Source organism: Synergistaceae bacterium DZ-S4, assembly GCA_025943965.1.
Taxonomy (GTDB): domain Bacteria; phylum Synergistota; class Synergistia; order Synergistales; family Synergistaceae; genus Caenicola; species Caenicola nitritireducens.
In genome coordinates this window covers 1-47,489 of the sequence record JAPCWD010000014.1, presented here as the reverse complement: position 1 = coordinate 47,489, position 47,489 = coordinate 1, and the positions used below count along the sequence as shown (strand labels likewise).

The 47,489-nt window shown below is 47.2% G+C and carries 50 protein-coding genes, 1 tRNA gene, 1 pseudogene and 1 riboswitch; of the genes and pseudogenes, 24 read left to right on the top strand and 28 right to left on the bottom strand.

What is annotated here, in order from left to right; translation table 11 throughout:
- Positions 1 to 740: 740 nt before the first annotated feature.
- The 3 genes from OLM33_08985 to hgcA form a co-directional block, all read right to left on the bottom strand.
- Positions 741 to 1,085, bottom strand: a complete 345-nt coding sequence (locus tag OLM33_08985; GenBank protein MCW1713790.1) for a DMT family protein — start codon at positions 1,083 to 1,085, stop codon at positions 741 to 743.
- 137 nt (positions 1,086 to 1,222) lie between these two features.
- A complete protein-coding gene (hgcB, locus tag OLM33_08980) occupies positions 1,223 to 1,522 on the bottom strand; it encodes a mercury methylation ferredoxin HgcB (GenBank protein ID MCW1713789.1) in 300 nt (99 codons plus the stop codon).
- Positions 1,523 to 1,552: 30 nt separating this feature from the next.
- Positions 1,553 to 2,539 (bottom strand): mercury methylation corrinoid protein HgcA, encoded by a 987-nt coding sequence (hgcA, locus tag OLM33_08975; GenBank protein ID MCW1713788.1) that lies wholly within the window; start codon positions 2,537 to 2,539, stop codon positions 1,553 to 1,555.
- 195 nt (positions 2,540 to 2,734) lie between these two features.
- On the opposite strand from hgcA, the gene OLM33_08970 reads away from it, so the two are divergent.
- On the top strand, positions 2,735 to 3,175 hold the full coding sequence (locus OLM33_08970) for an arsenate reductase ArsC (GenBank protein ID MCW1713787.1): 441 nt from the start codon (positions 2,735 to 2,737) through the stop codon (positions 3,173 to 3,175).
- A gap of 82 nt (positions 3,176 to 3,257) precedes the next feature.
- Here OLM33_08970 and OLM33_08965 read toward each other — a convergent pair whose 3' ends face one another.
- The 6 genes and pseudogenes from OLM33_08965 to OLM33_08940 form a co-directional block, all read right to left on the bottom strand.
- On the bottom strand, positions 3,258 to 3,566 hold the full coding sequence (locus OLM33_08965; GenBank protein MCW1713786.1) for a metalloregulator ArsR/SmtB family transcription factor: 309 nt from the start codon (positions 3,564 to 3,566) through the stop codon (positions 3,258 to 3,260).
- A 125-nt stretch (positions 3,567 to 3,691) separates the two neighbouring features.
- Positions 3,692 to 4,231 (bottom strand): permease, encoded by a 540-nt coding sequence (locus OLM33_08960; GenBank protein ID MCW1713785.1) that lies wholly within the window; start codon positions 4,229 to 4,231, stop codon positions 3,692 to 3,694.
- A 1-nt stretch (position 4,232) separates the two neighbouring features.
- Complete coding sequence (locus OLM33_08955) at positions 4,233 to 4,712, bottom strand: permease (protein ID MCW1713784.1); 480 nt, start codon at positions 4,710 to 4,712, stop codon at positions 4,233 to 4,235.
- 48 nt (positions 4,713 to 4,760) lie between these two features.
- Positions 4,761 to 5,927 (bottom strand): permease, encoded by a 1,167-nt coding sequence (locus OLM33_08950; GenBank protein MCW1713783.1) that lies wholly within the window; start codon positions 5,925 to 5,927, stop codon positions 4,761 to 4,763.
- A 277-nt stretch (positions 5,928 to 6,204) separates the two neighbouring features.
- Positions 6,205 to 6,429, bottom strand: a pseudogene (locus OLM33_08945) (thioredoxin family protein).
- Positions 6,430 to 6,451: 22 nt separating this feature from the next.
- Complete coding sequence (locus OLM33_08940; GenBank protein ID MCW1713782.1) at positions 6,452 to 6,781, bottom strand: metalloregulator ArsR/SmtB family transcription factor; 330 nt, start codon at positions 6,779 to 6,781, stop codon at positions 6,452 to 6,454.
- A gap of 141 nt (positions 6,782 to 6,922) precedes the next feature.
- On the opposite strand from OLM33_08940, the gene OLM33_08935 reads away from it, so the two are divergent.
- On the top strand, positions 6,923 to 7,861 hold the full coding sequence (locus tag OLM33_08935; protein MCW1713781.1) for a permease: 939 nt from the start codon (positions 6,923 to 6,925) through the stop codon (positions 7,859 to 7,861).
- 39 nt (positions 7,862 to 7,900) lie between these two features.
- Entirely contained in the window at positions 7,901 to 8,065 is a 165-nt protein-coding gene (locus OLM33_08930) for a hypothetical protein (GenBank protein ID MCW1713780.1), read from the top strand.
- Between the two features lie 31 nt (positions 8,066 to 8,096).
- On the opposite strand, the gene OLM33_08925 is transcribed toward OLM33_08930, so the two are convergent.
- Both OLM33_08925 and OLM33_08920 read right to left on the bottom strand, forming a co-directional pair.
- The gene (locus tag OLM33_08925) at positions 8,097 to 8,786 is read right to left on the bottom strand and encodes a hypothetical protein (protein MCW1713779.1); all 690 of its coding nucleotides are present in this window, start codon (positions 8,784 to 8,786) and stop codon (positions 8,097 to 8,099) included.
- Positions 8,787 to 8,831: 45 nt separating this feature from the next.
- A complete protein-coding gene (locus OLM33_08920) occupies positions 8,832 to 9,365 on the bottom strand; it encodes a DUF2703 domain-containing protein (protein ID MCW1713778.1) in 534 nt (177 codons plus the stop codon).
- Between the two features lie 241 nt (positions 9,366 to 9,606).
- Between OLM33_08920 and OLM33_08915 the strand changes: the two genes are divergently transcribed.
- Positions 9,607 to 10,056, top strand: a complete 450-nt coding sequence (locus tag OLM33_08915; protein ID MCW1713777.1) for an Hsp20/alpha crystallin family protein — start codon at positions 9,607 to 9,609, stop codon at positions 10,054 to 10,056.
- A gap of 117 nt (positions 10,057 to 10,173) precedes the next feature.
- On the opposite strand, the gene OLM33_08910 is transcribed toward OLM33_08915, so the two are convergent.
- The 5 genes from OLM33_08910 to OLM33_08890 all read right to left on the bottom strand — a co-directional run bounded on the left by OLM33_08910 (position 10,174) and on the right by OLM33_08890 (position 15,420).
- A tRNA-Thr gene (locus tag OLM33_08910) sits at positions 10,174 to 10,249 on the bottom strand.
- A 90-nt stretch (positions 10,250 to 10,339) separates the two neighbouring features.
- Positions 10,340 to 11,596: a phenylacetate--CoA ligase gene (locus OLM33_08905; protein MCW1713776.1), complete on the bottom strand. Its 1,257-nt coding sequence runs from the start codon at positions 11,594 to 11,596 to the stop codon at positions 10,340 to 10,342.
- A gap of 307 nt (positions 11,597 to 11,903) precedes the next feature.
- Positions 11,904 to 13,193 carry a phenylacetate--CoA ligase gene (locus OLM33_08900; protein ID MCW1713775.1) on the bottom strand — a complete coding sequence of 430 codons (1,290 nt, stop codon included), beginning with the start codon at positions 13,191 to 13,193 and terminating at the stop codon, positions 11,904 to 11,906.
- A gap of 298 nt (positions 13,194 to 13,491) precedes the next feature.
- Positions 13,492 to 14,613, bottom strand: coding sequence for a histidinol-phosphate transaminase (gene hisC, locus OLM33_08895; GenBank protein ID MCW1713774.1), 1,122 nt, complete (start codon positions 14,611 to 14,613; stop codon positions 13,492 to 13,494).
- A 3-nt stretch (positions 14,614 to 14,616) separates the two neighbouring features.
- Positions 14,617 to 15,420 carry an HAD family hydrolase gene (locus OLM33_08890; GenBank protein ID MCW1713773.1) on the bottom strand — a complete coding sequence of 268 codons (804 nt, stop codon included), beginning with the start codon at positions 15,418 to 15,420 and terminating at the stop codon, positions 14,617 to 14,619.
- Between the two features lie 138 nt (positions 15,421 to 15,558).
- On the opposite strand from OLM33_08890, the gene OLM33_08885 reads away from it, so the two are divergent.
- From OLM33_08885 to OLM33_08845, 9 genes are all read left to right on the top strand, one after another.
- A complete protein-coding gene (locus OLM33_08885) occupies positions 15,559 to 16,764 on the top strand; it encodes an ATP phosphoribosyltransferase regulatory subunit (GenBank protein ID MCW1713772.1) in 1,206 nt (401 codons plus the stop codon).
- Positions 16,758 to 17,405 (top strand): ATP phosphoribosyltransferase, encoded by a 648-nt coding sequence (gene hisG / locus OLM33_08880; protein MCW1713771.1) that lies wholly within the window; start codon positions 16,758 to 16,760, stop codon positions 17,403 to 17,405. Before OLM33_08885 ends, hisG begins: the two co-directional genes overlap by 7 nt.
- Positions 17,402 to 17,971: an imidazoleglycerol-phosphate dehydratase gene (locus OLM33_08875; GenBank protein ID MCW1713770.1), complete on the top strand. Its 570-nt coding sequence runs from the start codon at positions 17,402 to 17,404 to the stop codon at positions 17,969 to 17,971. The genes hisG and OLM33_08875 overlap by 4 nt, the downstream gene beginning before the upstream one ends.
- The gene (locus tag OLM33_08870) at positions 17,968 to 18,687 is read left to right on the top strand and encodes a 1-(5-phosphoribosyl)-5-[(5-phosphoribosylamino)methylideneamino] imidazole-4-carboxamide isomerase (GenBank protein ID MCW1713769.1); all 720 of its coding nucleotides are present in this window, start codon (positions 17,968 to 17,970) and stop codon (positions 18,685 to 18,687) included. Before OLM33_08875 ends, OLM33_08870 begins: the two co-directional genes overlap by 4 nt.
- A gap of 3 nt (positions 18,688 to 18,690) precedes the next feature.
- Complete coding sequence (gene hisIE / locus OLM33_08865; protein MCW1713768.1) at positions 18,691 to 19,329, top strand: bifunctional phosphoribosyl-AMP cyclohydrolase/phosphoribosyl-ATP diphosphatase HisIE; 639 nt, start codon at positions 18,691 to 18,693, stop codon at positions 19,327 to 19,329.
- A complete protein-coding gene (hisH, locus tag OLM33_08860) occupies positions 19,326 to 19,943 on the top strand; it encodes an imidazole glycerol phosphate synthase subunit HisH (protein ID MCW1713767.1) in 618 nt (205 codons plus the stop codon). Before hisIE ends, hisH begins: the two co-directional genes overlap by 4 nt.
- Positions 19,944 to 19,945: 2 nt before the next feature.
- Positions 19,946 to 20,704: an imidazole glycerol phosphate synthase subunit HisF gene (gene hisF / locus OLM33_08855; GenBank protein MCW1713766.1), complete on the top strand. Its 759-nt coding sequence runs from the start codon at positions 19,946 to 19,948 to the stop codon at positions 20,702 to 20,704.
- 126 nt (positions 20,705 to 20,830) lie between these two features.
- Positions 20,831 to 21,304 carry a pyridoxamine 5'-phosphate oxidase family protein gene (locus OLM33_08850; protein ID MCW1713765.1) on the top strand — a complete coding sequence of 158 codons (474 nt, stop codon included), beginning with the start codon at positions 20,831 to 20,833 and terminating at the stop codon, positions 21,302 to 21,304.
- Between the two features lie 122 nt (positions 21,305 to 21,426).
- A complete protein-coding gene (locus OLM33_08845) occupies positions 21,427 to 21,903 on the top strand; it encodes a pyridoxamine 5'-phosphate oxidase family protein (GenBank protein ID MCW1713764.1) in 477 nt (158 codons plus the stop codon).
- Positions 21,904 to 21,972: 69 nt separating this feature from the next.
- Here the strand turns inward: OLM33_08845 and OLM33_08840 are convergent, their stop codons facing one another.
- From OLM33_08840 to OLM33_08825, 4 genes are all read right to left on the bottom strand, one after another.
- Positions 21,973 to 23,259, bottom strand: a complete 1,287-nt coding sequence (locus tag OLM33_08840; GenBank protein ID MCW1713763.1) for a hemolysin family protein — start codon at positions 23,257 to 23,259, stop codon at positions 21,973 to 21,975.
- A 180-nt stretch (positions 23,260 to 23,439) separates the two neighbouring features.
- On the bottom strand, positions 23,440 to 24,678 hold the full coding sequence (gene hydF, locus OLM33_08835; protein ID MCW1713762.1) for a [FeFe] hydrogenase H-cluster maturation GTPase HydF: 1,239 nt from the start codon (positions 24,676 to 24,678) through the stop codon (positions 23,440 to 23,442).
- 4 nt (positions 24,679 to 24,682) lie between these two features.
- Positions 24,683 to 25,609 (bottom strand): NrtA/SsuA/CpmA family ABC transporter substrate-binding protein, encoded by a 927-nt coding sequence (locus OLM33_08830; GenBank protein MCW1713761.1) that lies wholly within the window; start codon positions 25,607 to 25,609, stop codon positions 24,683 to 24,685.
- A gap of 107 nt (positions 25,610 to 25,716) precedes the next feature.
- Positions 25,717 to 25,974 carry an iron-only hydrogenase system regulator gene (locus OLM33_08825; protein ID MCW1713760.1) on the bottom strand — a complete coding sequence of 86 codons (258 nt, stop codon included), beginning with the start codon at positions 25,972 to 25,974 and terminating at the stop codon, positions 25,717 to 25,719.
- Positions 25,975 to 26,456: 482 nt separating this feature from the next.
- Here OLM33_08825 and OLM33_08820 point away from each other — a divergent pair, with 482 nt between their 5' ends.
- On the top strand, positions 26,457 to 26,786 hold the full coding sequence (locus tag OLM33_08820) for a hypothetical protein (GenBank protein ID MCW1713759.1): 330 nt from the start codon (positions 26,457 to 26,459) through the stop codon (positions 26,784 to 26,786).
- Positions 26,787 to 26,868: 82 nt separating this feature from the next.
- Here OLM33_08820 and OLM33_08815 read toward each other — a convergent pair whose 3' ends face one another.
- Complete coding sequence (locus OLM33_08815; protein ID MCW1713758.1) at positions 26,869 to 27,444, bottom strand: flavin reductase family protein; 576 nt, start codon at positions 27,442 to 27,444, stop codon at positions 26,869 to 26,871.
- A gap of 203 nt (positions 27,445 to 27,647) precedes the next feature.
- Between OLM33_08815 and OLM33_08810 the strand changes: the two genes are divergently transcribed.
- Entirely contained in the window at positions 27,648 to 28,838 is a 1,191-nt protein-coding gene (locus OLM33_08810; protein ID MCW1713757.1) for a cation diffusion facilitator family transporter, read from the top strand.
- 1 nt (position 28,839) lies between these two features.
- Here the strand turns inward: OLM33_08810 and OLM33_08805 are convergent, their stop codons facing one another.
- From OLM33_08805 to OLM33_08795, 3 genes are read right to left on the bottom strand one after another with little or no spacing between them, the layout of a single operon-like run.
- Positions 28,840 to 30,021: a pyridoxal phosphate-dependent aminotransferase gene (locus OLM33_08805; GenBank protein ID MCW1713756.1), complete on the bottom strand. Its 1,182-nt coding sequence runs from the start codon at positions 30,019 to 30,021 to the stop codon at positions 28,840 to 28,842.
- Between the two features lie 43 nt (positions 30,022 to 30,064).
- The gene (madM, locus tag OLM33_08800) at positions 30,065 to 30,901 is read right to left on the bottom strand and encodes a malonate transporter subunit MadM (GenBank protein ID MCW1713755.1); all 837 of its coding nucleotides are present in this window, start codon (positions 30,899 to 30,901) and stop codon (positions 30,065 to 30,067) included.
- Positions 30,832 to 31,224 (bottom strand): malonate transporter subunit MadL, encoded by a 393-nt coding sequence (locus OLM33_08795; GenBank protein ID MCW1713754.1) that lies wholly within the window; start codon positions 31,222 to 31,224, stop codon positions 30,832 to 30,834. The genes madM and OLM33_08795 overlap by 70 nt, the downstream gene beginning before the upstream one ends.
- 208 nt (positions 31,225 to 31,432) lie before the next feature.
- On the opposite strand from OLM33_08795, the gene OLM33_08790 reads away from it, so the two are divergent.
- Together OLM33_08790 and OLM33_08785 are read left to right on the top strand one after the other, a co-directional pair.
- Complete coding sequence (locus tag OLM33_08790) at positions 31,433 to 31,987, top strand: hemerythrin domain-containing protein (protein ID MCW1713753.1); 555 nt, start codon at positions 31,433 to 31,435, stop codon at positions 31,985 to 31,987.
- Positions 31,988 to 32,160: 173 nt separating this feature from the next.
- Positions 32,161 to 33,393, top strand: coding sequence for an IS256 family transposase (locus OLM33_08785; GenBank protein MCW1713752.1), 1,233 nt, complete (start codon positions 32,161 to 32,163; stop codon positions 33,391 to 33,393).
- A gap of 528 nt (positions 33,394 to 33,921) precedes the next feature.
- On the opposite strand, the gene OLM33_08780 is transcribed toward OLM33_08785, so the two are convergent.
- The 4 genes from OLM33_08780 to OLM33_08765 form a co-directional block, all read right to left on the bottom strand.
- A complete protein-coding gene (locus OLM33_08780) occupies positions 33,922 to 35,991 on the bottom strand; it encodes a zinc ribbon domain-containing protein (GenBank protein ID MCW1713751.1) in 2,070 nt (689 codons plus the stop codon).
- A 427-nt stretch (positions 35,992 to 36,418) separates the two neighbouring features.
- On the bottom strand, positions 36,419 to 37,096 hold the full coding sequence (locus tag OLM33_08775) for a L,D-transpeptidase (protein ID MCW1713750.1): 678 nt from the start codon (positions 37,094 to 37,096) through the stop codon (positions 36,419 to 36,421).
- Between the two features lie 31 nt (positions 37,097 to 37,127).
- A complete protein-coding gene (locus OLM33_08770; GenBank protein ID MCW1713749.1) occupies positions 37,128 to 38,039 on the bottom strand; it encodes a zinc-ribbon domain-containing protein in 912 nt (303 codons plus the stop codon).
- Positions 38,040 to 38,264: 225 nt separating this feature from the next.
- Complete coding sequence (locus tag OLM33_08765) at positions 38,265 to 39,131, bottom strand: ankyrin repeat domain-containing protein (GenBank protein MCW1713748.1); 867 nt, start codon at positions 39,129 to 39,131, stop codon at positions 38,265 to 38,267.
- A gap of 214 nt (positions 39,132 to 39,345) precedes the next feature.
- Between OLM33_08765 and OLM33_08760 the strand changes: the two genes are divergently transcribed.
- The 7 genes from OLM33_08760 to OLM33_08730 all read left to right on the top strand — a co-directional run bounded on the left by OLM33_08760 (position 39,346) and on the right by OLM33_08730 (position 47,357).
- On the top strand, positions 39,346 to 39,552 hold the full coding sequence (locus OLM33_08760; GenBank protein ID MCW1713747.1) for a hypothetical protein: 207 nt from the start codon (positions 39,346 to 39,348) through the stop codon (positions 39,550 to 39,552).
- A gap of 276 nt (positions 39,553 to 39,828) precedes the next feature.
- Positions 39,829 to 41,217 (top strand): ankyrin repeat domain-containing protein, encoded by a 1,389-nt coding sequence (locus OLM33_08755; GenBank protein MCW1713746.1) that lies wholly within the window; start codon positions 39,829 to 39,831, stop codon positions 41,215 to 41,217.
- 122 nt (positions 41,218 to 41,339) lie between these two features.
- On the top strand, positions 41,340 to 43,205 hold the full coding sequence (locus OLM33_08750; protein MCW1713745.1) for an ankyrin repeat domain-containing protein: 1,866 nt from the start codon (positions 41,340 to 41,342) through the stop codon (positions 43,203 to 43,205).
- A gap of 91 nt (positions 43,206 to 43,296) precedes the next feature.
- Entirely contained in the window at positions 43,297 to 44,670 is a 1,374-nt protein-coding gene (locus tag OLM33_08745) for an ankyrin repeat domain-containing protein (GenBank protein MCW1713744.1), read from the top strand.
- Between the two features lie 214 nt (positions 44,671 to 44,884).
- A complete protein-coding gene (locus tag OLM33_08740; protein MCW1713743.1) occupies positions 44,885 to 45,361 on the top strand; it encodes a hypothetical protein in 477 nt (158 codons plus the stop codon).
- A gap of 118 nt (positions 45,362 to 45,479) precedes the next feature.
- A riboswitch (SAM riboswitch) is annotated at positions 45,480 to 45,580 on the top strand.
- A 182-nt stretch (positions 45,581 to 45,762) separates the two neighbouring features.
- Complete coding sequence (locus OLM33_08735) at positions 45,763 to 46,545, top strand: hypothetical protein (protein ID MCW1713742.1); 783 nt, start codon at positions 45,763 to 45,765, stop codon at positions 46,543 to 46,545.
- A gap of 35 nt (positions 46,546 to 46,580) precedes the next feature.
- Positions 46,581 to 47,357, top strand: a complete 777-nt coding sequence (locus OLM33_08730; GenBank protein MCW1713741.1) for a hypothetical protein — start codon at positions 46,581 to 46,583, stop codon at positions 47,355 to 47,357.
- Positions 47,358 to 47,489: the final 132 nt, after the last annotated feature.

Below are 47,489 nucleotides of genomic sequence, written 5' to 3'. Positions count from 1 at the left end.
TGTGTTAAGCACGCCGCCAGCGTTCGTCCTGAGCCAGGATCAAACTCTCCGTTTGATTCTGGGTGTGCTTTTCGAATATCTTCCCATTTAAGGTCCAATATCCGTCTCAGTCGCTGACTTCTTTGCTACTTTATCTTCCTCGCCTCTCAAAAAATATCCGAATTAATTCGAATACTCCCTCAAGACTATATACATGATACGTCAACCATATATATCCTTTTGCTTTTCCCTGTATTCAACTGTCATGGTGCGCGTTGCCTGCTTCTTAAATTCGGTCGCGGACGACCTCGTCGGAAGCGCAACAGGAGGTAGTATATGTCTGCTCCTGTTTTTCGTCAAGCACTTTTTTTGCTTTTTTTTAAAGATTTTCTGTTAGGACACACGGCCTCGTGACTTTGCTAACTGCCCGCAATTTAAGTCCATCACAGACCGGCGCAAACTTGTTCTTTTACTTTTTTACCAGTGAAAGTGCATAAAAAAATATTTGTGGAACTTGTTTTTATGCCCGCATCTCTGATATTTAAGCCGATCATTAGGCTCTTTTCCGCCTTTTGTCCCGGTATTTTTATCATGAGTGCTTCTCTTCTACTATATAAAAAGGAGAGATAACGAAAAACTGTTATCCCTCCTTTTATAGATACTGTTTAGTGACCTGCCCCGACCGGGATGCTCTTTTTAACGGCAGATCTCTACTCAACATTATCCTGTCATTCATGCTGCACTTGCCGTACATGGGACATTCAGTTGGGCCTGAAGATAAAAAAGACGGCACCGACCATGCATAGTGAGGCCCAAACGTAGTTGAGAGTAAGTTTTTCCTTCATCACAAAGAAGGTGAAGGCGGCAAAGACGCACATGGTTATGACTTCTTGCATTATCTTGAGCTGAGAAAGGGTAAACAACTGATTTCCCAGCCGGTTAGCGGGGACCTGGAAGCAATACTCGAAGAAGGCGATCCCCCAGCTTGCCAGTATCACAAAAATAAGGGGTTTAGAACCCATATGTTTAAGGTGCCCATACCATGCGTAGGTCATAAATATATTGGATACAAGAAGAAGCATAACAGGGGCAAGAGTGCGGATCAAAATCAAACACCGTTCCTTAATATTTTTTGTTCCGGTAGATTATATATCCAAATCAGTCAGAATGGTGACAACAGGAGGGAGTTGAACCACAAATTGTTGAAAACTCTGCGATCCATGCATGCATTATTTATCCAATACTATCCGCAGCAGCCCGAGCCGCCGCAGGACGGACCTTCTCCGTCTTTATTCCCGCTAAACATCCCCATGAGCACTGCATATGCACATCCTACACCTTTTCTTACCGTTAATGCCGAGACGGGGCAATTCATGGAACAGGCTCCGCATTCCATACAGAGATCGATGTCGTTGATGCGGGCCTTATTATCACTTATCGTAAAGACGGCATGGGGACATACGGTCCCGCACATGCCGCACCCGATGCATTTGTCCCTATCAAGTTTTAATGCAGCGACTCCCTTTAGATACTTAAAACCCATTTGTCTTCTCCTTTAGACCAACTTAAATGACTATATGAAGTACGAAACTATCCTGATCAGGATCCCTGCAGTCAGTGCAGCAATTATCAGAGGAAGTGCTGCCTTCATCTCTTTTTCCACTCCCGACAGCGACGTATATGTAGACGAACCGGTAAAGTTCATTGTGAAAAAAGCCGACAGAGAGGGGAGGATCAACATATATGAAAAGAACTGGAGCCAATTGGCATTTCCCCTCAAAAACAAAAAGAGGACTGCCGATATGGCCCATACCAACCCTGTCACCATTCCTTTTAAAGAAAAGGCCCTTCCAGGTATCCAGGGAAGAAGAAGGGGTGATATAAAAGTTCCCATAAAGGTCGCCCCCATCAGCCCAAGATAATCTGCCCTTTCGACCGGCAGAATACCTAAAGCAGAGAGGATTGCCATTGCCCCGAAAACCTTTAGCATCAGTTCCATGGCAATGACGAACTCAACAGGCGTCAGAACTAATCTGTCGAAAATTGTAAACCGGACTTTCCGCATATCCGCTTTGAGAGTCAGCCTGTTGTCAAGAAAATAGGGAATGTCCTCCGCCCTTACAGGTCCATATATTACTTTGAAACCGCTTCTTTTTCTTGCTTCGTGGGCAGATACGCCGGTCGCGCCAAGCTGAGGAAGGATCAGTTCCCTGTGGGTGACTTTTCCCCTAAGGCCTGTCTCATCGATGCGGGAAACGAGCTCTTCTGTGCCAAAAGTACCCTTGCCCGCGGCACACCACACATTGATCCCCTCCGTATCGAGAACCATCAGCCACAGGTCCCTGCCGCCAAGATTTTCCCTCACCCTGTCAACAGTCATCTTATAATTGGATGTCACCAGGACGGGAGAATGTCCATCAGGACATCCCATGGCGTATAGTCCGGCTTTCATTGAGTGATCCATCCTTCCGATCCCCCATCTTGCCTTCCATGAGCCCAGTCTGTCCTTAATTGTGAGAGAAGCAGAAAGAGTTTGGTTTTCGCTGCAGCAAGCTGTCATTAGCCGTCACGCCTCTTTGTCTGAAAGTATTGTATCGCTTGTTTAGATCTGCTATTTGGAACTACGGTCGTTAATATATACCTCATATAGATGTTTGTCAATGTATTAAATTTCAGTTATGTGATGCTAAAATTATGAGATTATATAAGTTATTTTTAGAAATAGAAATACTTAGCACAAATAGGAGAGTCTGCAATGCAAAACAACGAAAATAAAGTTATGATCAACTGCACCGGCAAACCTAAGGTCGCTTTCGTTTGCGTACATAACTCCTGCAGAAGTCAGATAGCCGAAGCCCTTGGGAAAAAACTGGCTGCTGACGCATTTGAAAGTTACTCCGGAGGGACAGAACTAAAGGACAGGATCAATCAGGATGCGGTCCGTCTAATGAAGAGGATCTATGGCATTGACATGGAAAAAGACCAGTACTCGAAACTGATATTTGATATCCCGGACCCTGACGTTGTGATAAAAATGGGATGCAACGTAACATGTCCGGCAATAGAAGGAGCCTATGAAGAAGACTGGGGACTTGATGATCCGACAGGAAAGGGAGACAATGTATTTCTGGAGGCAATAGATACAATTGAAAGAAAGATATTGGAGCTAAAAGCAAAGATTTCATGCAGCGAATGAAAAATGACCGGGAGACTTCCTCCCGGCCAAATTATTTTTGTTCGTCAGGATCGTTCATCGACCAGGTTTAATTGATTGAATATCAGCACTTGGTATCAGAATAGACGCGTTCTTTGCCCTCGCCCGATGAGATCATGCCTATAAAGGAAATAAGATCAGAAAACTTCTCGCTGTTAAGTGAATAATGGGTCCATTTGCCCTCTTTTCTTGGGGTTACAAGGCCTGCCCGGCAGAGGATCTTCATGTGATGTGAAAGGGTGGGCTGAGAAAGATCAAAGGCTTCAAGGATGGTACAGGCACAAAGTTCTCCGCATGAAAGCATATCGACTATCATGATTCTGTTGGGATCTGATAAAGCCTTTAAAAGCAGCAATCTTTCCTTATAATCCATTTTTGCACCTCCCGCAATAAATGCATTTGATCCTGTCAGCAATAGTATAACGTCAACAAGGTGTAAATAGTTACAACCATTTTAAAATAACAGTCGAATAAACTATGGGAATTTTAAATATATTGTCAGTTATCCATTTTCTCGACATTTTCGTAAATTTTATTGATATCTTCCCCGCTTACCAAATTCGAAAGAAGGACTGCTATGATAATTATTCCCGGTATATCGACAAGCAGCCTTGTCAGGGCAAAGCGGGCACCCAACGATTGAAACTCGAAGAGGACCATTGGAATTTTCGTCGTGGACCATGCACCTATAAAGATCATCACGTTTGAAAAGCTGACTCCCTTTTTCATAAAGAGAGCGCTGACGGGGAATGCCGCATAAAGCGGCCCAGCGGCAGCTGAACCTATGAAGATGGAAAGAAGTATTCCCTCAATTCCTGATCCCTCACCCATATATCTGATCATGCTCTCCCTGGATACCCAGACGTCGAGCAGCCCAAGGAGGACGAAAACAGGAGGGATTATAAAGAGCATTTGGACAAAAGAGTTCACTGATATGAAAAGAGCCTTGGTACCAATGCCCCTGTTAAAAAGCGTCAGAACTCCGACACATGCCAAGGCAATAAGGAAGGGCCTGTATCTCTTCAGCATGAGAGCCATCTCAGCCCGCCACCTTTCCTATCACATAAGCAACAAAGAAGGAAAAGATGAAGGCCATCATATTTCTATATATGGTCACTTTTTTCCCGAAATATTTGATCTCTACCGGCATCGTTACAACGCCGACCATCATCAGGGTTGAAATGAAGGCACCGATCTGCATATAGCCCGCACCAGCCTGGAGCAGGAGCGCTGCTGTAGGAAAGGCAACAAAACCGGGGATCAGTGTGACCGAGCCTACCAGAGAGGCAAGGATGACACCGATCCAGCCCGAATCACCGCCGATGAGCATTGATATCATCTCTGGGTCAAGTACAGCAAGAAGCGTCCCTACAAAGAGTATTACAACAAGAAACTCTGGAAGTATATTTTCGAAAGCCTTCCACCCCTTTTTCAGGGACGTCTTTGTCTTATTTTTGTCCTTGAAGTATGAGAAAAAAAGAAGGACTATAGTCACGGCGTATAGAATATATGAATCCAAAAAGAGGACCTCCTTCTGACCGCTTACTATATTTTTTATGCAGTTAAGTCAAGAGGCTATCATACCAAATATCATACCTGCAAGTGTAGAAAGAAGCACTACAAGAACAATGTAAACCGCTGTCTTCTTAATTCCAATTATGCTGTTTATGACAAGCATGCTTGGCAATGACAGCGCCGGTCCCGCAAGAAGAAGTGCCAATGCGGGGCCCATTCCCATTCCTGCGCCGATAAGTCCCTGAAGTATCGGAACTTCCGTGAGGGTGGCGAAGTACATGAAGGCGCCTGCAAGTGCTGCAAAGAAGTTCGCCCCGGCAGAATTGCCTCCGACCAGCATTGCTACATATCGGCTCGGGATAAGGGCCTCATGCCCGGGACGGCCTAGAAGAAATCCGGCGACCAGGACTCCGCCAAACAAAAGCGGCACAACTTGGAGCGCATATCCCCATGTGGATCCGAACCATTCCCCTCTCTCTTCCTTGCTGAACCATGTGAGTGAAGCGATGACCGTTGCCGCAAGACCCGCTCCGGCAAGTATCCATTTCATGCCGTATACGGTTTCCCAGAAGGAATTCGGCGTCTTTGGCGCTGCCCAGTTTGCAAAAACAAGAAATACGACCATGCCTGCCATGTATGTGACTGTCTTCCAAAGAGGCCTTCCGCTCTCTTCTTCCGGAAACTGTGCGAATTCTTCCTGCCTGGCCGCTTCTTCCCTGCCGAATATAACAGCCATCAGGAGCCCTATTACAACACTGAAAAGAACTGCGCCCACAGCCCTGGCTATCCCCAGCTCGAGCCCAAGCACACGTGCTGTCAGAACGATCGCAAGTACATTGATGGCAGGTCCCGAGTAAAGGAAGGCTGTCGCAGGGCCAAGTCCCGCACCTCTTTTGTAGATACCGGCAAAGAGGGGGAGGACTGTGCATGAGCAGACGGCAAGGACAGTGCCGGATACAGAGGCCACGGAGTAGGCTATCCATTTTTCAGCCTTTGCACCAAGATATTTCATGACGGACTGCTGACTTATAAATACCGAGATTGCTCCTGCAATGAAGAATGCCGGGATAAGGCAGAGAAGCACATGCTCCCTTGCGTAATCTGACATCATCGCTATTGATTCAGTCAGCCCCGCAGCAACTCGCTCGTTTCCTTCCGGAAGGAAGTAGAAAACAAGGAAAAACCCTGCTATCCATAAAAATTTTTTACGATCGTTCATTACTTTTCAGCTCCATATCTTACAATTTTATGTGGCATATATTCCACATATAGGGGTCAAGAAATTCCCCGCGGTTGCGGGGACTCTCAAATATATAAACTTCTTACCACTATTTCTGATCTATGCCGGCACCTCCGGCATTATTTCAGTTTCAGAAACTGCAGCCGCCCTTTTCCTCGGGATCCGATTTTGACTTAAACAAACCTGAAACGAACTTTGAAAAACCTTCGGTCTTTTTTTCTCCGGATTCCTGCACCTGTGCCGGTGATGCCTTTAAGAGAACCTCTTTTAGCTTCTCATATGTGGGAAGGTGTCCTGCAAGAACTACTTTGCCCTCAATAGCAAGCGCAGGAGTGGTCATTACACCAAAGTCCATTATTTTCGCTACTTCTGTCACCTTTTCGATTTCCAGCTGAAGTCCCAGCTCCTTTGCAGCCTGGTCTGTGAGTTCCGCAAGTTTCTTGCATTTCGGGCATCCTGTTCCAAGTATCTGTACCTTCATCATATTTTTCCTCCCCGAATATTTATTTCCCGCAGCATCCCGTTACGAACACTCTTTCGGGATCGTTTCCTTCAACTACCCTTTCAATACAGGAGAGCATCGACGGAAGGCAGCGTATCCTCAGGCTGTAATAGACCTTCAGCCCTTCCTTCCGGTCCTCCAGTATCCCCAGGCCTTTCATCAAGGCAAGGTGTTTGCTTATCGTCGTTCTGTCAAAGTGAAACATTTCGGCAATGTCGCATACGCACATCTCAGAATCAGCAAGTGCTTCTACTACAGCAAGGCGGACAGGGTGGGCAATGCCTTTGAGTATTGAAACTTTCTGATCCAGAATTGTTTTTTTATCGACCATTGGTCTATTCACCCCTATCTATGTGGCAATTTTACCACATATAATTTTTTTGTCAAACAAATAGATATGTTTCTATGAAATTTATCTTGACGGTCTAAATTGCAAGATATAGACTATCATCTATATAAGAATATCGTCCAAATGACCACCAAACTGCATTGGAAAAATAATGGAGATGAAAAAATGAACACTCTTCTCGAAACGGTCAAATATTTTATTTTCATTACCGCAGAACTGACATTACTTTTTCTCGGAATAAGCACCCTGGTCGCTTTGATTCTTATGTATGTTCCTCAGGATAAGATAAAAAGATACATGTCCGGTAAAGGCATATTGGGTAATTTCGTCGGCGCATTGATAGGATCATTAACGCCATTCTGCGCATGTTCCACCATCCCCTTAACACTGGGATTTCTTGAAATTGGCGTCCCTTTCGGAGCTGTAATGTCATTTGTGATCTCATCACCGCTTATGAATCCGATAATATTAACTATGATGGTGGTATTAATGGGCATGAAAGCAGCTCTTGTTTATCTTTTTGTGACATTCATCTGTGCTGTAATATTTGGGGTAATCCTAGAAAAAATCGGCGGTGCAAAACTCATAAAAAATGTTCGTATTAAATCAGGCGGGCATTTGGACAAGGAAGAGATCCCTGATACTTTTAAAGACAAATTAATACTGTCGTTTTTAAAAGCGTTTGGAGATTTTAGAGGAGTATTAGTTTATCTGCTTATAGGTGTCGGGATAGGAGCGGCTATTTATGGCTATTTACCAGGAGATTTTGTCTTAAAATTTGCAGGACCTGATAACCCGCTTGCCATACCGGTCGCTGCGGCTATCGGGGTTCCTTTATACATTCGTGCCGAAACTGCAATACCTATCGGCCTGGCCCTGATGCAAAAAGGAATGAGCGTGGGAGCTGTGATCGCGCTTATCATAGGAGGAGCAGGGATGGCAATACCTGAGATGAGCATGCTTGGAGCAATTTTCAGAAAAAAGCTTGTTGCTGCTATTGTGGCAGTCATCTTCCTAACTGCAGTAACCGGAGGATATATTTTTAACGCTATTTCAATATAGATAATAAGACTAAAGCAAAAATCAAGGAGGCTTGCTGTGATGACTGATGAGAAAAAACCCGGACTGTTCGGAAAACTGTTTGGCAAAGGTGAGGGAAAAAAGAAAAATTCATGCTGTTGCTGCGGAGGTTTTGAAATAGAAGAGATCGAAGGACCTGAAAGCAAAAATAAAGAAGAGAAAAAAGAAGGTGCGGAAAACCCATAAAACAACATCAACAAACAATAATTTGTACGGACTAAAAGCCTAGGTAAAGCATATAGAGTCCCGCCAGAAGGATCAGAGCTCCCAGTGCAAGCTTGATGATCGAGCCTGCCCTGGTTTCTTCAATATTCTCCGACAGCTTCTGAGCAAAAGAGAAGGATGTTCCGGCAGCAAGAGCGAGCAGGCCATGCCCGACAGAATAAAGTATTAGGAGCGAAGCACCCCATATGATGCTCCCCTTTCCTGCAACGATGGCAAGAAGCGCTATAAGTACCGGAGTTGAGCATGGAGATGAGAATATGCCTCCCAGGATACCTGCAATAAAAGCTCCCAAATATCCCTTCCTTCTGTTTTTTGACATCAGATAACTTGAAGGTATGATCTCAAATATCCCCCATGTCTGGAGTGCCATAAGCACCATCAATGATCCAAGGATCAGATACCACCAGGATGCTGGACCCATGAAGAACCCGCCCGCAGTAGAGGCAGCTGTTCCCAATGCCGTAAAAGTAAGCGCCGATCCAAGCACAAATACAAGTGAGAGACGAAATGCCTTCCTGGTGTCGCTTCCGGCAGTTCCACCCACATACCCAATTACCAGAGGAACACTCGACACCGCGCACGGTGTCAGGGATGTAAGCGCTCCAGCGGCAAAGGCAAGAAATGGCGCAAGCCATACGTTATTTTCTATCAAAAGGGATATGCTTTTAAGGATTTCAGTCATACCATCTTATTCCTGACAAAATCAATGGATATTTCAGAAATCATCTCAGCAGCAGCTTGATCGGCAGGAACACTTTGATTTTTTCTCTTTGCCGTCAAAGAAAGCTATTATATTTTCCGGCATTGAATAATTCCCGCAGCAGCACTCTTCCTTTGGTGCGAAAACAGCCCTGAGTATTGAAGTTGCCAGCATCTCTTTCGGAGGGACTTCATAATCTTCTCCCTCGAACTCGAAGACCCTGCATTCGACATCAGTACCGCTGATATCACTGCAGCAACCGCAGCTGTTTTCTGCTACCGACTCGCAAATATCCATTCCGTTGACACGTATGGCAGGAGAAGAGAGAAAGCGGTATTCTGCAGCTATTTCCCTGGATGATATTTCCTTTTTCTCAAATTCGACATCATATCCTGCACATAAAAGTGCAGGCCCGATCTCTTTCAGCACCTCTTCAAGCACAGCATCAGTTCCTATGCATCTGTCACAGGTCTCAAGGTCAAGATAAAGATATTCGACCAGGACCTTTTTACTGTTGCAGGAACAGCAGCCTTCATCCTTTATTGGATCACATCCGACCATTTTGTTCCCCCCTGTCTTGTTGGCAAAGCCAGTATAAATTCAACATATCCGATAATCAAATATAAAGTACATATTGATATATGTCAATCTAAATACCCATATCTATCGTAAAAACTACGTATTTGACAAAAAGTGACCAATTATATCTTGACAAAGAAAAATGCGTGTGATAGATTATATTGGCACTCAACAAGAGAGAGTGCTAATAATAAAAAATATACAATAAAAGGAGTTGTTGATCATGGTTGGACTGGTACCTTTCAACAGAAGGAACAGGGATCTCGCAACAAAGACCGGACTGGAGGACTTTTACAACGTGCTTGATGACTTTTTTTCAAGCGACTGGCCCATGAAGCGCACCCTGGCATATGACACATTCAAAGTTGATGTTCAGGACAGCGGAAACGAGTATCTTATTGAAGCCGAAATGCCGGGCCTCAGCAAGGAAGACATCAAGCTCGGACTGGATGACGGAAAGCTCACGATCTCAGTGACAAAAAACGAGAGCACGGAGGAAAAAGACAAGAATTACATCCACAGGGAAAGACGCTCTGTGTCCATGAGCAGGACCATACACCTGGCTGATGCTGACGCATCCGGGATAAAGGCCAAACTGAGCGACGGGCTTCTGAAGATAAGCGTCCCGAAGGAAGAGAAATCAAGCGCAACGATCGATATCGATGTTGAATAGAATAGCCGTCTCTGTTAAGTAAGCCTAAAAACCAATATAGACAGAAGCAATAAGGCATCACCAAGGAAACGGCCCAAAAAAGGGGCTGTGGAAATTTCCACAGCCCCTTGTTATTTCTGGAGCCGGCGAGAGGACTCGGACCTCCGACCTGCTGATTACAAGTCAGCTGCTCTACCAACTGAGCTACACCGGCAAACAAACCATTCCGTTCCTGTTATAGAACGCCGAAAAGCATTTTACATTATTATGGATTTTCGTCAAGTATCGGGCTTGTGATGGATCGTTATTCCCTTACTATATGCTTTGATTTCCCCTCGAACCTGGGAAGGGTCCCGGGCTCTGCCACCGTCAGCGGAACATGGATGCCGAGCGCGCTGTGGATGGATTTTTTGCCCTTCTCCAGGAGCGCGTCCGCCATATCCTGTGTGCTGTCAGCGGACCTTTCACAGGCGACGCTCATCTGCTGGAAGCCATCGACCTCCCAGACCCTGATCTGATAGTTGGCCGTAAGTCCCGAGACCCTGCAGAGCGCCTTCTCAATTACTGATGGGAAGACGTTCACGCCGTGGAAGATTATCATGTCGTCAGAGCGTCCCTTGATCCTTTTGATCCTGGTGCTCCTGTCGCCGCATTTACAGACACCGGGTATTATGCTCGTAAGGTCACGGGTCCTGTAGCGCACTATCGGAAAGGCTTCTTTTTTAAGTGAGGTAATGACAAGTTCTCCCTCTTCGCCCGGCCCGAGGGGGTTCAGTGTCTCAGGATCGATTATCTCAAATATGAAACCCTCGTCAAAAAGATGGATCCCGTTCCTCTCAAGACATTCCATTCCCACACCCGGCCCCATAGCCTCTGAGAGGCCGTAGCTGTCGATCGCAGGTATGCCGAGAGTATCCTGGATCTTCGCCCTCAGGCCTTCCGACCATGCTTCAGCTCCGAGGATGCCAAGGCGGAGACAGTATTTTGCCTTTTCCTCCTCTGAGAATGTTTCCCAGACTTCACAGAGTTTTACGGCATAGGACGGGGTACATGTGAAGACTGTCGTGCCAAGATCGCGCATGAGTTTGAACTGACGTTCGGTAAAACCTCCGCTTGCGGGGATGACCGTGATGCCCATATCTTCCGCCGCATCGTGGAATCCCTGGCTTCCGGTAAAGAGACCGTAACCTGTCGATATCTGCAGTATATCCTTCGATGTGAGCGTAGCCCGTTTGAATGCGGTCTTCATGGCCTTCTTCCACCAGAATATGTCGTTTGCCGTGTATCCGACCACAGTAGGATTGCCCGTCGTTCCTGATGTGGCATGGAAGCGCACCAGGTCATCCTTGTCGCAGCCAAGCCACCCAAGCGGATAATGAGCCTGAAGGTCCTGTTTGGTCGTGAAGGGCAGTTTTTCAATATCTTTTGGCGTACGGATATCCGAGGGCTTGACCCTGACATCCTTCATCTTGTCCGCATAGGGATGGTTGCGGTCCCAAAGCCTGCTCAAGACTGCCTGAAGTTCTGTTGTTTTACCTGACGCTGTTTCACTGTGTACCATTATGATTCCTCCCGCTTCATACTGAAAAATGCAAAATAAAAGGACGGGGCCCGACAATCACGGACCCCGTCCTCACTTACGGATCAGATGTTCAGCGCACAGCACCTAAACACTGATCCCGCGAGCCGGGATCCGTGCCTGGATAAGAGTACACTGCGACAGAAAGGTTTCTGGCTGAAGTTTTTATTACAAGACCCATTTTCATGTCCGGTGCCTCCTTCGTTCGTGCGACATTGCGCGTAAGTTTAGATAATATTTCAGAGATTGTCAAGCCCAAAAAGAGTTACTATTTTACCGCTTTTCTTTACTAAATTTTGGCGCCGTGCTCTTCCTTATGTCTCCTGATGCGTACCGCCTTTCCTTCAGAGCGCGGCACGGTATCCGGTTCGGCGACATTTACCTCGATATTGACCCCGAGGCTGTCCTTCAGCCGCTTCTTGGTCTCATTCCTTATATGTTCGATCTCCGAAGCGTTGCTTTCGGGGGCACGTTCACATGTTATTTCGATATCATCCATTCCGTCCTTTTTCCATACATCGATCACAAAATTGGGGGTCAGCTCCTTTACTCTGCAGAGGGCTGCCTCCACCTGGGACGGGAATACGTTGACCCCTCTGACGATCAGCATATCGTCAGTCCTTCCCCCTATCCTGTCTATGCGTACACTGGGGTCTCCGCACGGGCAGGGACCGGGCAGGATGCGTGTACGGTCTCTCGTTCGGTAGCGGATTATCGGGTATGCCTCCTTCTTGATCGAAGTGAGGACAAGTTCTCCCTCTTCTCCGTCTTCCACATTCTTCAGCGTCTCCGGGTGGATTATTTCAGGAAGGAACGCCTCGTCGTTGACATGGAGGCCGCTCTGATGGATGCACTCCATTGCGACTCCGGGGCCCATGGCCTCGCTCAGCCCATATATATCGAGTGCCTTTATCCCTAGTTTTTCCTCAAGACGCTTCCTGAGCCCCTCCGACCAAGGTTCGGCGCCCAATATGCCTATCTTGAGCATTGTGCCTCCGTTTGAAAAACGGTCAGGGTCAATGTCATCCCATACCTCCGATATTCGGAGGGCGTAGGAAGGAGTGCATGCAATCGCAGTGACGCCCATCTCCTTTATCATCCTGACCTGCTTTTCCGTAGCTCCCCCCGACGCCGGTATCACAGCAAGTCCGCGATGTTCACCTGCGTAGTGCATTCCTAGTCCTCCGGTGAAGAGTCCATATCCGTAGGAGACCTGGAGGGTGTCCCACTCGTCGAGCCCGGCGAGCCCAAGGCACCAGGCTCCGCACTCGCTCCACATCTTTATGTCATTCTGTGTGTAGCATACAACTGTAGGATTCCCTGTAGTACCGGAAGTCGCATGAAAACGAACAACGTGTTTCCTGTCAACGTTGAGCCAGCCGAGAGGATAGTGCTCCTGCAGATCTTGCTTCGTCGTGTAGGGAAGGAGCTGCATATCGCGGGCCGTCTTTATGTGTTCAGGCTTGACACCGTACTCCTTCATCTTCTGTGCGTAAGGATGATCCCTTTCCACCATTTTTTCCAGTGTGTAGCGTATCCTTGAAATCTTTGTCTCGACATTTCTTATTACAAGTTTCATCATCTTTTCCTCCCTGAGGTAAATTTTTTAATCCTTATGTGCCGTGACGCAGGCACAAAAAAACAGGGTCCGCATTTGAGCGGGCCCTGCTTCAACGGCGATTTACGCAACGATACTGTTATTCGGTCAATCTGTCCGAATCATGCAGCCCGAGCGCAGATCCCGTGAAGGGGACCCGCGCCGATAAAGGAGAACTGCGTAACATTGCCACAAGATGTGATGCTGTATTTGATATGTGTCATGTCCCAGTGCCTCCTCTCGACTTCAGTTCGTTGTTTTTAAGATGTTGGAGGTAATTCTATTCACCTTTTGTATAATTGTCAACCTTAATGTCACATTTTGCCTCCCGGTATACCCCCATGAATTTTTCCATCAGCAGGGTATTCTCTTCTGGAAGTCCTACGGTGATCCTTATTATCCCTTTGCTCCGAAAACGGAGAAGGCGTACTATAATACCCTCTTCAAGCAGGCCGTCTCTAAGCGGTGCAGAGAGATCACCGAGCGGAAGAAGGATGAAGTTGGTCTGTGAAGGGATGAATTTTATGCTGTTTGAGCGGAAGAAATCATAAAGCCTCTTTTTCTCATTTCTTGCCATATCAACGCTTTTGCTCAAAAACTCAATGTCGTCAAGAGCGGCTTCCGCTCCTGCAGCAGCGGGAACTGATACGACATAAGGTTCCCTGACTTTGTAAAGGTATCTCATCAGATCTTCGTCGCCTGCGACCCATCCGACACGGAGACCCGCCAGGCCGTATACCTTTGAGAATGTCCTGCAGACCATAAGATTAGGATATTCATCAAGCAGGGTCATCCCGTCAGCCGTATTTTCATCGGCAAATTCTATATATGCCTCATCGAGGACAAAAAGCACCTTTTCGGGTATAGCATCAAGCATTTTCCTGATATCCACGATGCCCGTTCCCGTTCCAGTCGGATTGTTGGGATTGCAGAAAACGACCATCCTGGTTTTATCTGTGACCGCGCTGACAAACCCGTCGACATCCAGTTCCATATCATCGGTCATCGGGACCTTGACCACTTTACCCCCCATGATCTCAGCCGTCTCCGCATATACGGAGAAGGTAAGTTCTCCGCAGACCACCTCGTCCCCCGGTTCGATGAAGGCGCGTCCCAACATCGTAAATACACCGTCAAGGCCGTTGCCGATCACGAACCGGCCCGGAGTCATTCCGTATTTGCGGGCAAGCTTATCCCTCAGGCTGTCGCACCTGCTGTCGCCGTATCTGTTGCATTCCGAAGCGGCGTTTTTTATTGCCTCTATAGCCCTTCCCGAAACACCCAGGTTGTTTTCGTTTGACGAGATGCGGACAAGATCGGGGAATACCGGCCCGGGGTCATATTCTTCAAGGTCTCTTATATTTGGGCGCGCGATGCTGTAGAAAAGCTCTTTTTTATCCATTGCTTACTCCTCCTCAATGAGGGAAATTATATCCTTCACAGCTCTTTCGGTGTGGTCATATATGTAATCCGCTTCAGAAAGAAGCTTTCCTATAGCCACGAAACGGCCCTTTCCGAAGGCTGCCTGCGCCTTCATGTCGCTCCCGGTATCGCCGAAAAAGACAGGATCGGTGCACCCAAGCCTTTTCGAAAGCAATTCCAGTCCCTCTGGTGACGGTTTGTGAATTCCTGTATCGCTGTGTATTATTTTGTCATCCGGAAAATCCTGCCACCCCAAGGCTTTTTTTGCAAGCTGCCATTCGGGGAGGTTCCTTCCGGTGTAGACACCTACTGGGAGCGGCAGATCTTCCCAGTGTAAACTCAGCATCGGAACCTCTAGGCTGTAAAGACCCGGTTCTTCATCTGTGCCGAAATAAAGTCCGGCACACAGTTTTCTGACTGGATCCCTAAGCACAGGGGTACCATACCTGGAACTTATCCATGATATGACATTTCCGCTGAATGTGGCAAGCTCTTCGCTAAGCCTGTCCGGAGAAGGCAATGCATCAGAAAGATCTTTACTCCCGTTTGAGGCAGCTAGCGTAAGCATAGTCCATGCAATGTCATAATCGTCATTGAAAGATCCGTGCCGTTTGAAGATTTTTTCATGACCGGGTGTGTATCCGGGAGAATCTGTCTTTCCCCCGCAAATGGATCCCCATGCCATTTCGACAGCAAGCCGGATGACTTCCGGAAAAGACCTCTCAACATTCAGGAGTACTCCGTCCACGTCAAATATCAACGCATCGGGGATAAAGTCTATCTTCATGAATTATTCCTCCAATATTTGCAAAAGAGACAAACGCGTGTTATTATAAAGCCCGTTTGTAAAACTAGCAAGCTATCAGTTTAGCTAAGTAAAATGATATCAAATATATCACATCAAAAGAGGGAACGGAGAATCGTTATGAACAGAAACCCCAAAGGCTGCAGCAACATCGGAGGACCGGCAGCGGCAAAACTCGAATACTGCCGCAACATGGCTCTGAAAATTTTCTCTGCGTATGGTTACAGGCCTTTCAGCCCATCAGAGCTCCAGCTCGTAGAGGACGTGTGGGACAAGCTCTCGAAGTCGCGGGCAAGGCGTTTGATCGCACTGAACTCCCCATTCGGAGAACCGTGTGTCCTGAGAGGCGACCTGACCCTCTCGGCAGTTGCCTACCTGAGCAGCCATTATGAGGAGAATGAAAGGCCGCTGCGGCTCTGCTATGCTGACAGGGTCTTTTCTGCACCTGTGCCCCCCAGGGGCAACCTTGAGGAAAATCAGGTCGGGATCGAGCTGATCGGCTGGGAAGGTTCAGGCACCGATGCAGAGGTCATATCCCTCCTCCTGAGGACACTTGATGAACTATCAATTGAAAGATCGATCGTTGTCATAGGAGACATGTCAGTGGTCGCAAAACTTTTTGAAGGTCTCCCGGAAAAGAGTGCAGAACAGCTGGTGGGTGCTCTTCAGGAAGGGATATACACGACATATTCAAGGATACTGGATGAGACGGAGACGGATGATAAACGCCGGAAGCTGCTCAAAGCTCTGCCGTCACTCAAAGGTGACTGCTCCGTTATAAGTGAGGCGATGCTGATGATGGACGACCCCTCGCTCCTCATGCCTCTCAAAAAACTGTGCGACTCGCTCTGCAAACTGGGATATTCAGACAGGATACGCATAGATCTGGGTTTCATACGAGACCTCGGTTACTACAGCGGACCTATATTCAACGCATACTCTTCCGTAACAGCTTCTCTTCTTGGCGGCGGAGGCAGATACGACGGACTTCTGGCAAAGGTTGGAATGGAAGGGGAGGCTTCCGGCTTCGCTCTGAATATAAAGGAACTGGCCGAACACTGTGTAGATGGTTCGCCCTCCCCTAAAATAATGCTCTGGTGCGGATGCAGCGACCCTGCAGAAGGGCTGCGCTATGCAGATGGGCTTTATAAGAAGGGAATATCCTTCGAACTTAGCTGGACCACGGACAAAGAAGAATCGATGAAGACTGCCGGGCTCCGTAAATATAAATTCTGGGCCGATTTCTCATCAAAGCAGGTAATAAATATTATGACGGGTCAGATCTTTGATCTGACAGATTTCGACAGGGAGGTTCTGTCATGCTGACTTTCGCTCTGCCCACGGGGCGTTCGCTTCAGGAATGCATAGAAATATTGGAGGGTGCGGGGCTTCCGGTCAAAAATCTCAAAAATCACGGCAGAAACCTCGTCATAGATGAAGGAAGTTTCCGCTATCTGCTTTCAAAGCCCTCCGACGTTCCGGCCATGGTCCACTACGGAGCAGCAGACCTTGCGATAGCAGGAAACGACGTGGTTGAGGAATCCGGCATATCTTTAGTGGAGCTTCTCGACACCGGAAGGGGAAAGTGCTTCATGGCCGTCGCCGGAACGAAAGACGCCGCGGAGAAGTTCAACGGCAACACCAGCAGCCTTATGGGACTCAAGGTGGCTACAAAGTACACGAGGATCGCGGAAAACACTTTCAACTCATGGGGGGTCCAGATCAAGATCCTCAAACTAAACGGCTCGGTCGAACTCGCCCCGGCGCTTGGGCTGAGCGACTGCATTTTTGACATAGTCCAGACAGGAAGCACACTCAAAGCCAACGGACTGATGGTCATCAAGGAGACAGCTCCGGTATCGCTGCGCCTGGTGGCAGGCTCCGGATCTGTCCAGCTCAGATGGCGCTCTATGTTCGGAGTGGTAAATGCCATAGAAAATTATGTGAAAGGGGCGGCATGTGCATGAAGAAGGAGGCCCTTAGGAAGACTAATGAGACTGAGATCGAAGTTTCTCTCGAATTTCCGGGCAAAGAGAGAAAGGTCGAGATCGGCTGCGGATTCCTTGCCCACATGGTCGACCTTATGTTCAGCAGGACCGGGATCGGCATATGTCTTAAGGCCAAAGGAGACACCGAGGTCGACTTCCACCACCTCACGGAGGATATCGGGATCGTTCTTGGACAGATGCTCAGGGAGATCGCAAAAAAGGGCGGCATCGCACGTTACGGCTGGTGCATCCTGCCTATGGACGGTTCTCTCGCAAGAGTAGCCCTTGATTTCAGCGGGAGAGGAGATTCTTACTTCTCAGGGTCCTTCCCCTCAGAAAAATGCGGCGATTTTGACATGGAGCTCATACCTGAATTTTTCAGGGGTTTTGCAAGAGAGGGAGGCATAACACTCCATATTGCGCTTCTTGAGACCGACAACTCACACCACGCTGCGGAGGCGGTCTTCAAGGCTGTCGGCATGGCTCTCTGGCAGGCGCTTTCACCTTCGGACCGGGCACCGAGCACAAAGGGACTCTGGCTGTGATACTTTTCCCGGCGATAGATCTTTTCGGAGGCAGAGTCGTCCGCCTGACCAAAGGAGATTTTTCGACGATCACTGATTACGGGATCAGACCTTTTGAAATGGCAAAGGGGTTTCTGGAGGCAGGCTGTTCCCATATCCATATAGTTGACCTCGAGGGGGCAAAAGAGGGGCACCCCTGCCATTTACAGGTACTTGAAGAGATATCGTCTCTTGGCATGTTTGTCCAGTACGGGGGAGGACTCCGCTCAGAGGGCAATATAAGGGACGCGATATCTGCGGGAGCCGACAGGGTGATGATCGGGAGCCTTCTTTTCAGTGATGAAGACATGCCATGTCATCTGGCAAGCGAATTCGGACCGGCAGCAATGCCTGCAATAGACGTAAGAAGGGGCAAGGTAGTGCATTCCGGCTGGCTAAGTGAGACAAAAATGACACCTAAGGAAACCCTTGATCGGCTCAGAATGACCGGTTTCTCCATTTTTTTGGTGACCAATACCGACCGGGACGGACTGATGTCAGGCACCGACACCGAACTTTACAGAGATCTGGCCGAGGACAGGAATGACATAGTTGCAGCAGGAGGAATAACCTCTGTAAACGACATCACATCACTGAATGCTCTGGGGCTGGCCGGCGCAATAGTCGGCAAAAGCCTTTACGAGGGCGGGATAACTATCTCGGATGCGCTGAAAGCGGCATGCGGAAGGGAAAGATAGACAATGTCCGACATAGATATGCGTCTCGTCAAATTTGATGAAAATGGGCTCGTTCCGGTCATTGTACAGGATTCAACGACTGCGGAAGTGCTTATGACAGCATGGGCAAACGAAGAGGCCCTGAAACTGACTGCTGATTCCGGAGAACTGACCCTTTGGAGCCGCTCCAGGAAAGAGCTTTGGAAAAAGGGCGAAACAAGCGGGAATGTGATGAGGGTTATCGAACTTCGTATCGACTGCGACGGGGACACTCTGCTTGCCATTGTTGATCCTGCCGGACCCGCCTGCCATACGGGAAAACGGACCTGTTTTTACCGTTCCCTATGGGGAAAAGAAAACTCAACAGAAGCCACATTCCTTGGACGCCTCTGGGGGTACCTGAACATAAGGAAATCAGAAGATCCCGAAGAGAGCTACACGGCGCGACTCCTTGCAAAAGGGCCTTCACGGGTCGCCCAGAAAGTTGGGGAAGAAGGGGTCGAAACGGCGATTGCCGCAGCGACAGGAGACAGGGAAAGTTTCCGTTATGAGGCGGCGGACCTGATCTATCATCTTCTGGTAGCCTGCATCTCTTCAGGCATAACTTTCAACGAGGTCCTTGAAGAACTTATGTCCCGGCACAAGAAGGACGACGACCGATGATCGCGATAATAGATTATGGAGCGGGCAATCTTCAGAGCGTCAGGAATGCACTCGACTTTATAGGGTGTCCCGGGACAATAACATCAGACCCCGCAGAAATACTTTCAGCAGATGGGATCATACTCCCCGGTGTCGGTGCGTTCGGAAGCGCCATGGCAGAGATGGAACGCAAGGGACTCACAGAGACAGTCAAAAGTGCAGCCAAAAGCGGTAAACCCTTTATTGGGATCTGTGCCGGGATGCAGCTGCTATTCGAAGAAAGCGAAGAGAGTCCCGACGTTCCGGGACTGGGAGTGCTGAAAGGAAGGGTACTGCTCTTTCCTGCGGACAAAGGACTGAAAATACCCCACATGGGATGGAATTCAATAAGAACAAAAAAGGAAAGCAGGCTTCTTGGAAAGCTCTCCGGTTCACCATACATGTATTTTGTACACTCATATTATGTAAAGGCGGAAGATCAAGAGATAGTATCTGCCCTATCAGATTACGGAACAACTTTCGATGCGGCAGTTGAGCAGGAAAATCTTTTCGGATGTCAGTTCCACCCTGAAAAGAGCGGGACTGAAGGCATTTCCATATTGAGACGTTTTGCGGAACTGGCAGGAGGAAACTGAAAATGTACGCACAGAGGATAATTCCATGCCTTGATATAAAAGACGGGAGGGTCGTCAAGGGCATTAATTTCGTGGACCTGAAGGATGCGGGCGACCCAGTGGAATGTGCTGTCGCTTACGAAGCTGCCGGAGCCGATGAGATTGTCTTCCTGGACATAACAGCGACCAGCGATGCGCGAAACACAGTCGCAGATCTGGTCAGGGCAGTGGCATCAAGGGTATTCATCCCCATAACTGTCGGAGGCGGCATTCGTACAGCCGAAGACATTCGTACCCTGCTCAGGGCTGGTGCAGACAAGGTTTCCCTCAATTCTGCCGCCGTAAGGAGGCCGGAACTCATAACCGAGGGCGCTAAAGATTTTGGCAGCCAGTGCATCGTCGTCGCAATAGACGCCAAAAGAAAAGCTGATGGTTCCTGGGAAGTCTACACCGCAGGAGGACGTACTGCCACAGGCCTGGACGTCATTGAATGGGCAAAGGAAACAGAGAGGCTTGGGGCAGGTGAGATCCTCCTTACGAGCATGGACAGAGACGGGACAAAAGCAGGTTACGACCTAGACCTGACCTTTGAGGTAAGTTCACGTGCAAACATACCCGTCATAGCTTCCGGGGGAGCAGGCGACTATCCCCATTTTTACGATGCTTTCATCAAAGGCAGGGCAGATGCCGTGCTTTCAGCGTCGCTCTTCCATTACAATCAGATCCCCATACCGAAATTAAAAAAATACCTCTCAGACAAGGGGATCCCGGTACGCCTTTAACTTAGTCTTTTTTCATTCGAGCGCATACTGCAATAGAGGGTATTCCCACCCTTATTACTCCCCTGTGATTGTTCTGTGTCCCTGCAGGTTTTATAATCATCCAAGCACACATACGGGGGTGTTTTTATGAGAAGAAAAGATAAGGAAGTCACTTCGCGAGAATGGATGATGGAAGTATTGGAAAAGGGCATCTGGATGGAACTAGCGATGTCAGGAAAAGACGGATGGCCCTATGTCGTCCCGCTCAATTACGGGTTCGGAAAGGATTTCATAATTGTCCACGGAGCAAGGGAGGGTAAAAAGATCGACCTCCTCAGGGAAAACAATAAGGTCGCATTCAACGTTGCCATCGACACAGAAGTCATACGGGACGAAAATGACCCATCCGAATTCAGCATGAAGTACAGGAGCGTCTCCGGACTCGGGACTGCAAAGTTTATCGAGGATGCCGAAGAAAAAAGAGAAGCCTTGAAAATAATTATGGAGCATTACCACGGACCAAAGGAACCCATTACGGAAGGTATGCTCAAAGCCACTGCCGTCATAAAGATATCGATAACGGAAATTACAGGAAAGATAAACTTCTATCCCAAACCCTGACAGTAATTTTCTACGGTCTCTCTGCTTTAACGCCAAACTGCCGTGCCGGTCCCGGCCATTTTGTTGTGCTCCGGAGCCTCATGTTCTATACTCATCTGAGAATATTTCAGGAGGTGTACTATATGAGGAGAAATGACAGGGAAGTGGAATCCCATGACTGGATGATGGAAGTCCTTGACCAGGGGCAATGGATGGAGCTGGCATTGGCGGGCAAGGATGGCTGGCCTTATATAGTTCCGCTAAATTACGGGTTCAGTGATGACTTCATAATAATCCACTGCGCCAAAGAGGGCAAAAAGATCGACCTTCTGAGAGAGAACAATAAGGTCGCATTCAACGTTGCCGTCGATGCCGAAATCATCCGGCACGAAGAAGATCCAACAAAATTCAGCATGAAGTACAAAAGCGTATCGGGCCGGGGAATCGCAGAATTCATCGAGGACAATAAAGAAAAGAGAGAGGCCCTCGAAATAATGATGGAACATTACAGGGGACCCAAGGGACCGATGACGGAAGAAAAGCTGAGCGTTACCGCTGTAGTAAAGATCCGGATAACAGAAATTACAGGCAAGGTCAACCGCTACCCCAAACCCGAATGATAAATAAAGCGGATGACCGGCCTGCTTAAGGCGATCCTCCGCTTTATTCTTCCTTTTCAGTGCCGGGCCTTAATCAGATACAGGTCCCTCTGTCCGCTCTTTTATGTATTGCATGCGGACCTGCATTATCCTGTGGTTCCTGACCTCAAGCACATGTATGTCCCATGATCCGTAAGTTATCAGCTGTCCCTGCTTCGGGAAATCTCCGGAAAGCTCAAGGACCATTCCTGCAAGGGTATCTACATCTTCGAAGGCCGTATCGAAAGGATATGCCAGAGCATCGGAAAGCTCTTCTAGATTCACCTGTCCCTGGACAATGTAGGTACTGTCGTCCTCAGCCTGTATCTCCGGGATCTCAGTATCGTATTCGTCCTGTATGTCGCCGACTATCTCCTCTATAAGGTCTTCAAGCGTTATAAGCCCGGCCATGCCACCATATTCGTCAATTACGATAGCAATGTGGGTCCTTGATTTTTTCATCACATCAAGGGCCTCGTCGGTCTTCATCGTCTCCGGCACAAAGAGGGGCTTTCTCATCAGTTTTACTATAGAGATGTTCTTTTCGTTGTGGGCAAGCGGGCCCAGAAGGTCCTTTGCATAAAGTATCCCGATCACCTGGTCAAGGTCCTCCCTGTATACCGGGATCCTTGAATGGCCGCTTTCAAGGAATATGTTTACCGCCTCTTCTGCCATCCCGTCCTGCTCGATCGCATAAACGTCGGTCCTGGGTTCCATGACTTCAGAGACCCTGGTCTCTTCAAATGCTATGACCCCATGGATCATCTTACGCTCGTCCTCTTCAAGTGCGCCGGCAGCGCTGCCTTCGGAGACGATATGATCTATCTCCTGGCGTGATATGAGGGAGCTGTATGAGACAAGGTCCATACCTGCTATTTTCCCGAAGAGCCTGAGGACCATCCTCAAAGACCACGTCAGAGGAGTCATTAACGTGCTTATGACCCGTAGAAATGGGAGGGAGAAAAGGAGTACGGCCTCTTTTTTTGCTATCGCGAAATTTTTGGGCAGGATCTCACAGAATATTACGATAAGGATCGTCATTACAGCGACTGCCAGAGCAGGTCCCAGTGCACCAAAAAATTTCAGCGCCAGTGTAGTGGCGACTGCGCTTGCTGCGATATTTACTACATTATTTCCTATCAGGGTAACGTTTATCGCCTTGGCTGTGTTGTCTACGAGCCAGAAGAAACCCTTTCGGCGATGTGGGTATTCATCAGATAGAGCAAGTAGTTTCCCTTTTCCTGCTGCCGTTATTGACGTCTCTGTGGCACTGAAATAGAATGAAAATATCAATAGCACGACCAGCAGGATAATACTGCCGGATATGTCGGAACTCACCAACGATCGACCTCCTTGATTGATCATGAACGCAGCCCTGTGTGGCAATATGCGCTCATACGCGCATAGCATAGCACATTTAATAAGAAAACGGCAGTACCCTGATGACTGAGGCAGGGCTACTGCCGTTTATGCGGAGAAAATACCTTTTCAGGAATTAAAGATCAACAAATATTATCGCTATTTTGGGCCATCATTCCTGAATTCGGGGAAGACTTCAATTACTCTTTCCAGGATCCCGTTGATCGCGGCGATCGCGATGCCGTAATTTGTTATCGGGACATTCTCTGCATCAGCTTTTATCATCCTGGACATAAGCTGTTTTCTTGTGAACATGCATCCGCCGCAATGCAGGATCAGCGAGTATTCCTTAATGTTGGGGGGGAAATCAAGTCCTGTCGAAATGTCCACAGTCAGCCCGCTGCCCACTCTATCCCTGAGCCACCTCGGGATCTTTTCCCTTCCTATATCCTCTTCCAGAGGCGCATGGGTGCAGGCCTCGGCAACAAGCACCTTGTCGCTCTCCTTCAGTTCGCATATAACCCTTGCCCCCCTGACGAAGGTAGCCAGATCCCCCTTGTTCCTCGCCATAACTATTGAGAAGGATGTCAGGGGAACATCGCGGGGAAGGATCGAATTTACCTGCGGAAATACCTGCGAGTCCGTTATGACAAGCGCCGGAGGTTCCTTCAGAGAATCCAACAGTTTCGGAAACTGATCCAGCGTGGCAGTGAGGGCGATCCCCCTGTTGTCAAGGATGTCCCTTATCACCTGGACCTGGGGAAGTATGAGCCTTCCCTTGGGTGCCTGGATGTCCTGAGGGGCTACCAGTATTATAGAGTCTCCCCTGCTGAAGATGTCGCCGACAAGCGTCGGGCTTTCAAAATCAGTCGGCGCATTTTTTACTATTGCCGACAGGAGCTCGGCTCTGTATTCTCTTCCGTTAGCTGAGACTGCCGCAAAGGATATGCCGAGGCCGGCCTCAAGGTCCGACCTTATCTTTTCAGCCTTTTCCGGCCCGACCCTGTCTATCTGATTGAGTACGCCTACAACAGGTATATTTCTCTTCCTAAGCTCTTCGAGCCAGCCTCTTTCCAGCGATGTATCATAGGCATCAGCAGCGGAGACGATGAGCAGGGCAAGGTCTGTCCTGTCCATCATCTCCATGGTCCTTGAAATGCGAAGCCTTCCAAGATCGCCTTCATCATCAAGACCGGCTGTGTCGATCACCGCGACAGGTCCCAGAGGCAGCAGCTCCATGCTCTTTATGACAGGGTCGGTGGTCGTCCCCGCATGATCCGATACAAGTGCTGTCTGCTGGCCGGTGACAAGGTTTATAAGACTTGATTTCCCGGCATTCCGCCTGCCGTAAAAACCTATGTGGAGCCGGTTGCCCCTCGGAGTTGACTGAAGATCCATTGCCTCACCTCATTATCAGTGAATCCACATCTATCTTATTACGCTGTAGTCCGTTCTCTATCATAAATTCCTGGGTCTTCGCAAGTTCATCCATATCGCTCTTCCTGATCTTGCTGTCAAAATCATACCACGGGGTCATCATCCTGACCCCCTCCATCGGAAGTCCTGTTTCCTTCTGTGTCATCTCAGCGGCCTTATCGGGGTTCTTTTTGATCCATTCGAGCGTTTTCTTATGCGCCGTCATAAATCTCGAGACTGCCTCGGGATACTTTTGGGCAAACTTTTCCGTGGTAGCTATGACTATAGTTGCATCCACCAGGCCCTCTCCGTTTTTAAGCATGCGCGCACCCGAGGTCAGGGCTTTGTAGGCGGCAGGTCCGGCGAGAAGTGCGGCGTCGACGCTTCCCGCAGATAGCGCATTGGCGCCTGAAGAGAGATCCATCTGGACAAATTCAACATCCTTGACAGACATACCCTCTTTACCAAGGGCCGCGGCAAGAAGCTGGTGAAGGATGGTGCCCTTGGGGCCTGCCACCTTTTTTCCCTTGAGATCTTTTACGCTCTTTATGGCCGGATCCCTGACTATTACCATGAAGGCTTTGGGGGCTCTCGAGTAGATCCCTATTATCTTTACATCAAGCCCTTCCGATGCGGCAAGGATCGCTGACGTAGATCCGAGGCAGCTGGCTATGCCGATCTCATCCGCTGCAAGTGCCGCTGTCTGCTTGGGACCCTCTGTTATCTCAGGAAAGCTGAGGTTCACGCCCGGATATGCCTTTTCAAATGCCTGGTTGTACTTTGCAACAATTGAGGGGATGTTCAGGGGGGCCTTCACATATGTGATGCCCATAGCCGCGGGCATTTCAGTAGCAAATGCGAGGCCTGCTGCGACAGAAAGTATGATCAGTACTGCGAGTAATACTTTTTTCATGGAAAATCTCTCCTTTAAATTTTTTATATTTATCTATTTATCTCTTTTTTACAGATCTGCATCATAAACACAGAGTACTGTTCGATATCGGCTCTCATTCCCGGGTTTCAGGAAGTACGTCCCTTTGACATTACCGCTTTGACTGAGACAGCATTTATCTTGCCAAGCTTGCCCGTCAGAGCGCTGATCTCATCGGGCGAGGCATCAAGCACAAGAGATATGACGCTTACGTTCCTCTCCCTGTAAGGTATACCCATCCTTCCGATTATGATCCCGCTGTGGTCGTGCAGGACCTCGTTTACTTCCCTTGCTGATCCGGGGTCTTCAACGATTATCGCAGCGACCCCGATACGGTTCTCTTCCATAAGAAAAACACCTGGCCTTTCGTCCTAATAAATAGGGACCCTCCGCAAAGGCGAGGGGTCCCTGAATACGACATCAGATCAATATGACCTTTATTCAGCCCTTCCCTTTGCACGGATCATTTCCCCGCAAACAGACAGCATTTTTATATTTTACTTCTTCCTCACTGACAGAAAGACCGACAGATAGGGATACATTCTGCTGAGTGATAAATACCCTCTGCAGATATTGTAATATAACCACCTTGTGATAAAAGTGTCAATGTATTTGCCCCTACTTTAACTTATTATTCATTTTTGCTCATCTCTGCCGACGATCTGCGCTCCAAGCCAAATAGTCGCAACTTTAGAAATGCAGTATTAATACCTTTCCATGCTATAATTATAACCGTCTTAAATATTTGACATTTTGCCGGTCCACTGCGGTAAAACTAAATCGAATGCAGCAGGGAATGAGCTTAACAAATACTTGGGAGGTAGATATCATGTTGTTCAAGTGTTCAGTATGCGGTTACATCCACGAAGGTCCCGAAGCTCCTGAAAAGTGCCCTAAATGCGGAGTTGAGAAAGAGAAGTTCGCCGCGCTTACAGAGGAAGAAGCAAAGAAAGTCCTTATGTCTGTCCGCACCAACGATATCCATATGGAGATCGTAAGGCTTGCAAACAAGCTCAAAAAGCTTGCAGAAGAGGGCATCGAGATCAACCTCGATCCTCCGTGCGTAGCGCTTTTCAAACAGGCATCCGAAGAAGCCACTGTGATCAAGCAGAGAAGCAAAGCGGAGATCGCAGGCCATGTAAGCAGAGGCAAGTGGTAGGTAATATAGAGCTGACACTCTAAATGACACAAGGGGGACTCCCTGAGCGGAGCCCCCCTTGTGTCATACAATGGACTTTCAGTTATATTTTTTCAAGCTTATCTTTGAGCTTCAGCCCCTCATGCCAGGCTTTTCCAATTTCTTTTCCGACAGACCAGTAACGGTTGTCCGGCATGCTGAGACAGAATGGAGAGACCTTTGTGATGTCGGGAGCTCCCTTAGTCAGATACTTTTCTTCGGACCAGACGTTCCTGACCTCGCCTATGAAAAGGGTGTCGACGTCAAGCCGGACAGATTCGATCAGACGGCATTCCATCGTGACAGGACACTCACATATCATCGGCGCATTTTTCAGAGTTCCGTAGAAAATATCAAATTCCTTTGATTTGTCATAGTCTCTCCCGCTGACAAGCCCCATCAAGTCGGTCAGAGGCATAAGATCTACTGATGGGATGTTTATGCTGAACTCTTTGTTTTCAAAGATCCCCTCTGCGGTAAACTTATTCCCTATCGCGACACACATGACATTGGGCGAGGCATTCACGCGGCTGGCCCAAGCCACCGCCATAAAATTTGGCCTGCCCACAATGCGCGATCCGACAAGGACCATCGGCATGGGGAGTAAAAATGCATTGTTCCCGATATTGATTTTTTCCACCGTATGCACCTCCATAATTAAAAAAGAGTGTCACAGACTCTATCCAGTATAAACTTTTTATCGATAGAAAGCATCACTGGAAATAATTATCGATCCCATCTGCTTCTTTACTGCTATGATATACGGAAAATCATGCCTGCCGACAAATTGCCGGGCCGGGCAATATCAACTAAACTAAATTTTTTCATTTGAAGGTGGTCCGGATGATCGATTTCCTGATCAGCAAATTTGTCAGAAACAGCGGAAATATATCTGATCCGGCCGTAAGGAGGGGGTACGGGGCCTTTGCCGGGATCATCGGGATCATAGTGAATCTGGGCCTGAGCCTTGCCAAAATTACAGCCGGGACCCTATTCGGCAGCATATCTGTCACTGCTGACGGCATCAACAACCTTTCCGACGCAGGATCGTCCGTAGTCACATTGATCGGCTTCAAATTGTCGGGCAAGCCCGCTGACAGGGACCACCCCTTCGGGCATGAGCGCATCGAATACCTCACCGGATTCATCCTTGGGATAGTCATCCTGATCGTAGGGGTAGAACTGATAAAGTTGTCCGTAAACAGGATAATCTACCCAAGGCCTACACTCACCTCAGATTTGATGATCGCCATACTGGTGATCTCTATCGCGGTAAAGCTTTGGCTTGCAATATTTTATTCAAGGATCGCGGATATCATATCCTCATCGGCAGTAAGGGCAGCCTCCGCGGATTCGATGAACGATGTCCTTACAACTTCAGCAGTGCTTTGTGGTGTGCTGGTGTCCAGATATTTCGGATATCAGATCGACGGATGGATGGGCATAGGAGTTGCTCTATTCATTCTGCGCTCGGGGATCATGATCCTCAGATCCCTTTTGGGCCCCATTCTGGGAGAGATGCCCGACCCTGAGCTTGTTGAAAGTATAGAACGAAAGATCCTTTCTTACGAGGGAATAATAAATGTTCATGACCTTGTGGTACACAGCTACGGCCCAAACGTGCTTTTCGCCACCGTGCACGCCGAAGTGGACGCAAAGGGCAGCTTTATCAGCTCCCACGACCTGATCGACTGCATCGAGAGAGACTGTGCGAGGGAGATGAACATCAACCTAGTAATACATATAGATCCGGTAATTACTGACGACAATGAGATGAACGGGTTAAAGAAGATGACCGAAGATATCGTGAACTCTGTCGACCCTTCTTTAAGCATCCATGACTTCAGGGTGGTCAGGGGTGATACGCACACTAACCTGATCTTTGACGTTCTTATACCGGCAGACTACCATACCTCGGGCAAAAAAACCGTTCAGAAAATAGAGGATGCGATCAGAGAAAAAGACCCGACATTTTTCCCTGTTATAACAGTCGACAGGAACTATGTAACGATGCACATAAACGAGTTTGAATGAGTCAGTTCCTGCCTGATCTCTCCAGGGCCTCTGCTATCCTTTCAAGTCCTTCCTCAAGCTGCTTCCTTGTAGTTCCGACATTGATACGGGCAAAGCCGTCACCCTCGGATCCGAAGTCAAGACCCTTGTTCAGTGCCACTTTGGCCTCTCTCGCCAGGAATTCAGGGAGGGTTTTGCCGTCAAAACCGTAACCCCTGAAATCTATCCAGAAGATATAAGTGCCCTCCGGGTGGTCCATCTTTGCCTTGGGCATACGTTCCTTTACAAACTTCTCAGCATAGTCCCTGTTGCCCTCCAGATATGCCACCATTTCGTCCGCCCATTCTGCACACTTTGTATAGGCCGCCTCCATTGCGACAAGTCCCATCGCGTTGAGCCTTGAGAGATGGAACCTCACAAGAACTGACTTATACTTCTCCATAAGAGAGCTGTCGGGGATCACAACAACTGATGAGGAGAGGCCTGCGAGGTTAAAAGTCTTGCTTGGCGCGATATAGGTCAGGGTGCGCTTATCCATCCCCGGAATTGTGGCAAGGCATGTATGCTTCGCGTCGCTGAAGACAATATCCTGATGGATCTCATCGGAAAGTATAAGCATATCTTTGCATTCGGCTATCTCAGCCAGTTTCTCAAGTTCTGCCTTAGCCCATACACGGGATACAGGGTTGTGCGGGCTGCAGAATATAAGAGTACGGCAAGTCGGGGTGATAAGTTTTTCCAAACCTTCCAGGTCCATAACAAATCTGTCGTTTTCCCTTTTCAGCGGGTTTTTCACTATATGCCTGCCTGACATCTCGATTATTTCGTAAAATGGGGGGTATACGGGTGTCTGGAGAATGATACCGTCACCGGGTTTCGTGTAGGCCTCGATCGCAAAGGCAAGTCCGCCGACAACTCCCGGGGCCCAGGTAACTGCGCTTTTGTCAAAACTCCACCCGTGGCGCGTTTTTTCCCAGTTAACTACTGATTCGATAAGGCTCTCCTTTACTGTCGGATAGCCGAGGACTCCATGCTTCAGCTTCTCCTCTATCGCCTCAATCACCTCCGGAGGTGATTTGAAATCCATGTCAGCTACCCAGTAAGGGAGCAGATCCGGATCACCGAAACGTTCCCCCATAAGGTCCCATTTCATAGAACTTGTGTTGCGGCGTTCTATATATTCATCAAAATTATACTTACCCATTTGAAAGCCTCCTTAATAAGAATAAAAAAATAATATCACTAATTTACACGATGGCTGCTACAGCAAAATATAGCACAGAGGGGCAGACCAGGCAGCCAAGTCCGGTATAAAAAGTGGCTGTCATAGCCGCATAAGGTACAAGTGCAGGGTCTATCGCAGCCATCGCTGCTGATGTGCCGCTGGTAGTACCGAGCAGTCCGCCGAAAATTATTGCCTCTCTCGGCTTATCTATCCTTATTATCTTGGAAACAAGCGGCGTTATCACCATGACCGCTATTGACTTGACCACGCCGATCCCGATGGAAAGAGCTATCACGGAAGAATCGGCACCGAGCGTCGCTCCCGTTATCGGTCCGACGACGAAGGTCACTGCCCCGGCTCCGATCGTTGTGATATCTTCCGCTGAGGTATAACCACCGAACCATGCGAAGACCGCTCCGATTGTAAAAGAAAACAGAACTCCGAGAATAAGCGAAACAAGGCCTGCAAGGCCTAATCTTTTTAGTTCATTGAAATCAGCGCCGAAAGCTGTGGCAACTATCGTAAAATCCCTCATCATCGAACCCCCGAGCAGACCTATCCCGGCAAAAACCGGGATATCAGAGATGCCCTTGCTGCCGCCGGTCACACGGCCACCTACATATGCCATCAGAAGGCCGAACAGGATGGCTATCGAAGATCCGTTGAGTTTTCCCTTTGTTAAATATTTTGAAAGGGCATATGAAACAAAGGTGACTGTCCCCACAACGGCAAAGGCCGTAACGAGCGGGTTCTTTACAAGGATATTTTCCGCTGCCCCGACAAAGACCATCATTCCCGGTACCCTTCCTCCGATCTCCCCTTCGATGAAGATATCCTGCTGACCAAAGGTATGAGACAAAGGCTCAGGATCGTCAGTGTGATCCCGCAGAGGATCGCGAGCCATCCGCTTTTAACAGCCTTCACAACATCCTGTGAAGCCGACATGGCTACGACCACCGGTATATACATGTTCTGCCAGAAAGTGAGCCCGGAGCAAAAACGCCCGTTCTTCAGCGCAATCTTGACAGTCTCCGAATAGCTGCACAGAAGGAGCAGGAAGAGCATAGCAAAGCCCACTCCGCCTACGTTGGCATCCAGACCGACAAGCCTTCCCATGACCTCTCCGACAAAGAGGCCGGCAAAGTAGCACAAGGAAAGAAGAAGGACACCGTAAATGACCAAATAAAAACACCCCGGACAGAATTGTTCAAAGTACCTGTAAAACCTGGTTCACAACTTAATTAATGTAATCCATTTTCCCTGCTATGTCCAACAGAAAAAGAGATTTCCCTGATGTCACTTATCTACAACGGATATACAGCTCAACATTTCTCGGTTAAAATCTTAAGGGGAATGTTGAACAATTTCTAATATTTGGAGGAGGATTTTCATGAAAGCTACTGAGGCACTGAAACATGAACATGAGGCAGTGAAGCTCATGATGCGAATTATGGAAGCCATCTCTGCCAGAATAAGGTCAGGCATAAAAGTCCAGCGTCAAGATCTGGACAATATGACAGATTTCCTTAGGGTCTTCGTTGATCAATGTCATCACGCCAAAGAAGAAGATATACTCTTCCCGGTACTTGAAGATGCCGGGATACCCAAAACCAGTGGTCCTATAGGAGTTATGCTTGCCGAACACGAACTTGGAAGGGAATACACGCGTAACATAAGCCGAAACCTTATTAACTTTGAGGCTGCAGATAACTCCAGGGCTATCGAGCTCGCAAAAAACATGAAGGCCTACATTGAGCTACTGGATGAACACATCCTCAAAGAGAATGATGTTCTCTTCCAAATGGCAGACAAGGTACTTACTGAAGAAGTTCAGGAGAAACTTTATGATCGTTTTGAGGAGCTTGAAGAAGAAGTGATAGGGCTTGGAAAACACGAAGAACTGCACAAAATGCTCGAAAAAATGAGCGCTGTTTATCTGACCTAACAAAAGGCGGCGCACACGGGGATACGGGACAAAGGAACTATTCCAGTTTTTGTATAAAGTTCCAACAGGTGCAAAATGAGGCGTTTAAAATATGGGTCCGGGAGACCATCCCACAAATTGTGTAAACCTCCTGAAAGGTGCAAAATAGAGAGCACTGATCAGGAGGTTTTATTATGGCAAGAAGAAATCGAGATCCGGAACGGGAAGCAAAGCGGGAAAAGATGAGCAGCCTTCTCCAGGAGCTGAAAGTGAGCTCTATGGAGGATATCCATGACCTGTTCAAGGAAATGATAGGTACCTTCCTTGAGAATGGTCTTGAAGGTGAACTTGACGAAGAACTTGGTTACAGCAAATACGATTACAAAAACAAGACTACAGACAACAGCCGTAACGGAACAAGCCCCAAGAAAGTACGATCAAGCTACGGAGAGATAGACTTAAACGTTCCCCGTGACCGCAAAGGAGAATTTGAACCTGAACTTGTAAAGAAACAGCAGACAAGCATATCAGGAGACATAGAAGAAAAGATCCTCTCCATGTACGCCAAGGGAATGACCACCTCTGACATTGAAGCCCATATCCGTGACATATACGGCCTCTCTGTCTCAGACAGCACCATAAGCAGGATAACGGACAAGATACTGCCGTTAGTGAAAGAATGGCAGAGCAGGCCTCTTGAGAGCGTCTATGCGGTAGTCTTCATGGATGCCATCCACTTCCATGTCCGCAGCGAAGGCCAGATCATAAAGAAAGCAGTATACATAGCAATAGGGATAAACATGGAAGGAACCAGAGAAGTGCTTGGCATGTGGATCGGAGAAAACGAGAGCGCCAAATTCTGGCTTTCTGTATTGAACGGGCTGAAAAACAGAGGACTGGAAGACATCCTTATAGCCTGTGTGGACGGTCTCAGCGGATTCCCTGGGGCAATAGAGGCGGCATACCCAAAGACAGAGATCCAGCAGTGCATAATCCACCAGATACGCAATTCGACGAAGTATGTCTCTTATAAGGACATAAAGGTCCTTATGTCGGATCTAAAAGAGGTATACGCAGCAGTAGATGAGCAGACGGCTTTGGACAGCCTTGAAAGATTTGCGGACAAATGGGACGGGAAATATCCCAAAATATCCAAGTCATGGCAAGAACACTGGGCTAACCTGAGTACCTATTTCAAGTATCCCCTTGAGGTAAGGACCCTCATCTACACGACCAATACCATTGAAGGATTCAACCGTCAGCTTAGAAAAGTTACTAAATCCAAGACTGTATTTCCTACAGACGACAGCCTTCTAAAGATGCTCTATCTGGCAATGATGGACATAACCAAGAAATGGACCGGGCGCCGTAAGGACTGGGGTACTATCCATTCCCAGCTGGAGGTATTTTTCGAAGGCAGGATCTGAAGAAGATTCTCAATGTCATATAGTATGCGTAGCCTGACAATATGGCTATGCCCTATTGTCTGTTATTGGGTATAATTAAAAAGGCCCGGAGCAAAAACCAGCACCGGACCCATATTTCAAACGCCTCATTTTGCACCTGTTAGGACTTTACACAAAATCTAGGATAGTCCCCAGTCTTCTAACAACGTATAAAAATTACAATATGCGTTGTTGCTTTTCAAAAGAACGCTAACGCTATCTCGCCGTGTTTCGAACTCTATCGGCTGTCAGCCACACATGAACACAAAAGCAAGCTTCTTCATAACCGCGACCTTGACCATCAGTGTGATCGCGAGTCGGGGGTATCCTTCAAAAATAGCCGAATAGGCAAAGTTCTTAGAAGCACTTCAATGAGCGTTAAATAGTCAGTGGGGATCGATCTTTCCCCCACTGACTATTTTGATGATCTATCATTTGTATTTTGTAAGATCAATCTGTGTCCGAGTATTCGCCTGAATAGACTTTGATACCGGCAAGTTACTCCCACGCTTACTGTCCGATATCAACAAAGCCAAGTCTGTCGTGCCAAACTATGCCCTTTTTGTTCGTAAGTAATACATAATCCCCGGCTGCGATATAGGTATTCCGGCCAATAGGTTGTTTTCTTCCGTCATTAGTCAAAACACATCGACCGCATCTTAAATCGCTTTCAAGCCATTTTTTTTCTTGAAATACTTCAACATCAGGATGATCAAACATAACTTTATACTGCTCATGGTGACTATATTCCCACTTCTTAGGGTTTGAGTCTATAAATACAAAACCTAGTATTTCATGCTTGACTAGGTAAAGTGGATAACCATATTTATCTTTGGACTCAACATTTGTCATATACACATATTCTCCGGGATATATAACAGCTTTATTGCCATATCTTTTATCTTTGGGTCTATCACTATTATCATAAAAAGACACTATAAGACATTCCCTGGACAAGTGCATATAGGGGAACATTATTTTTTCCCCTGTAAGCTGAATCTTGTTTTCTGCCTTCTTAGGAGCGCTCACTGATGGTACGGAAGAAATTGTTTTCTGCTCTTGTTGAGTCACGGAGCCCGAAGCACTTGCCGCATTTTGTGATTGAGCGGTTTGGGTCTTTGTTGCCGGACTTACGCTTTTTTCAATCTTTGACAGGTACTTCTGTTCTATCCATCCAAACCCATATTTGGGATGTTTGACCATGACATTTTCTCCGGAACCTGTCCGGTCTGTCATTGCTACTATTTCTCCCCTTGTAACGTCTCGTGTGCTTGTGTATTTGTTATAATCATCAATTACCATTATCATGAACACGCAGTCATCGGTCACAATTTTCTTTGCTCCGGTCAACTTAAAAGGCGCTTCAACGGCCGAAACGGAAGCAATTCGTGTTGGGTTTTTCATTGGTATCCTATATTCAAAAAAAGTGTCAATGATCTTATCACTTTTTTTTGTTGAGGGATATGAGATCATGTGCTTCTGATATGTCGTTACGACCACTTCATTGCTGTTCTTATGCTCTTCAGACGATACATCAAAAAAAATCAGTTCCTCTTTGACGTTATTCTTAAAAAGCTTTGACACAAGCTGCTTCTGCTCGTTATATATAGGAGTACCTTCTTCCAGATATTTGCTGACAATTTCAAATTTGCCGTTATTGACTGCTGATACCCATTCCAGAAAATATTCTTGCATAAAGTTTTCTATAGCTTCTTCATCATATACAAACTCCTGCTGGCTGACTTGAGGAGAAGGCTTATCGGATGCAGCTTTTTTGTTGTCATGACCTACTGATGCCCAAACGACCAAGACTATTATTACGAGCAATCCTATGCCCATGAAGCACCCCAATGAAGGTCCGCTATTTTTTTTCTTTTCATTACTTTGCACTTGTTGCTCTTTTTGAACTGTCATAACTTTTGGATTGGTTGGAGCCGTCAAGAGTTTTTTGGCCTCGGCGATCTCTTTTTTTGAAGCATTGATCTTACTCAACAGATCATTATTGCCGGACTGCTGTACGGGGCTTACAGAAGGTTTTCCAATTATATCGGCTATGTTGACCCGGTCCTTTTCTGAGTCTTTTGAAATTCCTGCCGGTCCTGCAATATTCGTCCGGATCGGATCACCCAATTTAGATCCGCAATGAATGCAGTACGGCGCATTGTTGGAAACTTCTTTATGACAAACCGGGCATTGATCGTTCACTTTATTGTCGCCGGTCGATCCGGATGTTGCTGTTTTGGGAGCCGGCGGAAGATTCTGACTTGTTACCCCCTGCAAATTAAGGCCGCATTTAATGCAAAATTTAACATTTTCTGGAAGATCCGCTCCGCAGCCGGGACATTTTTGCGGAGCATCCAATTTGGAACCGCAATAAATACAGAACGCGGTACCGCCGGGAATTTCTTTTTTGCAGGAAGGACACGTATTCACTGACTTGACTTTGTCCAATGTATTATCTGGACTTGGATGTTGAGTAGACTCCCTCTCTACGCTTTGCTGCAAATTAAGGCCGCATTTAATACAAAATTTAACATTTTCTGGAAGATCCGCTCCGCAGCCGCTACATTTTTTTGCCACAGCAATGCCTCCTTTAAAGCATATCCCTCTGCTAAAACCACCGAAAAGTTTGCCCGGCTTGTTATGAAAGCGCCGTTAACGTGTCATATCGACAAAATAAACCGGTCGGTCCCTAACTTATTTCGCCACTTTCATGCTAAGGCCATGTACAGGTTTTTATGAAAACAAAAAAAGCAGCATATATTGATCAATTATTTTACTCTTATAGTGTTTTTTCACCATCTAACCAAGCTGAAATTATTGTATAGTTTGCCATTATTTTATGCCACTGCAACCAATACCGCAGACAATTTCCACTATTGCCCAAAATAACACTACTGCAGTCTGTTGAGCTATCAAGACAGATATTTATCGATCAATCATTTCTTTCATTCTTTAAATAGCTTCTCAAGCTTAAAACAGGTAAACGCATTCTGATTCTCTCAAATTATTCTTCTATTACTACTGGCAAACCGACTTTTATAAATTGTTTCTTCAATTCCTCAACATCTTTATTCTGTAGTCTTATGCATCCCTCTGTGATATCCGTGCCTATGGATCCTGGGTCATGCGTGCCGTGGATCCCGATACCGTTCCACCCGGTTTTTAGGCGAATAAACCAGGGACCGTAAGCTCCCTTTATTACACCTTTTCCGTCTTTGAAATCATGAGTCCAGCTGCCGGCATTCTGTATCTGCTGCACAGTAAAGCTGCCCTCCGGGGTCCTGCAGTCTCCGGCACGTTCTTTTTGTCCCAGATTTTTTCCGACCGCTATTCCGTAAGCTTTTATCACTTTGCTGTCCTTCATAACATAAAGTTTGTGTTCATGTTTCCGGATCTTGATCCAGGTCCCCTTTTGCTGAACGTCATCTTTTATTTTACTGACATCCGGAGAAAGAGGCTTTGTTTTTTGAGAGACTTCTGATGACACAACTGACATTGCCGAGTCCGTCGATCCCCGGGATGGCTGCGTTTCTTCCTTCACAATATCGTCCGGACGGGCTATAAATTTATACGCTGAAAAACCGGCATATATTGGTACAGCGATCATAAGCAGGTAAAAGACTATTCTTATCAGAGCCTTTGATCTCACCCAGATGCTTTTCTTCCTTTTTTCCAGCCGCATTATTTGTGCACCAACTTACTTATTAAAATGATTACCTCTTTACAAATTCGCCATAGACCCAGCCTGTCCTATTCTTGTAACTGACCTTGAACCATGAGTATTTCCCCTGTTCAGGTTTTGTGGCCTCATATATGGTCACATATTCCCATCCCGGAAATCTAAAAATAACTTTCGATGTTAAACTGGGATATTCTCTCATGTTAACGTTGGTCCCTTTGATCTGGCCTTGCTCAGAGCTTTTCTGCACCGCCAAGTTCTGGGTTCCATTGTCCTTTGTTTTGTCCGGTATCTCTTCTGCTTCTTCATCATAGACAAACTCCTGCTGGCTGACTTGAGGAGAAGGCTTTTCGGAAGCAGCTTTTTTGTTGTCATGACCTACTGATGCCCAAACTACCAAGGCTATTATTATGAGCAATCCTGCTGCCATAATCACACACAATGAAGGTCCGCTCTTTTTTTTCTTTTCATTACTTTGCACTTGTTGCTCTTTTTGAACTGTCATAACTTTTGGATTGGTTGGAGTCGTCAAGAGTTTTTTGGCCTCGGCGATCTCTTTTTTTGAAGCATTGATCTTACTCAACAGATCATTATTGCCGGACTGCTGTACGAGGCTTGCAGAAGGTTTTCTAATTATATCGGCTATGTTGACCCGGTCCTTTTCTGAGTCTTTTGAAATTCCTGCCGGTCCTGCAATATTCGTCCGGATCGGATCACCCAATTTAGATCCGCAATAAATGCAGTAGGGCGCATTGTTGGAAACTTCTTTATGACAAACCGGGCATTGATCGTTCACTTTATTTTCGCCGGTCGATCCGGATGTTGCTGTTTTGGGAGCCGGCCGAAGATTCTGACTTGTTACCCCCTGCAAATTAAGGCCGCATTTAATGCAAAATTTAACATTTTCTGGAAGATCCGCTCCGCAGCCGCTACATTTTTTTGCCACAGCAATGCCTCCTTTAAAGCATATCCCTCTGATAAAACGCTCTGCAAAAGTTGATCAGCCTCTTATGAAAGTGCTGTTGGAGATGTTATATGGACTCAACAGGCCAAACAACTCTTGATTTATTTGATCACTTTCATTTAGTGGCTATGTACTGGTTTTTATGGAAACAAAGTTTTGTCGTATTTATAACATTTCCCGATATCAAGTATTTACTTACTTGCGTGCTCAGCTTTCTGCGATTTTTGATTCTATCAGCGCGATCAAATCTTCATCGGGATCATCGCATTCCTTCGCAAACTCGAGCAGATAGCTCCAGCCTCCTACAGGGGAAGGGTCGACGCCGGCATTGATCAATGCAATCAGAGAATATGTCCTTTCGTTGTCAATTGCCCGCATAAGTGGCGAATACCTGCCTTTAGGGCAATTGACATCGGCTCCTGCCTTGCTTAATACTTCTATTGCTTCATTTTCTCCATTCAAGGCAGCTGTCGAAACGGCAGTGTTCCCAAACTTGTCAGGTTTATTCACATCGGCCCCTGCCTCTATCAGTGCTTCTATTGCATCGGGCCTTCCCTCTTCCGCAGCATATATCAAAGGTGTGAAGCCGCGATCTTCGCTGACCAGGTCAACATCTACTCCGGCTTCGATCAGGGTTTTTATCATATCTGCATCTCCGATCCGTGCTGCTGCGTGTATCAATGAATAGCCGTTTTCGTCGGCTGCGTTTAAGTCACCGTTTGAATTGGTAAATATCTTCTCCCAGTATTCCTGTCCATATTTAAAGTCGAAGTTGTCGCAATCTTCTATTATCTCTTTCCAACCATAGCCTGCCGAAGAAGACCCCGTATCATCATCTTCGTCTGGATCATGGCAACTGACCTCTGATACAGAACTAACAGAAACGACCGGCACGGCGGCAGGCTCCTCTCTGTCATGCAGCCGATGGCCGCACATTCCGCAGAAATTAGCACCTTCAAAAAGTTTTGCTCCGCAGCTGGTACAAACATCTTCCAACTTCGTCCCGCAGGATAGGCAGAACTTGGCATTTGCCGGTATTGACGCACCGCACTTAGAGCATATTTTCGACGTCATGATCCAACCTCCCGATAATATAGTTATTGGGTGCAATAAGTAAACTAATGGATGGCAAGAATTAACATAAAGAGTATCTGTTTTAATTATCACACTTATATATTTTTACTGCAATATTTATTTATATTTAAGCCTTATTTTTATTTGTAAGAAATCATTGTAATAGTATAATTTATGAAGAGCGCCTAAATATCTTTATGGGAGGGTATTTGCCATGGCAATAGCCAATGCGATCCAGAGAGGAAAAGTAGTATATGTTTACGACGAAAAAGGACACACACTGTTCACACAATCTGCCGGGAACGATCCTGACGATGGATTGAAAGGGTACACATCAGGCACGGTAAATATCAGGAGGGGCAACTTCATTTACACTTACAATGAAAAGGGGCACCAGATGAACGCAACAAATGCAAGGTAAAATTTAGGACCGGTCGTTTTATTGCTTTGATCGATCAACTTTATAAACATATTTTACTGAAATTATCGCATTTCCAATGAGCGAAGATTCTTGGATCAAGCATGACAACTTCATCGTTTTATTACTAAGATGAGGTTATTTGTTGTTTTGTCTGCTGTAAAGACAACCTACTGTTAAGATACATATCTTATATGCAAAAACTCAGAAAAATCGGACTTTCATAAAAATATCAACTAAAAATATATTCTTCTACATAAACAAAAGGAGGTTGCTGAGATGACGGAAAGGACTTGCGGAAAGTGCGGTGCTGCCCTGCCGATGGGAGCCAAATTCTGCATGGAGTGCGGATCGGAACTCCAGCCGGTGTGCGCGAAGTGCGGGGCTGCACTGCCGGCGGGAGCCAAATTTTGCATGGAATGCGGGACGCCTGCGGGAACTGCACCGGCGGAAAACAAGGATGCCAAACCCGCCGGCAGCGCTCCAAACGCCCCGACCCGGCAGGAGGAGGCAAAAAAGCCCGTTGCAAATGAGCCGCAAATGAGCGGCATAAGCGAACGGGGACTGTTCAGCACCATAAGGGAGCTTGGCTGGAAGGAAAAGGGGGCCCGTGACATTATCTTCAGCATCATCGACAGGGGCGACGCAGCAGCAATGGAGGCCCTTATGAAGTCGGAGAGATCAAAAATATCCTACACGACGCTTGAGTATGTAAAAACAGGAGGTGACGATGGCATCCCATACGCATATTTGAGCCTCCCCCCCCTTCATGCCGCAATAATAACTGGCAACCTGAAGATAACGGCAGAACTGATCAAAAATGGGGCTGACGTCAACAAAACAATCGAAGAAGACCCAGACCGCAAGGTTGGTTCTACCCCGCTGCACTTGGCCTGCAGATATTTTTCACCGAAAATCATCTTCCTGCTTCTGGACAGCGGCGCACTCTGTTACATCCCAAGAAACGACGGGAACACCCCGCTTCATCTTGCTGCTGCCAATGACAAAAACGGGGCAGTCGTCCGACGATTGATAAATGCCGGGTCTGATGTAAATGCAAAAATGAATGACGGGAGTACGCCGCTGCATTATGCTTCCCAGAACGGACATTATGACAATTTCATTACACTCGTAAATGCAGGCGCTGATGTAAAAGTAAAAACGAATGAGGGGAGTACGCTGTTGCATTCTGCTTCCCAGAACGGACATACGGATATTGTGACCGCACTCATAAATATCGGCGCTGATGTAAATGCAAAAAATAAGTGGGGTAGAACGCCGCTCCATTTAGCTTCCAATAACGGACATACGGATGTTGCGATCGCACTCATAAATGCCGGTGCTAAATTAAATATGATAGATTATGAGGAGAAGACGCCGCTGCATGAAGCTTCCTTTAGAAGACGTACTGACATTGCCATAGCACTCATAAATGCAGGCGCTAATGTAAATGCTAAAAATAAAATCGGGGAGATGCCGCTACATCTTGCTTCCATGGCTAATTCAACAGATATTCCTGTCGCACTCATAAATGCTGGTGCTGACATAAATGCTGAAGTGTATGACGAAACAGGTCACACATATACACCGCTAAACTATGCTCTCGCAAACAATGCTACCGAGGTGGCAAAAATTCTGAGAGCAGCAGGCGCAGTAAGCAGACGTTAACTGTCAACCGTATATGTCGCTTCTGCTGTCACCATGCTGCGTTAACGGAAAAGAAATAATGCACAGAAACTTTAGAAAAAGGGCTGCAAAAGACAGCCATTAAACAAAAGGAGGTTGCTGAGATGACGGAAAGGATTTGCGGAAAGTGCGGGGCTGCCCTGCCGACGGGAGCTAAATTCTGCATGGAATGCGGATCGGAACTCACGCCGGTGTGCGCGAAGTGCGGGGCTGCACTGCCGGCGGGAGCCAAATTTTGCATGGAATGCGGGACGCCTGCGGGAACTGCACCGGCGGAAAACAAGGATGCCAAACCCGCCGGCAGCGCTCCAAACGCCCCGACCCGGCAGGAGGAGGCAAAAAAGCCCCCGGCAAATGAGCAGCAAATGAGCGGAATAAGCGAACGGGGACTGTTCAGCACAATAAGGGAGCTTGGCTGGGAAGAACAGGGGGCCCATGACGTGATCTTCGACATCATCGACAGGGGCGACTCAGCAGCAATGGAGGCCATGTCCCAGGACGACATCCTGAGGGCCATATATTCCGGCCTCGAATGCATCGATAAAAACGTGGAAGATAAGGATGGACCGAAACCCTTCTCACTCACCCCACTCCACGCAGCCGCGCTTGTCGGCAATGTCAGGATGGCAGACATCCTGATAAAGAACTATGCCGGGATCAGCTCCCAGCTTGGAGGTTCAAAAGACTTTCACGGAGCCTCGCCCCTCCATCTTGCCTCCCTTTATTCTTCAAAGGAGATGGTCTCATTTCTGCTTAAAAATGGAGCCATGGCCGATTCAAGGACAAAGACAGGCAAGACCCCGCTCCATCTGGCCGTAAAAAATAAAAATGCCGAAGCCGTCATAGCGCTCATTGAGGCGGGATCCGACGCAAACGCAGCTGACAATGACGGTTGGAGGCCCATCCATTTTGCTTATGCCAACGGCAATCAGGATATATTTATAGCTCTGGCAAAAGCGGGCGCCGATACCGGGCTGAAAACGAAGAGCGGGCTCACCCCGCTTCACATAGTAACAAAAAGCGGACTGCTGGATTTTGTAGAAGGCCTCATATCAAAGGGATTTGACGTAAATGCAGCGAACGATGAGGGGTGGACCCCCATCCATTTTGCTTATGAGAACGGCAATGAGGATATATTTACGGCTTTGGCAAAGGCGGGCGCCGATACCGGGCTAAAAACGAAGAGCGGGCTCACCCCACTCCATATAACGGCAAAAAACGGACATATGGAATTTGTGAAAGCATTCATAACGAAGGGATTTGACGTAAACGCCAAGGACCTTGACGACGACCGCACCCCTCTTCACCATGCCTCTTTTAACGGCCATACAGACATTGTAAAAATTCTTGTTGAAGCAGGCGCAGATGTGAATGCAAAACGGAAGACAGGATTTACGCCGTTATATCTTGCATCCGGCAAAGGACACCTGGATATTGTAAATTTTCTTATAAATGCCGGCGCTGATGTAAATGTAAAAAAGAATGACGGTTGGACTCCGCTCCATTCTGCTTCCCAGAACGGACATTTGGATGTTGCGATCGCACTCATAAATGCCGGGGCTGATGTAAATGCAAAAAAGAATGACGGTTGGACTCCGCTCCATTCTGCTTCACTGGCTGGACATACTGATATTGTCACCGCAATCATAAATGCCGGCGCTGATGTAAATGCAAAAGAGCAAAAGGGTGGAACCCCGCTGCATTTAGCTTCCCAGAACGGAGATACGGATGTTCCCATTGCGCTCATAAATGCCGGGGCTGATGTAAATGCAGCTGACGATGACGGGTGGACGCCGCTGCAAATAGCTTCCCAGCAAGGACATACGGATCTTGTGATCACGCTCATAAATGCCGGCGCTGATGTAAATGCTAAAACTGATAAGGGGTCGACGCCGCTTGACATTGCTCTTCGAAAAAACCGTACCGAGGTGGCAAAAGTTCTGAGGGGTGCAGGCGCGGTAGGTTCATAAGCCGGCTGCGTTAGCGGCAAGAACAGAAAACACGGATGCCTCAGAAAAAGGGCTGCAAAAGACAGCCATTAAACAAAAGGAGGTTGCTGAGATGACGGAAAGGATTTGCGGAAAGTGCGGGGCTGCCCTGCCGACGGGAGCCAAATTCTGCATGGAATGCGGATCGGAACTCACGCCGGTGTGCGCGAAGTGCGGGGCTGCACTGCCGGCGGGAGCCAAATTCTGCATGGAATGCGGGACACCTGCGGGAACTGCACCGGCGATAAATGAGGATGCCAAACCCGCCGGCAGCGATCCAAACGCCCCCACCCGGCAGGAGGAGGCAAAAAAGCCCGTTGCAAATGAGCCGCAAATGAGCGGCATAAGCGAACGGGGACTGTTCAGCACAATAAGGGGGCTTGGCTGGAAGGAAAAGGGGGCCCGTGACATTATCTTCAGCATCATCGACAGGGGCGACGCAGCAGCAATGGAGGCCCTTATGAAGTCTGAGAGATCAAAAATTTCCTACACAACGCTTGAGTATGTAAAAACAAATGACGATGGCATCCCATACGCATATTTGAGCCTCCCACCCCTTCATGCCGCAATAATAACGGGCAACCTGAAGATAACGGCAGAACTGATCAAAAATGGGGCTGACGTCAACAAAACAATCGAAGAAGACCCAGACCGCAACGTTGGTTCTACCCCGCTGCACTTGGCCTGCAAATATTTTTCACCGAAAATCATCTTCCTGCTTCTGGACAGCGGCGCACTCTGTTACATCCCAAGAAACGACGGGAACACCCCGCTTCATCTTGCTGCTGCCAATGACAAAAAAGGGGCAGTCGTCCGACGATTGATAAATGCCGGTGCTGACGTAAATGCAAAAGATAATTACGGTTGGACTCCCCTATCTTGTGCTTCCAAAAATGGAAATTTGGACGTTGTTATTGCGCTCATGGGTGCAGGCGCTGACGTAAATGCTAAAGCTAAAGATGATCACTGTATTATACCTCTGCATTTAGCTTCCAATAACGGACATACGGATATTGTGACCGCACTCATAAATATCGGCGCTGACATAAATGCAAAAACTAAAGATAAGAGTACACCGCTCCATTCTGCTTCAATTGCTGGACGTACTGACATTGTCATAGCACTCATCAATGCAGGCGCTGACGTAAATTCAAAACGAAATGATGGTTGGACACCTCTGCATTCAGCTTCCTATAACGGACTTACGGATGTTGCGATCGCGCTCATAAATGCAGGCGCTGACGTAAATGCTATAAGTAAATACAGGGAGATACCGCTACATTTTGCTTCCGAGAACGGACATTTGGACATCGTTATTGCACTCATAAATGCCGGTGCTGAATTAAATATGAAAGATTATGAGGGGAGGACGCCGCTGTACTTCGCTCTCCGAAACAGGTATACCGAGGTGGCAAAGGTTCTGAGGGAGGCAGGCGCGGTCTCCTAACAACGCAAAAATAAATTGCATTATGCGTTGACGTGCCTTTTAGAAGATCTTCGAGTTTTTTCTGGTATGCTATTAACAATATAAATTTACTATTTTTCAAGGCTATGTAAGCTTTAAAAATCTATTATAGGCATTTGGTTCTATGGAATAATTTTTGCGGATTGTCTATGCAACGAACAGAAGATTTTATCAATATTAAAGGAGGGGTAATGTTATGTTTTTAGTCAATGATACTCTTGAGAGCAGGCAGAAAACGATAGCTTCTTACGAGCCTTTTGTAGGGGTAATTTTGGCAGCAATTGATTTTGAGTGGACTGTCAGGAGGGCGATCCTTGCTTTAGGTTCCAGCACAACAAAAGAGATCAAAAGCAAGACGTTAAATGCAAACTGTTCCGGACTTGATGCATACAAAAAAGCATGGAATAAAGAAGTAAAACCTTTAACGGGGAAACGACTGGATGAGATAGTACCGGAATGGCAGTATTTCAAAGAAACGGCCTACCCCTTACGCCATCGTCTTGTCCATGGTGTTGAAGGATCCGTTACTCCTCAATATGCATCTGACAGGATGAAAGCGATCCTATCAGCAAGCAAATCAATAGCCGATTTTGCAGATTCATTGGGAGAGCCTCTATATGGGCGTAAAATCATCCGAAGGAAGCCTAGAAAACAACTTAATTCGGCTAAATAACAACTTCATTTTCATTATTTTATAAAAATGTAAGTAAAAACAATTTATGCAGAAATGAAACCTGCCATCTAAACAACTGATAGATTTTTTGCCATTTGAACTGTATAATATATGGACATACTCATAAAGAGTTGCTGAGGGAAATGGCCCGATGAAGCAACGGCAACCTGCCTTTACCGGTAAGGTGCCAAAACCATCCCTAAACGGGAATGATGAGAGACTATCCGCGCTGATTTGGTTATCTGCGGCGAAGAAACATTTGCGGCCTCTCTTATAAGGGAGGCCGCTTTTTTGTTCATCATATCCCTCTTTTTAAGCCTGTATTTTGTTATTCAGCAAGTCCATGCATTTTGATTGTCCATGTATTTTGATCAAATCAAACAGAGAGGGAGTCGATATCCATGTCAGCAGTCAAATTCAATGCATATTTTTCCAACGAAGCAACCCCTTCAGAGGGAAGCAGCAATGGTTTCGGGGAAACAGCCCCGGTCACGTCAGACAGCAATGAAGCAATTCCTGATCGTATTTCCGAAGAGACCGTCCCTGAAAATGATGCTCTTGCCCGCACGAGGCGGATCGGAGGAAATCCCGGGCAGGAAGAAAGAATACTGTTCATTGAGAATTACGGGCTTATATGGGAAAACAGGGAGAGAATAATAAATGACGAGGCACTCTTTGAAACACGACTCTATTTTGCAGGGCTGTCGCTCGCTTATATAAACGGCGGCTCTCTTACGCTGGGAATGCTCCTTACGCTTTGGAACAACGGCGAATGGACCACCAAGTGCCCCTTCTGCGGCGGTGACGTGAGGATCTTTGGCTGGGGAGGGAGTCCGCTTACCGGGAACAACAAATACCATGGATTTTGCACATCCTGCAAAAGGTACAGGGATGACGCCGAAGACAATTTTTTTAAAAAAGTCCTCCCCGCAATAAAAATGATCGACGACAGGAGGGCAAAATTTGCCGGGGCTCATCCGCACAGTTCTTCAGACACTATTCACCCTAAAGTCGTCCATTACGATTTTCGGTCACTGTCGAAAAAATGGACCGAGTACGAGAAAGATCCCGAAAAAATACCGGCATCAACACCTAAAAAAACTATGCCCGAAAATCCCGAAGATAGAATTTGGTACTCCCAGGTCCAGTGGCTGATCGACCGGCTTAATGACGAAACACTGTAAGTTTGTGTGCAAAAAAATATTAAGGAGGGCAAACAATGAAAAGCATAGCGGAGAAGAACGCAAGCCAGTTGAACCTAGATAAATTCTTCATTCCGGACAAGTCAGTCTTCAAATCCGTAAGAGGTAAGACTCTCTTTTATCCGTGCAGCGGAATGGACCTGATGTCCCCCATCGCTCTGTTCTCAGATTACATTGACGACTTCTGGTTCGTTGACAGGGGCTATTTTTCACCCGGGCATCAGGACACCAGGTTCAGTGAGGAGAAATACGACAGAGCCGCTGACAGACAGCCCCCTGTACTTGACGGCATAGATGAATACGTCTTTTTGGGAAAAGACATAAGGGGGCCCGTGTCCTGGAAGTGGATGGATCCGAATATTGAACCATGCCTCGTAACAGAAAAATATCTTCACAGACCGACAGGCAGGCAGATAACGGTACGGCGGCGCAGAGGATACGGTTATTCCGCTTTTCGGACCGAAAAGGAGATCTCCCCACTGGGCGTTTTTTTCTATCGGGGCGACAGCATGGGCGAAGGCGGCAGCGGAAATATGTGGTTCAAATCAGAGAATCTTGCCGCAATATGTTCAATGATGTCTGAAGGCGGATTTATTGTAACCGACGGATCGGGCTCAGGGTACAGGTCAGTAAGAAAATACTGGTCTTACGGGGGCCAATACGATTCAATGTCGCCGGAGGAGCTGGTCTTGGACGCGAGGCCCTTTACCAGGTTCGGTTTTCGTTTTAACTGCGTCGGATATGCCGGAGAAAGATATGGCCCCACGCTTATATGGAAGGTCTCAAAGGTATAATTACTATAGTCGTTGCTGAAAAACAGCGATAGGATCAATAGGATCAAATAGCGCCTAATTGCAATGCCTGATTTTTGCCGTTTTGATTCAAATAGACGAGAATCAGGCTTGTTATTATTTGAGACAAAAAAG

Coding starts and splice junctions, on each gene's coding strand:
- OLM33_08790 (MCW1713753.1), top strand. CDS start 31,433: ATGAAAGCTACTGAGGCACTGAAACATGAACATGAGGCAGTGAAGCTC.
- OLM33_08915 (MCW1713777.1), top strand. CDS start 9,607: ATGGTTGGACTGGTACCTTTCAACAGAAGGAACAGGGATCTCGCAACA.
- OLM33_08735 (MCW1713742.1), top strand. CDS start 45,763: ATGTCAGCAGTCAAATTCAATGCATATTTTTCCAACGAAGCAACCCCT.
- hydF (MCW1713762.1), bottom strand. CDS start 24,678: ATGGATCTTCAGTCAACTCCGAGGGGCAACCGGCTCCACATAGGTTTT.
- OLM33_08750 (MCW1713745.1), top strand. CDS start 41,340: ATGACGGAAAGGATTTGCGGAAAGTGCGGGGCTGCCCTGCCGACGGGA.
- OLM33_08940 (MCW1713782.1), bottom strand. CDS start 6,781: ATGGTCGATAAAAAAACAATTCTGGATCAGAAAGTTTCAATACTCAAA.
- hisH (MCW1713767.1), top strand. CDS start 19,326: ATGATCGCGATAATAGATTATGGAGCGGGCAATCTTCAGAGCGTCAGG.
- OLM33_08970 (MCW1713787.1), top strand. CDS start 2,735: ATGCAAAACAACGAAAATAAAGTTATGATCAACTGCACCGGCAAACCT.
- OLM33_08885 (MCW1713772.1), top strand. CDS start 15,559: ATGAACAGAAACCCCAAAGGCTGCAGCAACATCGGAGGACCGGCAGCG.
- hisIE (MCW1713768.1), top strand. CDS start 18,691: ATGTCCGACATAGATATGCGTCTCGTCAAATTTGATGAAAATGGGCTC.
- OLM33_08950 (MCW1713783.1), bottom strand. CDS start 5,927: ATGAACGATCGTAAAAAATTTTTATGGATAGCAGGGTTTTTCCTTGTT.
- OLM33_08900 (MCW1713775.1), bottom strand. CDS start 13,193: ATGAAACTTGTAATAAGAAATGTCGAGACAAAGATTTCAAGGATACGC.
- OLM33_08755 (MCW1713746.1), top strand. CDS start 39,829: ATGACGGAAAGGACTTGCGGAAAGTGCGGTGCTGCCCTGCCGATGGGA.
- OLM33_08775 (MCW1713750.1), bottom strand. CDS start 37,096: ATGCGGCTGGAAAAAAGGAAGAAAAGCATCTGGGTGAGATCAAAGGCT.
- hisF (MCW1713766.1), top strand. CDS start 19,946: ATGTACGCACAGAGGATAATTCCATGCCTTGATATAAAAGACGGGAGG.
- hisG (MCW1713771.1), top strand. CDS start 16,758: ATGCTGACTTTCGCTCTGCCCACGGGGCGTTCGCTTCAGGAATGCATA.
- OLM33_08925 (MCW1713779.1), bottom strand. CDS start 8,786: ATGACTGAAATCCTTAAAAGCATATCCCTTTTGATAGAAAATAACGTA.
- OLM33_08745 (MCW1713744.1), top strand. CDS start 43,297: ATGACGGAAAGGATTTGCGGAAAGTGCGGGGCTGCCCTGCCGACGGGA.
- OLM33_08730 (MCW1713741.1), top strand. CDS start 46,581: ATGAAAAGCATAGCGGAGAAGAACGCAAGCCAGTTGAACCTAGATAAA.
- hgcB (MCW1713789.1), bottom strand. CDS start 1,522: ATGGGTTTTAAGTATCTAAAGGGAGTCGCTGCATTAAAACTTGATAGG.
- hisC (MCW1713774.1), bottom strand. CDS start 14,613: ATGGATAAAAAAGAGCTTTTCTACAGCATCGCGCGCCCAAATATAAGA.
- OLM33_08805 (MCW1713756.1), bottom strand. CDS start 30,021: ATGGGTAAGTATAATTTTGATGAATATATAGAACGCCGCAACACAAGT.
- OLM33_08890 (MCW1713773.1), bottom strand. CDS start 15,420: ATGAAGATAGACTTTATCCCCGATGCGTTGATATTTGACGTGGACGGA.
- OLM33_08740 (MCW1713743.1), top strand. CDS start 44,885: ATGTTTTTAGTCAATGATACTCTTGAGAGCAGGCAGAAAACGATAGCT.
- OLM33_08810 (MCW1713757.1), top strand. CDS start 27,648: ATGATCGATTTCCTGATCAGCAAATTTGTCAGAAACAGCGGAAATATA.
- OLM33_08905 (MCW1713776.1), bottom strand. CDS start 11,596: ATGGTACACAGTGAAACAGCGTCAGGTAAAACAACAGAACTTCAGGCA.
- OLM33_08935 (MCW1713781.1), top strand. CDS start 6,923: ATGACCACCAAACTGCATTGGAAAAATAATGGAGATGAAAAAATGAAC.
- OLM33_08875 (MCW1713770.1), top strand. CDS start 17,402: ATGAAGAAGGAGGCCCTTAGGAAGACTAATGAGACTGAGATCGAAGTT.
- OLM33_08845 (MCW1713764.1), top strand. CDS start 21,427: ATGAGGAGAAATGACAGGGAAGTGGAATCCCATGACTGGATGATGGAA.
- OLM33_08965 (MCW1713786.1), bottom strand. CDS start 3,566: ATGGATTATAAGGAAAGATTGCTGCTTTTAAAGGCTTTATCAGATCCC.
- OLM33_08830 (MCW1713761.1), bottom strand. CDS start 25,609: ATGAAAAAAGTATTACTCGCAGTACTGATCATACTTTCTGTCGCAGCA.
- OLM33_08820 (MCW1713759.1), top strand. CDS start 26,457: ATGTTGTTCAAGTGTTCAGTATGCGGTTACATCCACGAAGGTCCCGAA.
- OLM33_08960 (MCW1713785.1), bottom strand. CDS start 4,231: ATGGCTCTCATGCTGAAGAGATACAGGCCCTTCCTTATTGCCTTGGCA.
- OLM33_08760 (MCW1713747.1), top strand. CDS start 39,346: ATGGCAATAGCCAATGCGATCCAGAGAGGAAAAGTAGTATATGTTTAC.
- OLM33_08930 (MCW1713780.1), top strand. CDS start 7,901: ATGACTGATGAGAAAAAACCCGGACTGTTCGGAAAACTGTTTGGCAAA.
- OLM33_08785 (MCW1713752.1), top strand. CDS start 32,161: ATGGCAAGAAGAAATCGAGATCCGGAACGGGAAGCAAAGCGGGAAAAG.
- OLM33_08825 (MCW1713760.1), bottom strand. CDS start 25,974: ATGGAAGAGAACCGTATCGGGGTCGCTGCGATAATCGTTGAAGACCCC.
- OLM33_08765 (MCW1713748.1), bottom strand. CDS start 39,131: ATGACGTCGAAAATATGCTCTAAGTGCGGTGCGTCAATACCGGCAAAT.
- OLM33_08920 (MCW1713778.1), bottom strand. CDS start 9,365: ATGGTCGGATGTGATCCAATAAAGGATGAAGGCTGCTGTTCCTGCAAC.
- OLM33_08850 (MCW1713765.1), top strand. CDS start 20,831: ATGAGAAGAAAAGATAAGGAAGTCACTTCGCGAGAATGGATGATGGAA.
- hgcA (MCW1713788.1), bottom strand. CDS start 2,539: ATGACAGCTTGCTGCAGCGAAAACCAAACTCTTTCTGCTTCTCTCACA.